Genomic DNA, 56108 nt, shown 5'->3' with positions numbered 1-56108 from the left:
GGCGATGATCGCCACGAAGTGCTGCAAGACGGCGAACGGCAGTGTCTGCGTCTCGTCGAAGAAGACCTCTGCCGGCTTCTCCTCCTCGGGGGCGTAGGCAACCACTGTCACGGCTGCCGGTCCGGGAGCTGGTGAAGCAGGCATGGCAGGGGCTCTGCCCGGAACCATGCGGGCCTCGCTGAGCTCGAAATGGGTGGTCCGGCCCTCACCCGCACCAGTCTCGGTGGTGAGAGCGCAGTACGGATCACCGTCGTAGTCCCAGGTCAGCAAAGACATGGCGGTGATGCTGCCACACCTGCCGCCGCCAGCGACGGGCATAAAGACCACCGCATCCGTCAGCGGGCCGGATCGAAGCTCAGGCCGGTGCCGGCGAGGCAACCGTCGACCAGCTGCGGGCGGTACTGGATCTGCTTGAGTCGGTGTTTCACCGCCCGGGTGATCTGGCCGAGGTCGGCGGCGGCGAGGTTACCGATGTCGCGCTTGACCAGCGACCAGATGCCTTCCTGCGGATTCAGATCGGGAGCGTAGGCCGGCAGCTGGAACACAGTCAGCCACTCGGCGTTTGCGTCGATGAACTCCTTCATGCCTGCGGTCAGGTGGAGGCGGACGTTGTCCCAGACCAGCACGATTGGGCCGCCGAGCTGGATGCGGGCGCGGACGACCAGGTCGCGGAAGTCCCGCCAACCGAAGCCCTTCGGCTCATCCTTGCGGCCCTGGTACTCGCGGATCGCGTAAATGAGCCGGGACCGCTGACCCGGCTTGTAGCAGGCCATGCCTGCCATCGACACCCGTCCCGAGCCCCGCCTCCTGACCCGAACGACGGGCGTCCGGCCGATCCGGCCCCAGGTCCTGGCGCGCGGCGGAGTCATCGACTGGCCGGCTTCGTCCTCGAAAACGATCCAGGCCCCGCGCTCCGCCGCGATGCTCTTACCCGCGGCCAGGTCTCCTTCTTCCACACCTCGACCGCTGAGTCGTCCCGTTCAATTGCCCGCCGGGCGGGCTGCTGCCAGCTCCAGCCGTGCCGCTTCATCAGCCGCCAGGTGCCCTCAACCGTGTAGGAAACGTGGAACAGCCGGCTGATCAGCGTCTTGATCCGCGCGAGCGTCCACCGTTGGTCTGCCCAGCCATGGGCCAGCGGACCACGCTCCAACTCACTTTCCAGCCGCGCGATTTGTGCATCATTGAGCCGGGACCGCCCCGGGGAGCCCTTTGACAGGACCCCGGCCTCCCCAAGTTCGCGCCATGCCCGGCGCCACCGCTCCACTGACCGCTCGCTCACCCGCAGCGCGTCAGCAACCTCCGCGTTCTTCTGTCCCACCTGAAAACGCTCCACGGCCTGCTGCCGTACCCGTTCCCTTGCGGCCCTCCCCGCGTCGGTCAGACCACCGCCTTGCGCATATCTCACACCCCAGGGCTACCGGTACTGACGGCCGGCTGTCAGGCGAACAGCACCGACATCACCCAATCAAGTTCAGTACTACCTCAACAACCAGTGGCAGCGGGTCAAGACACAAGACGGAATCGACATCCCCGAGGGCATGGTCCTCTACAGCTTCCGGCACTTCTTCGCGTCCAACTGTCTCACCCACGGCATCGCCATCACCGACGTCGCCGAATGGATGGGACACAAGAACATCGACGTCACCTTCAAGATCTACCGCCACCTCATGCCCGGCTCCGTCAGCAAAGCCGCCAAACTCCTCGACCTCGACTTGACTTTTTCCGGCACTACGGGCCAGTAGCAGCAATGCTTGACCGCACATGACACCTAGTACTCAAGTGTGATTTTGCGATCTGTCCAATAGGTTCGTGGTCGGATCGTCGTCGGTAGTGGCTGTGTCGGTCTATTGCCTGGTGGGGTGATGCCGCCGCTGACCACGGTGCAGCACAGGAGAGGGATAGCGGTGAACCGAGACGGTCGGATTTCCGGTGCCCAGATGGATTGGCTGCGCGGAGTGCGGCCCTGGCTGATGCCGCCCACGATGTCTCGCTCGACAACCCGCTCGATCTTCCCCAAGGTGCACAGGTAATCGTACGGCCCGAGGTTGAGGGCGTAGGCGAGCGGCGGCCGAGACCGCCGCGGCTGTGGCAGGCGGCCCAACGGTCGGCCGATCCGTCGGGAAATCCTTTGGGGAACCTCCGGGTATCGCAAGGGCGGATCCGGGCAGCGGAGGGCAGCTCGGTCGGGCTCGTTGACGACCGCGGTGGCCGCCTTCCTTGGTCGAGGCGAACGGGCGCTCGCCATAAGAATCGCCCAAAATCTCCGGCTTCTTCTCGAATTTCGCGCACGCCATCTCACGCCTGTCATCGCCGTCCATGGTTTGGTGCAGCACGTTGCCGCCAATGAGACGCTTTTGACTGGGAGGTTGTGCTGTGCCCACCCACATTTAGTGGCTGCGGCGCCCCACTCGCTGATCGGAATTTCGAGAGCCGACTACTCCGAGGCAGTGCTTTCGACGCACCCGGTGCTGAGTCTGCCAAATGAACAACTCTACCCCACACAGGGTGGTGACGGTAAGTCATGAAGACGACGGACAGCCAATCGGTCATGAAACCGCAGACCTGCGCCCTGCATTCGACGTTCACCGGGAATCGACCGATGAACTTGGTGTCCGACCGTGAGAGTTCGACACGACAAGGCCGGCGACTCAGTGCGCTGTCTTCCATATCGAGACATCGAGGCCAGAACGCCAGCCGCACTTTCCCGCAAGGAAGAGATGCTCAACGTTCACGACCCGTCACCACCGAATGTGCGACAGAGCCGAACGATTTACAGTCCCTCATCACCGCGCCCAGGCAGGAACTGCAAGGGGATGCACCGATCGTTGCCTCCGGCCTGAGCCCGGCCTTCCTGTGCCCGCCCTCGCGGCCAGGGCGAAGAACGCCGAGGTGGCGCGCCGCCTGTGGCAGGTGTCCGAAGAACTGACAGGGATCACCTTTCCCCGCCGCTCTCTCGATGCGACGCAGAAGAGGAGAACGGACCCGTAAGCCCGGTACGCACCGAACGTGGTGTCGCCGTGTCCAGCAGATCGCTCAGGCCACCGGCCCGGACGCGCTGTCGTGGTGGATCGGGGTGCGGGCCCCGGTGAGGGGCACGCCGCTGCCGCCGCGCCGGCTCGCGACGATCTCCGCCGCGATGGACAGCGCCGTCTCCTCCGGGGTGCGGGCGCCCAGGTCCAGGCCGATCGGTGACCGCAGGCGGGCCAGCTCCGGTTCGGTCAGGCCGGCTTCGCGCAGGCGGGCGGTGCGGTCCAGGTGGGTGCGGCGGGAGCCCATCGCACCGACGTACGCCACCGGCAGCCGCAGCAGCGGCACGTCGAACTTCGCGTCGTGGGTCAGGACGCACAGCACCGTGCGCGCGTCGACCGGCGTGCGCTCCAGGTACTCGTGCGGCCACTCGACGACGATCTCGTCGGCCTCGGGGAAGCGGGCCTTCGTGGCGAAGACGGGCCGCGCGTCACACACCGTGACGTGGTGGCCGAGGAACTTGCCCACCCGGACCAGCGCCGACGCGAAGTCGACCGCACCGAAGACGATCATCCGGGGTGGGGGGACCGAGGACTCGACCAGCAGGGTGAGCGGTGCTCCGCAACGCGAACCCCCCTCCCCGATCTCCAGGGTGCCGGTGCGGCCGGCGTCCAGGAAGACGCCCGCCTCGGCGGCCACCGTGCGGTCCAGCTCCGGACGGTCGCCGAAGCCGCCCTCGTACGAGCCGTCCGGGCGGACCGTCAGTGCGCGGCCCGTCAGCTCCGCCGGTCCGCTCACGATCCGCGCCACCGCCACCGCCTCCCCTTGCGCGGCGGCGGCGAGCGCGGACGCGAGCAGCGGGCGGGCGGGATCCGCCGCCCGTACCGGGGCGACCAGGATGTCGATGACCCCGCCGCAGGTCAGACCCACGGCGAAGGCGTCCTCGTCGCTGTAGCCGAAGCGCTCCACGACGGTGTCGCCGTCCCTCAGCGCCTGCTCGCACAGCGCGTACACCGCGCCCTCCACGCAACCGCCCGAGACCGAGCCGATCGCCGCGCCGTCGGCGTCCACCGCGAGCGCGGCTCCGGGCCGGCGGGGCACGCTGCCGCCGACCGCCACCACGGTGGCCACCGCGAAGTCACGGCCCTGCCCGACCCACCGGTCCAGCTCCTCGGCGACGTCCAGCATCTTCCGGCCTCCTGGTCGGTTCAGGCCGACGACGCCCGACGAACAGCGGCCAGCCGTCCGGTGATCAGTTCCTCAGCCTCCGCCACGATGCGCCGCACGACGTCCCCGACGGTCGGAATGTCGTCGATGAGGCCCTGGGCCAGGCCGGCACTCCAGATGCCGGCGTCCAAGTCCCCGTCCTCGAACACCTTGCGCCCCCGAGCGCCGGCAACCAGGTCCCGTACGTCCGGGAACTCCCCTCCGTCGTGGAGTATGTCGACGACCTTCCGGCTGACGGAGTTGCTCGCGACCCGGGCGGTGTTGCGCAGGGGGCGGAAGATCAACTCGGTGTCGAGTTCACTGTTGGCGACGATCTGTTCCTTGACGCGCCGGTGCACGGGGGATTCCGCGGTGCACAGGAAGCGGGTGCCCATGTTGACGCCCTCGGCGCCCAGGGCGAGGGCGGCCACCAGACCGCGTCCGTCCGTGAAGCCGCCGGAGGCTATCACCGGAATGGACACCCGTTGCGTGGTCGCGGGAATGAGGACCAGGCCGGGGATGTCATCCTCACCTGGGTGGCCGGCGCACTCGAACCCGTCGATGCTCACCCCGTCGACGCCGATCTTCTCGGCCTTCACCGCGTGCCGGACGCTGGTGCACTTGTGCAGCACCTTCACCCCGTGGGCGCGGAACTCCGGGAGGTGTTCCGCGGGGTTGAAACCGGCGGTCTCGACGACTTTCACGCCGGATTCGATGATCGCGCGCCGGTACTCGTCGTACGGGGGCGGGTTGATCGACGGCAGGATGGTCAGGTTGACGCCGAACGGCTGGTGCTCAGCTTTGCCCGCGAGCAGACCCGCGGACTGAATGCCTCCTACCTCCACATCCTGGTCCAGATGTGCCCGTGGCCACACCATGCATCCGCCTACGCACAGATGGTGGAGGCCGATCATGCCCGCCGGGTACTACGCACCCACGCCCAGCGCCTCGCCCGGACCGCGACGGACCCCACCCTGCCCAACCCCGTCAACGCGACTCTGGCGGAAGCCGCCACCCTCTCCGACCTCCTGGAAGCACTCTCAGCCCGGTTCCGCCCCCACCCCGGTTCACTGCCGCGTACCCTCCGTCCCAGACCTACGGAGGCGCACCAGGTCTCCGAAGAAGCCCAGGACGAGGAGCGACTACTGCTCGCCACGGCGACCGCTCACCCCGCCGAAGTGGAGCAGATGCGATGGCTGACCGCGGACGACCTCACCCTCCCGCTGCACGCCGGCCTGTGGCAGTGCCTGACCACCCTGACCCGGCAGGCGGCCCCGGTCGACCCGGTCACCGTGCTGTGGGAGGCCCAGCAAAACGGTCTCCTCACCGCCGGAACAGAACCCGCCGACATCATCAGCCTCCTCTCTGCCGGAGCCGGCTGCCCGCGGTACTGGGGAGAGCGCATACTCCAACGCGCCCTCCTGACGACAGCCCACGAGACCGGACGCCGCATCGAGGCATACACCGACAGCTCGGCGACCACCCCATACCAGCTCGTCATCGGCAGCCGGCGTGCCCTGGCCAATCTCAACGCGCTCCGTACCCGCTGGGACCACGCCACCTCGCCAGCCCCTCCTAACAACCGTCCCCCGCGTACCAAAGTCGCGGCTCCGCCCCGAGCCGGACCGCCACGGGCCATCGCAGCGCCCACCGCTCGCATCTCCCGCTGACTCCGACCGTCGGCGGTCGGACTTCAGTCGCCGACTGCCGACAGAGAAAATTCTCGGCCGTCCCGGAAGACGACCGCTAGAAACCGTCATTTCTGCCAGTTACCTGCATCACCATGTTGCGGCCCTCAACCACCCCAGGAGGCGACCGCCAGCGCGATGGTTGCCACTCCACCCCGTAATCCTTTTGCGATCCTCGGTCCCCCGAAGGGTGGTGGATTCAACCGGTCACGGAAGTTCGTCGCCGCTCTCGTCCGTCACAGCATGGCCAGCTCGATGGGCCGGGTCGGTGCGGCGGGTGACAACCCCGCAATGAAGAGCTTCTTCGCGCTGTTGCAGAAGAACGTCCTCAACCGCCGTGCCCGGGCCACCCACCAGGAGCTGCGGCTCGCGATCGTGATTTGGATCAAGCGCATCTACCACCGGCGCCAGAAACGCTTGGCCCGATTGGCCCCCGTCAAGTACGAGACCATCATGACCCCACCCACAGCTCTGACTGCCTAGACCCCGCTGTCACCCGATCATGCAGCAGTCCCCATACCTAGCGAAAGAGGAACCCATCACTAGCCACAAGTCATATAGCGGGCCACCAAAAGGACACGGACAGCAGCTTGGCAAGAGCCGTAACCCAGCTGGCAGTAGCGCCCTGACGGTCTATGGCCCGTTAATTCTCAGCACTGCACTGAACTGCCTGGAACATCCGGATATGACGCCACGAGGCACCCGCGGCGGTCCTCGCGGAGCAGATATCGGTTCTCCGCGCCCGCAGCGCGATCCTGTCGCCCACGAGGCGGCATCCCGTCTCCGGCATCCGGGGCCAGGCCCGGTCGGGAAGGGTACGCACGAGGCTGGGGCCCGGCCCGGGGACATCCGCCTGCGCACACCACCGCCTCACGGGCAGCGACCGCCGGTGTGATCCGCGTCCGCCCACCGCCCGGCGTCAAGAAGCGGGCCACAAAGTTTCCACTTCTGCCGCTGATGCTGGAGCGGTGGCCGCAGTCGGCCCCTCATCGCACACGGCCCGCCAAGGAGAAGTCATGTCCCCCGTGACGCATCACACCGCGCCCACCCGGTTCGTCGAGGCGGACGGTGTCCGTTACGCCTACCGCAGGCTGGGTACCGGCGGCCCGGCGCCGCTGGTGATGCTCCAGCACTTCACCGGCAACCTCGACAACTGGGACCCCGCGCTCGTGGACGCCCTGGCGGCGGAGCGCGAGGTCATCCTCGTCGACTACCCCGGGGTGGGCTCCTCGACCGGGACACCGGCGCGCACCGTCGCCGAACTGGCACGGCAGATCATCGACTTCACCGTCGCCCTCGGCCTGGAGCGGATCGACCTCCTGGGCTTCTCCCTCGGTGGTTTCGCCGCCCAGGATATCGCGCTGGTGCGACCCCGCCTGATCCGGCGCCTGGTGCTGGCCGGCACCGGTCCGAAGGGCGCGCCGGGAATGCACGGCTGGCGCAAGGACATCGAGGACCGCGCCCGTGCGAAGGAGCCGACCGGCGAGGACCTGCTGTACATCTTCTTCGCGCACACCGAGACCAGCCAGGCCAAGGGGATCGAGTTCCTCGGCCGCTTCATGGCGCGCACCGAGGACCGGGACGTGCCCAGCAGTCTCACCTCGCGCGACGCCCAGTACGACGCCGTACTGGAGTGGGGCGTCCCCGACCACTCGGCCCTCCAGCGGCTGACCGGCATCCAGGCCCCCACCCTGATCGTCCAGGGCGACGACGACCTGATGATCCCGACGAAGGCCAGCCACCTAATGGCCGGTCTCATACCGGACGCGCGCATCCGCATCTACCCGGACGCAGCACACGCGTCGCTGTTCCAGTACCCGCACGACGTGGCCAAGGACGTCAACGCGTTCCTCGGCTGATTCCATCCCACACGCACCAGGAGCATCACCATGTCCGATCTGCTCAGCACCGTCCTCGACGCCCACGGAGGCCGCGCCCGCTGGGAGGAGGCGAACGAGATCCACGCCCGCCAGTTCTTCGGCGGCGCCCTGTGGGGGATGAAGGGCCATCCGGGAGCCCTTGACGATGTGGACGTCACCGTCGGGCTACGCCGCCAGTACGTCCGGCAGGACCCCTTCTTCCAGGACGGCCACCACACGTCGTTCACGGCGGACCGGGTCGCGGTGGAGGACACCGACGGCAGGGCCGTCGAGGAACTCCTCGATCCGCGCACCTCGTTCGCGGGCCACGACCTGATGACCCCGTGGAGCCGGCTCCAGCTCGCCTACTTCTCCGGCAGCGCGATGTGGACCTACCTGGCCGAGCCCCTCTCCCTCACCTTCCCGGGCGTGCGCACCGAGGAGATCGGCGCCTGGACCGAGGAGGGCGAGACCTTCCGCCGCCTGCACGTGGTCTTCCCCGACAGCATCGCCACGCTCAGCACCGAACAGACCCTGTACGTCGACGGCTCAGGGCTGATCAGACGGCGTGACTACAGCGTGGAGATCGCCGGCTCCACGCCCGCGGCCCACTACGTCTCCGGCCACCGGGAGGTCTCCGGACTGGTCATTCCGACCACCCGGATGATCTACAGCCGGGACGAGAGGGGACACAAGGTCCCCGACCCACTGGTCGTGTCGGTCCGGCTGGAGGACGTGACGGTCTCCTGACCGTCGCTTCCCGGTTTCCCGATCCTCAGAAAGGCAGCACCACCATGAACAGCATCTCAGCGACGTCCTCCGGGACGTTCGTCCTCGGCGGCGAGCTGGAGGTGAACCGGCTCGGTTACGGCACCATGCAGCTGACCGGTCCCGGTGTATGGGGTCCTTTCCCCGACCAGGAGCGGGGCGTGCGTGTGCTGCGTCGCGCCGTGGAACTCGGCGTGACGCTCTTCGACACGGCCGACTCCTACGGTCCCGGCGCGGCGGAGGAACTTCTCCACAAGGCTCTCTACCCATACCCGGAGAACCTGGTGATCGCCACGAAGGCCGGCCTGACCCGTCCAGGTCCCGGCCAGTGGCGGTCGAACGGGCGGCCCGAATACCTACGGCGGCAGGCGGAGTCCAGCCTGCGCCGACTCGGCCTGGAGCGCATCCCCCTCTTCCAGCTGCACCGCATCGACCCCGCCGTGCCCTTCGAGGAGCAGATCGGCGTCCTGCGGGAGTTGCGCGACGAAGGCAAAGTCGCCCATGTCGGGCTCTCCGAGGTGGGCGTCGAGGATCTGGACCGCGCCCAGGCGATCGTCCCCATCGCCTCCGTGCAGAACCTCTACAACGTGGCGCAACGCGACTCCGAGGAGGTCGTGCGGTACGCGGAGGCGAACGGCATCGCCTTCCTGCCTTGGTTCCCGCTGGCCACCGGGCAGCTCGCGAGTCCGGGCGGCCCGCTCACCCGGATCGCGGACCGGCTGGGCGCCTCGCCGTCCCAGGCGGCCCTGGCCTGGCTGCTGCGCCGCTCACCCGTCGTGCTGCCGATTCCCGGCACCTCGTCGGTGGCGCACCTGGAGGACAACGTGGCGGCCGCCGCGCTGGAGTTGTCACAGGCCGACTTCGAGGCCCTGAGCCACCCCTTCGCACGGGGCTGACCCGGTCGGCCACCAGGTCAGCCGGAGCGCCGCCGGACGGCATCCTCAAGGTGCCGGGCTGGACGGCGGCGTGACCCTGACCGGTTTCTGAAACCGTTCTGCCTCGCTTGGCCACTTGACCATTCTAAGACGACCGGTCATATTGAAGGGGCGGTGGTGCGCCACCGCTCCTGACCGGCCGGAACTCTTCACCCACCCTCTTTCTGTTCAAGGAGCTGCACCATGACCGCATCGACGACCCGCCCCACCGTCGCCGTCGCGTACCACTCCGGCTACGGACACACCGCGGTGCTGGCCGAAGCCGTACGGCGCGGCATCGCCGGAGCCGGGGCCGACGTGGCCTTCGTGAACGTCGACGACATCAGCGAGGAGCAGTGGCAGCAGCTGGACGACGCGGACGCGATCATCTTCGGCTCCCCCACGTACATGGGCGGCGCCTCGGCCGGCTTCCACGCCTTCGCCGAGGCCACCAGCCGTCGGTTCATCGAAGGACGCTGGGCTGACAAGCTCGCCGCCGGCTTCACCAACTCCGCGTCCAAGAGCGGCGACAAGAGCAACACCCTGGCCTTCTTCGCCGCCCTGGCGGCCCAGCACCAGATGCTCTGGGTCAGCCTGGGCCTGGCCCCCGGCTGGAACAGCACCACCGCATCGGAGAACGACCTGAACCGTCTCGGCTTCTGGGCCGGGGCCGGTGCCCAGACCCCGATGGACGGCGGAACCGACACCGTCCACGCCGCGGACATCGCCACCGCCGAGTACCTGGGCGCGCGGGTGGCCCGTCACGCCGCGACGATCAGCGCCGGCCGCCGCGCCCTCTCCGTCGCCGCCTGACCCCGGGTGGTGGCCTGCCGACCGCGGCAGGCCACCACCCGTTCCCTTCCGGAACGACGACCGCGAGGAGACGCCGTGAAGCTCCCTGCAGTGACGCCCATGACACCTCGGCCGGCACCGGTCGGACCGCGCACCTCCGCATCCGAGGGGCCCGACGGTCGGGGCAGCCCTCTGTCGACGTGGGGCGTCGTGGCCGCCTCTGTCGCCGTCGCCTTCGGAGCGGGGGCCGGCAGTCCCCTCTTCGTGCTCTACCAACGCCAGTGGGGTTTCTCCGACTGGGAGTTGACGGCGGCCTTCACCGTCTACGCGGTAACCCTCCTGGCCACCCTGCTGGTCGCCGGATCGGCCTCCGATCACATCGGCCGCCGTCCGGTGCTGGTCGTCGCCATGCTTCTGCTGCTGGTGACCAGTGGGCTGTTCCTCGCCGCCGACGGTATCGGCTGGATCATCGCGGCCCGCGCCGTCCAGGGCATGGCGACCGGCGCGGCCACGAGCACCTTCACCGCCGCGATCATCGAACTCGCCAGCCCTCACCGACTGCCCCTGATGACCGTGCTGACCAGCGCTGCCCCGGTCGGCGGTCTCGCCCTGGGGGCGCTCTTCGCAGGTTTGGCGGTGGAGTTCACCGACCACCCCACCGCGGTCGTCTTCCTTGGCCTCACCCTCGTCCTGCTCTACGGCATCGTCTCGGTGCTCACCGTTCCTGAGACAGCGGATCGCCGTCCAGGTGCCCTGGCCTCCCTGCGTCCACAGATCAACGTCGTCCGGCCGGCCCGCGGCTGGTTCTGGTCGCTGGCGCCGCTCGTCGCGGCCGGCTGGATGTTCTCCGGCCTCTTCCTGGGGTTGGCGCCCTCCTTCGACAGCCAGGTCTTCGGCATCCACAGCGGGGCGGTGAACGGCGTGATCGTCGCGCTGCAGCCCATGGCCGCGGCCGTCGCGGGCATCGCCTTCGGCCGTATGCCGGCCACGGCGGCCACCCGCGCAGGCGCGATGCTGCTCCTCACGGGCGCCGTACTGGCGGGCGCCGGCGTCGCGGCGTCCAGCCTCCCGCTCGTCATCGCCGGTGCCCTCACGGGCGGTTCGGGACAGGGCGCGGCGTTCGGCTCCTCTCTGCGCATCCTCGGCCCCACCGCCGGCAACGCCCACCGCGGCGGCCTCTTCGCCGCGGTCTACCTCATCGCGTACACCGCCTACGGGGTACCGGTCCTACTGGCCGGTCTCGCGACCGACTTCATTCCGTTGCCCACCACGGTGGTCGCCTACGGCGCCGCCGTCGCCCTGCTCGCCGCGACAGCCGCTCTCTCCCTCGCCCGGCGGGCGCGCCGGGCGGGCAGCCCGCACCTCGTCCAAGGAGGCTGACATGCCACGTGTGAGCGTGCGGGAACAACTGATCGAGCACGCCGAGGACGTGTTCCGCCGCAAGGGCTTCAACGCGGCCAGCGTGCGGGACATCACCGAGGCGGCGGGTGTGCCCAAGGGGTCGTTCTACAACCACTTCACCGGCAAGCAGGACCTGGCCGCGGAGATCGTGGCACGATACGCGAGGGCCACCGACTTCTCCACTCTGAGCGACGAAGGCCCCGCCCTGGAGCGGCTGCACCGGCACCTCACCGGACAGATCGACCGCGTCCGCGCCTCGGGCGTGGAGTTCGGATGCCTCCTCGGCACCCTCGCCGGCGACGGTGCCACCGCGGGGCGGCGCGTACGGGAGAGCGTGCGCGAGGCCCTGGACAGCTGGACGGAGGCGATGACGGGGACGATCGCCGAAGGGCAGGCCACTGGGGAGATCACGGCGGACCGGTCGCCCGCCGCTCTCGCGGTCTTCCTGCTCGACCTCCTGGAGGGCGCTACGCTGCGGGCTAAGGTGGTCGGGGACCAGTCCTCCGTCGCCGACGAGGTCGCCATCGCCCTGGACGCCCTGCGCGCCTGACACTCCGGCACCGGCGTGCGGCACACTCTTCACCCACACGTGTTCCCCGGGCGCCCGGTGCACGCACGGCCCGGCAGGTCCAGTCACCGTGGGGCAGGCCGGCACCAGGCACCACCGTGGTACTGCGCCCACCGTCCGTTGCGGACAGCCACGGGTTCGGTCGAATCGGCAGGCGCAGCGGTACGGCGGTGACGCCCGCAGCCGTAGCGTCGCGGCAGCAGCAGTCAGCGAAGCGCCGGCCTGACCCGCGGCAGCGCCGCCGGGGCGCGGCCGGAGCGCGCACGCCGTCCGGCGGATGGGATCACGACGCGTCCGGCACCGGCCCGTGCGGTCCGGGCGGCGCCCGTCCGCCGCCGGCTCTCGCGGGCCAGCTCCGCCGCGTACGCCAGGACCAGCGGATGCACGTCGTACCGGTCCGGCCGTACAGGCGTCAGCAGCCGGGCACGCACCAGTGCGGCGACGGCCTCGGCGGCCACATGGGCCGGCACGGGAACGAGACGCGTCAGCTCCGCGGTGCTCAGCCTCCCCCGCCCGTGCCGTGGCAGAGCGCGGAACAGCCGGGCCGCGTCGGATCCCAGGGGGCGGTACGACCAGGAGAAGGCGGCGCGGACCGGATTGTCCCGGTCGTTGTCGCTGAACGCTTCGAGGTTCTCCCCGGCCGCCGCCAGTTCGTCGGCGATCCGCCGCAGCGGCACGTCCGGGTAGGCCGTCGCCCTGGCGGCCACGATGCCCAGGGCCAGCGGCAGCCGGCCGCAGCGCTCGACGATGTCGGAGATTGCTGCGGCGTCCGTGACGGGGCCTCCGGTGCCCACCCGTTGGACGAAGCAGTCGGCCGCCTCCTGTGCGGAGGGAACGTCCAGCGACATCAGCCGGGCGCCGTTCATGGTGGCGAGGTCCGTGAGCCTGCGACGGCTCGTGATCAGGACCGCGCACCGGGCCGAGCCGGGCAGCAACGGCCTTACCTGGTCCGCGTCGTGGGCGTTGTCGAGCACCACCAGGACCCTTCGGGTGGCCAGCACGCTGCGGAACAGCGCGGCCCTGGCGTCCGTCCGAGCGGGGACACGGGTGCGGTCTACCCCCAGTGCCGCGAGGAAGCCGGTCAGTACCTCGCCCGCTTCGGCCGGGCCGTCGGCCGAAGCGAACCCGCCGAGGTCGGCGAAGAGCTGGCCGTCCGGGAAGCGGGCGGCGATCCGGTGCGCCAGGTGGACGGCGAGAGCGGTCTTGCCGACGCCGGCGATGCCGTCCACGGCCAGCACGCGCAGCGCGCCGTCGTCGGCCGCCGCGAAGCGCGCCGCCTGCTCCAGGAGTTCGGTACGTCCCGTGAAACAGGGCAGGTCAGCGGGGAGTTGGGCGAGCGCCGGATGGTGCGGTACCGGCGCTTCCGGACGGACCTGCCGGAGGGTGGCGGCGGGAGTCACCGGGCCGGCGTTCGCAGCCGGTGGCCCTGGCTCCCGGGGTTCGCGCAGGATCCGGTCGTAGGCGGCGCGCACGTCCCTTCCCGGTGACAGTCCCAGCGCCTCCTTCAGGTCGGCGCGGAAGCGGTGGTAGAGCGTGAGCGCCTCGGCCTGTTTGCCGTCGGCGGTGAGCAGGAGCATCGTCCGGGCCAGCACTTGCTCATTGAACGGCTGCCGTTCCACCGCCTGGCGTGCCGCCAGGAGGACGGCTCCGGGCCGGTCGCAGCCCAGGGCGACGGTCGCAGCCGCCGACACGGCGGCGACGTACTCGTGATCCACCGAGGAGAAGACCCGCGGCACCGGGTCCGCGGTCACGACGTCCGCCGCGCACCGGCCCCGCCACTGCTCCAACGCCGCGACGAACAGGTCCACCGCCTCGTCGGCGTCCGCGGCCGCACGGGCCCGCCGCACCAGGTGCCGGAAGGCCAGCAAGTCCAGTTCGTCCGGACCGACCCGCAGCAGATAACCGCCGGCCCGGCGGACCAACCACCGGCCCGGCGCACGGGCCGGGAGCCCCGGTTCGAGCAGGCGGCGCAGCGCACCGACGTACCGGTGCACGGCATTGGCCGCGCTGGCGGGCGGATCCTCCTCCCAGAGCAGAGCGACGAGTTCCTCCAGGGACACCGGGCGTCCGGCCCGTGCCAGCAGCGCCGCCAGGACGAGCCGTTGCTGCCGTGGCCCGGTGGGCAGTTCTACACCCTCCGCCCATACCCGTACCGGGCCGAGGACGGTGAAACGGACGCTGGGTCCGACGGCTCCCGGTTCCCCGGCCGGCCCGCCGGTCGTCGCGCCCCTCGGGTGCATGGTCATGACGGCCTCCGCTCGTTGCTCCCGTACCGCCCGCCGCATGCGGAACTCCGGCGGCCGGGCCAACGTAGGGCGCCGGACCGGGGGCCCGCATCGGTCGGATGACTCAACGCCGCCGCTCCTCGGCAGACCAGGGGAGACGAGTCATGTGACCGATGCGCGGCAGGCGGCGTCGGGGTGACGCTGGGACCTGACGGCCGTCGACCGGAACCACCGGGAGAGCCGTCCACTGTCCGTTCGTAACACCTCTGAGGGAGTGCACGCCGATGATCGGTACCGAGGACGTCGTGGAGGACGTCGACCTGCTGGTGGTGGGCGGGGGCAAGGCCGGCAAGACGCTGGCCATGGACACCGCCCGGGCCGGCCGCAAGGTGGTCATGGTCGAACGCGGCATGATCGGCGGCACCTGCATCAATGTGGCGTGCATCCCGACCAAGGCCCTGGTCACCAGCGCCCGACTGGCCCGCCGCGCGGCCACGGCCGAGTCGCTGGGGCTGAACCTGGGCAAGCTGGAGGTCGACCTGCGGCTCCTGCGCTCCCACAAGGAGGGCGTGGTCTCGGAGATGGTCGACCTCAACCACCGCCAGTTCCTCGACAGCGGAATGGACCTCGTTCTGGGGGAGGCCCGCTTCGTCGCAGAGCGGACGGTAGAGGTCCGCCTGAACGACGGCGGGCGCCGCTTCGTGCGGGGCGCGGACGTCGTGATCAACACCGGGACCGTGCCACACCTGCCACCAGTCCCCGGCCTGGCCGAGGCCGGAGCGCTGAACAGCGAGACGATCCAGCAGCTCGACCGCATACCGGAACGGCTGGTGGTGATCGGCGGCGGTTACGTTGGTCTAGAGTTCGCGCAGATGTTCGCCGCTTTCGGCAGTCGGGTGACCGTGCTCGACCGCAACCTCACCCTGCTCCCCCAGGAGGATCCGGACATCACAGAGGTGCTCGCCGAGTACCTGCGCGAGGACGGCGTGGAGATGGTCAGGGGTGTCACCGTCAAGGAGGTCGTCCGCGAGGAGGACGGCCTACGGCTGCTCCTGGACGACGGCCGGTCCCTGGTCGCGGACGACATTCTGGCGGCAACCGGCCGTGACCCGGTCACCGCCGGGCTGGGACTGGACGCGGCGGGCGTACGCACCGACGCACGCGGTTTCATCCGGGTGGACGACCGGCTGGCCACCGACGCGCCGCACACTTGGGCCGTGGGGGACGTGGCGGGCAGCCCGCAGTTCACCCACGTCTCCCTCGACGACTACCGCGTCGTGAAGGAGAACATCGCCGGCGGCACCCGCAGCACCTCACGGCGGCTGATCCCCTGGAACCTGTTCACCGATCCGGAGCTGGCCCGCGTGGGCCTCACGGAGGCCCAGGCCCGCGCCACCGGCCGGAACATACGGGTCGCGAAGCTGCCGGTCAAGGCCATTCCCCGGTCCCGGACCCTGCGCGACACCCGGGGCCTGTGGAAGGCGGTCGTGGACCGCGACACCGAGGAGATCCTCGGCGTGGCGCTGCTCGGTCCGGAGTCCTCCGAGGTCCTGACCGTGGTGCAGACGGCCATGTGGGCCGGGCTGCCGTACACTGCGCTGCGCGACGGCCTCATCGCCCATCCGACCATGGCCGAGGGACTGAACGCCCTCTTCACCACCTGGACGGACTAACGCCAGCAGCCCGAAGGGGCGGCCGCGAGCCGTGGGCTCGCGGCCGCCCCTTCGGACCGTCTGACCCTCGCCGGTCAGCCCACGGCCTGGGGTACGGCCGTGCCCGTGGTGTTCCACGCCATGAGCGCGGCTCTTCCGTGTTCCCTGCCGAGTCTGGACAGCGATCCGGTCCCCAGGACGAACAGACTGCCCGCGGAGGCCGGGAGACCGAGGTACCGGGCGGTGAGGACTCGCAGGAAGTGGGCGTGGGCGACGAGGACCACGTCCTGCGCGTCCGGGGCGGCCAGCCACGGCTCCACCCGAGCGAGCACCCGGTCGGCACGCGCGGCGACCGCGTCGGGGCCTTCCCCTTGACGGCCGTCCGAGGACTGCGGCACACCGTCGGTCCACAGGCTCCAGCCGGGACGACTGCGGTGGATGTCCACGGTGGTGACGCCCTCGTAGCCGCCGTAGTCCCACTCGCGGAGGTCGGTGTCTTCCGTCAGCCGTGTCAGACCCGCCAGCAACGCGGTGCGCACGGCACGCCGTGCCGGACTCACCAGCACCTCGCCGATCCGGTGACCAGCCAGCAGCGGCTCCAGCGCACGCGCCTGCGCCTCACCCGCCGCGGTGAGGGGGACGTCGGTGAAGCTGGTGTGCCTGCGCGAGCGCGTCCACTCGGTCTCACCGTGCCGGATCAGCAGCAGCTCTCCCACCGTCACTCACCCGGCCTGTTCGACGGCGTGCCCGCCGAACTGGTTCCGCAGTGCCGCGATGATCTTCATCTGCGGCGAGTCCTCCTGACGGGAGGCGAACCGCGCGAACAGCGAGGCGGTAATCGCCGGCAGCGGGACCGCGTTGTCAATGGCGGCCTCCACAGTCCAGCGTCCCTCACCGGAGTCCTGTGCAAAACCCCGGAGCCCGTCCAGGTGCTCGTCCTCGTCCAGGGCGTTGACCGCGAGGTCGAGCAGCCAGGAGCGGATGACGGTGCCCTCCTGCCAGGAGCGGAACACCTCCCGGACGTCGGTCACCGAGTCGACCTTCTCCAGCAGCTCCCAGCCCTCGGCGTATGCCTGCATCATGGCGTACTCGATGCCGTTGTGGACCATCTTCGCGAAGTGGCCCGCGCCGACCTTGCCCGCGTGCACCGAGCCGAAGTCGCCCTCCGGCTTGAGGGCGTCGAACGCCGGCTGCACCTTGGCGACGTTCTCGGCGTGCCCGCCGTACATCAGCGCATAGCCGTTCTCCAGGCCCCACACGCCGCCCGAGACACCGCAGTCGACGAAGCCAATGCCCTTGGCCGCCAGCTCCTCGGCGTGCTTCTCGTCGTCCGTCCAGCGGGAGTTCCCGCCGTCCACCACCACGTCCCCCGGCTCGAGCAGCTCGGCGAGCTCGTCGATCGTGGACTGGGTCGGCCCGCCCGCCGGAACCATCACCCACACCACACGGGGGCCGCTGAGCTTGTCCACAAGCTCCCGCAGGCTGTGGACATCGGCGAGGTCCGGGTTGCGGTCGTATCCAAGGACGGTGTGGCCCGCGCGGCGGATCCGCTCGCGCATGTTGCCGCCCATCTTGCCGAGGCCGACAATGCCTAGTTCCATGTCAGTGATCTTCCTTCAGCTCGCGGTAGGCGGCCACCAGCGCGGCAGTGGACGGGTCGAGGCCGGGGACATCGGCGCCGGTGGTGAGGGCGGGTTCGACGCGCTTGGCGAGGACCTTGCCGAGTTCGACGCCCCACTGGTCGAAGGAGTCGATGTTCCACACGGCGCCCTGCACGAACACCTTGTGCTCGTAGAGCGCGATCAGCTGGCCCAGCACCGACGGGTTCAGCTCAGTCGCCAGGATCGTGGTGGTGGGGTGGTTGCCTCGGAAGGTCTTGTGCAGTACCAGCTCCTTGGCACCGCCTTCGGCGCGGACCTCGTCGGGGGTCTTACCGAAGGCCAGGGCCTGGGTCTGGGCGAAGAAGTTGGCCATCAGCAGGTCGTGCTGGGCCTTGAGCCGCTCGTCCAGCTTGGCGACCGGGCGGGCGAAGCCGATGAAGTCCGCCGGGATCAGCTTCGTACCCTGGTGGATCAACTGGTAGTAGGCGTGCTGCCCGTTGGTGCCGGGCGTGCCCCACACCACCGGACCCGTCTGCCACCGCACTCGTTGCCCGTCCCGGGTAACGGACTTGCCGTTGGACTCCATGTCCAATTGCTGGAGGTAGGCGGTGAACTTCGACAGGTAGTGGGAGTAGGGCAGGACGGCCTGCGACTGGGCGTCCATGAAGTTGCCGTACCAGACTCCGAGCAGGCCCATCAGCAGCGGGGCGTTGGCCTCGGCGGGCGCCGTGCGGAAGTGGTCGTCGACGATACGGAAGCCGTCGAGCAACTCCCGGAAGGCGTCCGGGCCGACGGCGATCATCAGGGACAGACCGATCGCGGAGTCGAAGGAGTAGCGTCCGCCGACCCAGTCCCAGAAACCGAACATGTTGGCCGTGTCGACGCCGAAGCCGGCGACCTTCTCGGTGTCGGTCGACAGCGCCACGAAGTGCTTGGCGACCGATGTGTCGTCCTTGAGTGCGTCGAGCAGCCAGGCGCGGGCGGAGGTGGCGTTGGTGATCGTCTCGATCGTGGTAAACGTCTTGGACGCAACGATGAACAGCGTCTCGGCCGGGTCAAGGTCACAGGTGGCCTCGTGCAGGTCGGCGCCGTCGATGTTGGAGACGAAGCGGACGGTCAGGTCGCGGTCGGTGAAGGCGCGCAGCGCCTCGTAGGCCATGGCGGGACCGAGGTCGGAGCCGCCGATGCCGATGTTGACGACGTTGCGGATGCGCTTGCCGGTGTGGCCCGTCCACTCTCCGGAGCGGACCCGGTCGGCGAAGTCGGCCATCTTGTCGAGCACGGCGTGCACGGCCGGGACGACGTTCTCCCCGTCGACCTCAACCACCGCGTCCCGCGGGGCGCGCAGCGCGGTGTGCAGCACGGCCCGGTCTTCTGTGACGTTGATCCGCTCACCGCGGAACATGGCATCACGCAGGTCGAAGACACCGGTCGCGGTGGCCAGTTCCTGGAGCATGGCCAGGGTCTCGTCGGTGACGAGGTGCTTGGAGTAGTCGATGTGCAGGTCCCCGACGCGCACGACGTAGCGTTCCGCGCGCGAGGGATCGGCGTCGAACAGCTCACGCAGGTCCGGCCGAAGCGGAGCCTCGGCGCGGTGGTCCTCCAGGGCCGTCCACTCGGGGCGGCGGGTGAGCTCGGGGGCGTCAGACATGAACGGGGGTCTCCTCGGTGCCTTCGCCGCGCAGGGCGACGGCGTACATCTCGTCCGCGTCGAGGCGCCTGAGTTCCTCGGCGATGAGTTCTGCGGTGGAGCGGACCTTCAGCGCCAGCGTGCGCGGCGGCTGGTCAGGGAGCGTCAGCGTGGCCACCGGACCCTCGGGCCGGTCGACGACGATCTCGCCTGCGGCGGTGTCCAGCCGTACGGCGGTGACGGCCGGACCGTCGCTGACCGCACGCTCCACGCTGACGTGCAACCGGGCCTCCAGCCAGCGGGCCAGCAGCTCGGCGGCCGGGTTGCCAGCCTCGGCCTCCACGGTCGCCGAGGTGACCCTCATCCGTGCTTGGTCCAAGGCGGCGGCCAGCGTCGAGCGCCACAGCGTCAGCCGGGTCCAGGCGAGGTCGGTGTCACCGAGGGCGTAAGCGTTCACCCGCTTGCTCAGGGTCTCCATCGGGTTCTCGACCGCGTACAGGTCGGTGATCCGGCGCTGCGCGAGCGCGCCCAGTGGGTCCTTGGAGGGGTTGTCCGGGGCGTTGACCGGCCACCACACGACCACCGGCGCGTCGGGGAGCAGCAGCGGCAGGACGACCGATTCGGCGTGCTGCGCGACGTCGCCGTACATGCGCAGCACGACCGTCTCACCGGTGCCGGCCTCCGCGCCGAGGCGGACTTCCGCGTCCAGGCGGGGACGTGGGCAGTCATGGGTCCCCCGGGCTTGTCGTCTGATGACGACCAGCGTGCGCGAGGGGTGCTCGCGGGAGGCGTCGCCGGCCGCCTTCAGCGCGTCGTAGGCGTTCTCCTCGTCCGTGACGATGACCAGCGTGAGCACCATGCCGACGGCCGGTGTGCCGATGGCCCGGCGGGCCTTCACCAGCGCCTTGTTGATCTTGCTGGCCGTGGTGTCCGTGAGGTCTGTCTTCATGGCCGGCGCCAGCTCCGTCCGTCTCGCTCGAGCATTTCGTCCGCCTCGACGGGTCCCCACGTCCCGGCCGGGTACTGGGCCGGCCTGCCGTTGGTGTCCCAGTACTCCTCGATCGGGTCGAGGATCTTCCAGGACAGCTCGACCTCCTCCGTGCGCGGGAAGAGGTTGGAGTCGCCGAGCAGGACGTCCAGGATCAGGCGCTCGTACGCCTCCGGGCTGGACTCGGTGAACGACTCGCCGTAGGCGAAGTCCATCGACACGTCCCGGATCTCCATCGACGTGCCCGGCACCTTGGAGCCGAACCGGACCGTGACGCCCTCGTCCGGCTGGACGCGGATGACGATCGCGTTGGAGCCGAGCTCCTCGGTGGCCGTCGTGTCGAAGGGGGAGTGCGGAGCCCGCTGGAAGACCACCGCGATCTCGGTGACCCGGCGGCCCAGCCGCTTGCCGGTGCGCAGGTAGAAGGGGACGCCCGCCCAGCGGCGGTTGTCGATGCCCAGCTTGATCGCGGCGTAGGTGTCGGTCTTCGAGGAGGCGTCGATGCCGTCCTCCTCCAGGTACCCGACCGCCTTCGCGCCGCCCTGCCAGCCGGCCGCGTACTGCCCGCGCACGGTGTCCCGGCCCAGGTCCTTCGGCAGCCGCACGGCACCGAGCACCTTGGTCTTCTCCGCCGCCAGCGCGTCCGCGCCGAAGGAGGCCGGTTCCTCCATCGCGGTGAGCGCCATGAGCTGGAGGAGGTGGTTCTGGATGACGTCACGGGCGGCGCCGATGCCGTCGTAGTAACCGGCCCGGCCGCCGATGCCGATGTCCTCGGCCATGGTGATCTGCACGTGGTCGACGAACGACCGGTTCCATATCGGCTCGAACATCGTGTTGGCGAAGCGCAGCGCCAGGATGTTCTGGACCGTCTCCTTGCCCAGGTAGTGGTCGATGCGGAAGACCTGGTCCGGGGCGAAGACCTCGTGGACGATCGCGTTCAGTTCCTCGGCCGACTTCAAGTCGTGCCCGAACGGCTTCTCGATCACCGCACGGCGCCAGGAACCGTCCCTCTGGTCGGCCAGCCCGTGCTTCTTCAGCTGCTGGATGACCACCGGGAAGGAACGCGGCGGCACCGACAGGTAGAAGGCGAAGTTCCCGCCCGTGCCCTGCGCCTTGTCCAGCTCCTCGATCGTGGAGCGCAGCCGCTCGAACGACTCGTCGTCGTCGAACGTGCCCTGCACGAAGCGCATGCCCTGGACGAGCTGCTGCCAGACCTCCTCGCGGAAGGGGGTGCGGGCGTGCTCCTTGACCGCGTCGTGGACCTCCTGGGCGAAGTCCTCGTTCGCCCACTCCCGGCGGGCGAACCCCACCAGCGAGAAGCCCGGCGGCAGCAGGCCCCGGTTGGCGAGGTCGTACACGGCCGGCATCAGCTTCTTGCGGGACAGGTCGCCCGTCACACCGAAGATGACCAGGCCCGACGGCCCCGCGATACGCGGGAGCCGTCGGTCGGCGGGGTCACGCAGCGGATTGCCGCTCGCAGGTGTGGGGGCCGCGGTATGACCGGTCGATGAGGGATGCCTGCCCCTGGGGGGCATGTTCACAGTGGCTCCTGGGTGGTGTCGGTGGGCCGGGACGCAGGTGTGCCCGGTGCTCAGGACTCGTATCCCTCGATCACGGACTGGGGCCGGGTGTGGGCCTCGTCGGGGTCCTGCCCGAACTCCGTCTTGGCCCTGCGCTGCCGCAGCAGGTCCCAGCACTGGTCCAACTCGCGCTCCAGCTCGCCCAGTCGGCTCCGCTCTGCCGGTCCTCCGAAGCCGCGGGTGGCGAAGGAGTCGCGCAACCTGCGCTCCTCGTCCGCCATTTCGCTGATCCGGTGCAGGATCTCGGGGTTCTTCATGATTCCTCTCCTCGGGCAGCTCGTGCCGCCGGTTCAGCCTCGGTTCTCCGCCTGGAACATCCAGCTCTGCTTCTCGATCTCGGCCGTGAGCCCGATCAGCAGGTCCTGGGTGACTGGGTCGGCCGTCCCCGTGGCCTCGATCCGCGCACGCAGACGGTCGATGAGAACGGCGAAGGAACGGACCAGTGCCTCTACCGCGTCGTCGTCGGTGATCCACCCCTGCTGAAAGCCCGGGAGCCCACTGCCGGCCGCGACGGTCGCGGCCCGCCCGTCCGGGCTGATGCCCAGGGCCGCGGCCCGCTCGGCCACCTGGTCCGCGTAGTCGCGTGCGGTGGTGACCACCTCGTCCAGTTGCTGGTGGATGGTGCGGAAGCGCGGTCCGTAGAGGTTCCAGTGGGCCTGCTTGGCCACCAGGGAGAGGTCGAGCAGGTCGACCAGGATGCCTTGAAGGGCCGTTCCGGTCACTGCGCGCTCCGCGTCCGGCAGTGGACTGGAGATGATGCTCATGGTGGACTCCTCGCGATGTGTGTACCCGGCCTCCGGTGGTCGCCGGCCGGCCGAGCGTTGCCCGCCCATCCTTTCGGCGGGCCGTCCGGTGGCGATCCGTCGATTGACTTACGGTCCGCGTGAGCAGTCACGGGGAGGGGCCGAGGCACACGGAACGGCGGCTCTCACCTGTGGATGGAGAACGCCGAACGCCTGCTCCCTCGACCTACCCGGGGCCGCCGGCAGCACCGATGTCGGAGTTGGTGTTGTGCACGCCATAGACCTTCATCGACACGGTGGTGGCCGGGGCGCCCGACGTGCGACAGGCGCCCGCGGGGGCCAGGTCGTTGTCCTGGGTGCCGGTTCACGGTGCCCCACATGATGAAAGAATGGTTGTTGCCCTGCGAACGGAGCGTCACCCAGCCGGGAGTCGGCGGCCGAGACGGAGCCGGACGCACTGATCGCTGCTCCCGCCGCGAGGGCCGGAGTCGAGGCAGCCGCTCCCAGAGGGTTGAGCAGTGCACGCCTCTCACACACGTGTCTTGGAATCCTGCGGGTCGGGGTCGCTCGTCAACGCCGTGCGGCGAGGAAGCGGTCGGCCGCCTCCAGGGGGGTGAGACCGTCCACGTTGATGAGGCTGTCGATCTCCTCCACGCCCTCGTTGCTCAGGTGCAGGGCGTCCAGCTCGGCGACGGCGGCGGGGTCGATCCGGTCCAGCGCCTCGTGCGTGACGACGGGGGCGGCGCCGTCGACGGTGCCGAGCAGCCCCTTCGGTTCGGCGAGGGTCCGCAGTCCGTGCAGCCGGTTCAGGTACTGGGGCCGCCACAGCGGGACGACGAACCACTCCCGGTCGGCGACACCCCGGTCGACACGGGCGACGAAGTCGATCTCGGTGCCCGGCATGAACCCGTATCCCGCCCGGTCCAGGCCGTACTCGCGGACCATCCGGGCGGAGAAGCGGCTGATGCCGGCCCCCGGGTTGATGCCCTGGATGGTGGTCGTCATCCGTTCCGCCACCTCGGGCCGGAGCAGGTCCGCCACCTCGCCGACCGCCTCCTCGGGCACGTACGGCGGTACCGCCCAGACACAGTACGGCTCGTAGTGCGGCGTCAGTACGCGGACGCGGTCGGTGTACCGGGAGAGGTAGATGTCATGGCTGGACGGCAGCCAGGCCGACACCAGGACGTCCACCGCGTCTTCTTCCTGGAGGCGAAACATGCGCTCGTGCGGTGCCTCGACACTGTGCACCTGATGGCCGTGCTTCTCCAGTATGCGGCAGGTGACCGCGGCGGCCGCCCGGTGGAAGGAGAGCGCGATGTTGCCCACGGTGACGATGGCATCGTTTCGGTACTCGGACATGGCAACCCTTCGACGATCCGGTGAGCGCGGGTGTGCGCGGCGCCCACGATCCTGTGCCGTCCCCAACTCATAAGTCCAAGACATGTTTTTCATGCGACCCATATGCTGAACACATGGCGACTTTGCGACAACTAGAGTATCTGGTGGCGATCGTGGACGCTGGCTCGTTCACGCGGGCCGCAGAGCGGCTGAACGTGACGCAGCCGGGGCTCTCCCACCAGTTCCTGGCTCTGGAACGGGAGGTCGGCGGCCCCCTGCTGGAACGTCTGCCCCGCGGGGTGCGGCTGACGTCCGCCGGACGGTCCATGCTCCCGCACGCCCGCGCCGCCCTCGCCGAGGCCGGCCGGGCCACGCTCTCCGCACGCCGCGCGGCGGGTGTGTCCACGGGCGAACTCCATCTGGCCACGCTGTACTCCGTCAGCGCCGGCGTGCTGCCCGCCGTCCTCGGCCTCTGGCGCAAGCGGCACCCGGGCGTCCGGGTCCGCCTGTTCGAGTACCGGAGCTCGGACGAGCTGGCCCAGGCCATGGTGGCCGGCGTCGCCGATCTCGCCGTGGGTCCGCTGCCCGACCGGTGGGAGGGCACCGCCCGGCATCTCGGCACCGAGGAGTTCGTGGTGGTCACCGCCGCCGACGACCCCCTGACCGGTCCAGGGACCGCGGCGCGCGTACGGCTGGCGGACCTCGCCGACCGGGCGTGGGTGCACTTCACCCCGGACAGCGGGCTCGCGCGGTTCCTCGACGACGCCTGCGCGCGGGCGGGCTTCCGGCCCCATGCCGCGGTCCGCACCGAACAGGCGGCGGCCGCCGTCGGGTACGCCGCCGGCGGTCTGGGGCCCACGCTGGTGCCGGCCAGCAGCGTCCCCCGCCACTTCCCGGAGGCAGTGCTGCGTCCGGACCCGCCGGTCACCCGGGTCCTGACCGGATACACCCGCACCAGCCCGGACTCCGTCGCCGCCTCCTTCCTGGACATGCTGGAGGAACACGCGGCCCTGATGCCCCGGCACGTGGCGCGGCGGCTGGGTCTGCGGCCCCGGACCTCCTGAAGGCCGGCCCACCGGGCGCCGCCCGCGCGGGGGACGGCGCCCGCCGGGCTCAGCTCGCGGAGAAGCGCGCGGTGATGATGGCGCGGGCCAGGGTGTGGCCCGAGAGGTTGAAGCCGAGGAAGGCCGGCGTGGCGCCCCGGTCAAGTCCGAGGGTCTCGACGTCCACGGCGTGCACGGCGATGTAGTAGACGTGCTCGCCGTGGCCGGCCGGCGGCGCGGCACCCAGGTAGCGCTTGAGCCCGGCGTCGTTGGCGAGCTGCCACGCCTTCTCCGGCAGGCCCTCGGCCGGGTCGTCACCGGCGCCGGCCGGCAGCTCGGTCACCGTCGCCGGGATGTCGGCGACGGCCCAGTGCCAGAAGCCGCTGCCCGTCGGCGCGGTGGGGTCGTAGACGGTGACGACGAAGCTCTTGGTCTCCGCCGGGAACCCGGACCAGGCGAGCTGCGGGGAGACGTCCTCGCCGCCGGCTCCGAAGATGCCGCTGGCCTGGGCGAGGGGAAGGACGTCGCCGTCGGCGAAGTCGGCGCTGGTGACGGTGAACGACGGTACCGTCGCGATGAGGTCGTAGGGGGTGGACATGACTGTTCCTTTCAGTGGCTTGCACCGGCCATCCTTGCGGCGGCACGGCTTCGGGTGATCTGTCGACCGACTGACGTGTGCCGCACGGTCATTCGGCCGTGAGCACGAGCTTCCCGGTGGTGGTGCGCCGCTCTCCCCGCCGGTGCACGGTGGCGGCGTCGGACAGCGGGTAGGTGCGGTCGAGCACGGGGGCGAGGTGTCCGGTCGCCGCCAGCCGGGCCACTTCCTGCAGGGCGGTGCGGTCCGGCTTCACGAGCATGGTCGCCACCCGCAGCCCGGTGCCGCGGCCGAGGCCGCGCGGGGCGTGGTGGGCGATGTCGACGAGGACGCCTCCGGGGCGCAGCAGCCGCAGGGACCGGGCGGCGTTGTCTCCTCCGCCCAGTTCGAGGATCGCGTCGAAGCCACCGGTGAGCGTCTCGACCGGCGTGGTCCGGTGATCGACGACCTCGTCCGCCCCGAGGCCCTTGACGACGTCGTGCTTCTCCGCGCGGGCGGTGCCGGTGACATGGGCGCCGAGCGACTTGGCGATCTGCACGGCGAGGTGTCCCACTCCCCCGGCCGCGGCGTGGATCAGGACGCGGTCCCCCGCGCGCACGGCCGCCTTGGCGGTCAGCGCGGTCCACGCGGTGAGTCCGGCCAGGGGCAGGGCGGCGGCGTGGACGAGGCCGAGCCGGGCGGGCACCAGGGCCAGGTCCCAGCCGACGGTGAACGGCGGCGGGCCCAGCCGCGCGGCCACTCCCCCACCCGCCCGGGTCTGCCAGTCGACCGGGTTCACCCCGGCCGCCCGGACCCGGACGAGTGCCTCGGCACGACCCGGTCCGAGGACGGGACGCTCGACGAGGGTGAGCACCTCCGGCCCGCCGAAGGTGTGCTGCGTGATGGCGCGCACGGCTCAGATCCCTTCGTACTGGGCGACGTACAGACCGGCGTTGTAGTCGGTGAGGAAGACCAGCCCGGTGTCGGTGACCGTCACGTCGGCGGTCTGCACGACCCGGGGGCGGCCGGGGCGAGGGTCGACCAAACAGCCGGGCGCTCCGGGCACGAACGCCCCGACCTCCAGCGGCCGGTAGGGGTCGGTGATGTCGACCGCCCGCAGGCCCGCGTTCTGGTGGGTGGCGAAGACGAGGTACTCCGACACGAAGGTGCCGGGCCGGTTCTCATGCAGGTTGTGCGGGCCGAAGTGCCCGCCCTTGGTGCCGTAGTCCTCCTCGGCCGGCTGCGGGAAGGTGGCGATGCTGACCGGGTTCGCGGGCTCCCGGATGTCGAACATCCACACGTGTTTCGTGCCGTCGGCGAGCCGGTCGGCGACCGCCTCGTCGGCGACCACGAGCAGCTCCCGGCCGGGTAGCGGCAGGGCCGTGTGGGTGCCGCCGCCGTAGGGCGGGGACCAGGTGCGGTGGGCGATGAGTCGGGGCGCCTCCCGGTCGCTGATGTCCAAAGGCGTCAGGCCGCCGTCCCGCCAGGAGGCGTAGGCCGTGTCCCCGTGGACGATGGCGTGGTGGAGGGCGTAGCGCCACTTCGCCGCGTCCCGGCCGGGTGTCTCACCGCCCGCGGTGTGCATGCCCGGGAGGGTGCCAGCGGCCCGCCCAGCGCGGGCGGACCGGGTCGGCCAGGTCGATTACGGCGAAGACGTAGTCGGTGTAGCCGTCGGGCAGGACGGAGGCGTAGGCCCAGCGGCCGCCCGTGTACCAGAGCCGGTGCACGCCGATGCCGTCGACGGGGAGGAAGGAGACGCGCCGCGGCCGGGCGGGGTCGGCGATGTCGTAAACGGCCACGCCCGCGCTCCAGGTGCGGGCGGTGCCGACCAGCCTGCTGCCGACCGAGCCGGCGTAGTACTGGGACTCGTCGCGGAACTCGGCCCACAGGTCCTTGGCGTGGACGACCAGCAGCAGGTCGTCCGCGGCCTGGAGGTGGATGTTCCACGTGCCGGGCGGCGCGGGTTCGAAGCGGCGCACGGGCAGGTCGCGGGGGCTGCGCGCGTCGAGCACCGAGAACCCGCCGGAGAAGAGGTGGCCGACGTAGACGTGGTCGCAGTGGTACTGCACCTGCATGGCGTCCGGTCGCCCGCCCTGGTCGGATTGCCCGACCGGCACGAACCCCCGGCTGAGCACCGGTGCGGGAGTGGCGGCGGCCACGGTCACAGCACGGTCAGGGCGGCCGCGGCGACCTTGTGGTCCTCGTCCGGTGTGCCGCCGCCGACCCCGATGGCACCGACGACGACTCCGTCCTGGACCACCGGGACGCCGCCCGCGACGAAGGCGAGCGGGTGCCGGGTACCCGCCTCGATGCCGTACAGCGGGGCCCCCGGCTGGACTTCGGGCGCCAGGTCACGGGTGGCGCGGGCGAAGAGCACCGCCGTACGGGCCTTGCTCCGGCTGGTCTCGACGGCGGCGAGGGCCGCGCCGTCCATCCGCGCGGCGGCGATCAGGTGGGCTCCGGCGTCGACGACGGTGACGGTGACGGTGAACGGGACGCCCAGTTCGGCGGCCTTGTCCTTGCCGGCCTGGACGGCCCGTTCCGCGGCGGACAACGTGATCACTGGTGGCTCCTGGTGAGGTCGGGGCGGGACGCCGGTCGCCGTCCACGGCGCTGCTCCCTGGACGGCGGCCGGCGCATGCAGTGTGACCCGGAGCCGTGGACACACGTATCCGTCGGATGACTGCCCGGTGTGCCCCGGTGACCATGCGCCCGGAGGGTGCGGTCAGCCGTCCGCCGCAGTGCGGACGGCGGCTGCCACGGGTGTGCCACCCGCGACCAGGTCCAGCGTCAGGCCGGCGGTGCGCGGTTCGTCGAGCAGCGCCAGCAGGACGGCGGCCACGTCGTCCCGGGTCACGCTGCCCTCGGGGGTCGAGGGGCCCAGCGTCACGTGTCCGGTGCCCGGCTCGTCGGTGAGGCGTCCGGGCCGCAGGATCGTCCACCCCAGCGACGCGTGGGCCCGGACGTGGTCGTCGGCCTGCGCTTTGGCCCTCAGGTAGGCGGCGAACACCGGGTCGGTGCCGGCCGGAGGGCTGCTGCCCACCCCTTTCCCCGAGATCATCAGGAAGCGGCCAGTGCCGGCGGCCAGCGCGGCGTCGGCGAGGAGCACAGCCGCCCCGCGGTCGACGGTGTCCTTGCGTTCTGCTCCGCTGCCCGGCCCGGCGCCGGCGGCGAAGACCACTGCGTCGGCGTCGCGGAGACGGGCCGCGACCTCCGCCACCGACGCCGACTCCAGGTCGCAGAGCACGGGTTCCGCGCCGGCCGCCCGCAGGTCGCCCGTCTGCTCGGGACGGCGTACCAGCCCCACCACCGTGTCGCCGCGCTCCGCCAGGAGCCGTTCCAGCCGCAGGGCCACCTGCCCGTGCCCGCCCGCGATGACCACCCGCATGTCCTCTGTCCTTTCGTCTGTGGCGTCCGACGTCCGATGTCGGTGTGCCCGTGTGCCGGTGTGCGCGCCGCTCAGCGCAGGAAGTCCCGTACGTCCCGCGCGAACTCCTCGTGGTGCTGGAAGAGAAACCCGTGGCCCGAGTCCGGGTAGACCTTCACCCGGGCCCGGGGCAGCAGTCCGCCCAGCAGATGGGCCGCGCTCGACGGGATCACGCGGTCGTTGTCGCCACCGGCCACGAACGTGGGGTGGGTGACCGCCGAGAGCCGCTCCAGGGCGGCGGGGTCGGGGACGCCCCATTCGACCACCGCCTCGTACTGCGCCGCCCGGACCTCCGGCGGAACCGGCAGGTCCCGGTCCTCCTCACGCTCGATGTACCGGCCGACGAAGCCCAGGCCGCTGCGCTGGCTCGTCTCGGTGTGGTTGAAGAACGCGTACAGGTAGTCCTGGATGTTGAGTCGGTCGACGCCGGTGTGGGCCATGATGTCCTCGGGGTATCCCTCGATGCCGGGGCCCCCGCGTGGTGCGGTGGCCGCGAGGACCAGCCGGCGGACCGCGGACGGGCGCAGCAGCGCCACCTCCTGTGCGGTGAAGCCCCCCATGGAGTAGCCGAGGACGTCCGCCTGCCTCAGGCCGAGGGCGTCCATGAAGGCGAGGGTGTCCCGGGCCAGGTCGCGCACAGTGCGGCACGCCTGTCCGGTGCTGAGTCCCACCCCGGCGTTGTCCAGGGTGATGACGTCGCGTTCGGCGGCCAGCGCGTCGATGAGCGCCGGGTCCCAGCCGTCGAGTGTGCCCCGGTAGTGCTGGAGCAGGAGCAGCGGCGGCGACGGGGGACCGGCCGCGCCGGTGCGGCGGTAGGCGTACCGCACACCGCTCGCGGCTTCGATCACCTGGTTCGGGGCGTCGACATACATCTCGGATCCTCATCATGGGGGGGCGCGACGGCTCCGAGTGTGCCGTTGCCGGCTGCGGCGGCCATCGGGCATTTGACCGTAGACCGTCCGCGCCGGTGTCCCCAGCGACCGCGTCAGCGGGGCGGCAGCAGGCCGCAGGCCAGCGCGTCCCAGTCGACCAGCCGGCTCTCGCCGCCTCTGGGTACGAGGTCGTACGTCCGCTCCAGCCACGCCCGGATCGGAGCCAGCTCGGTCATGAACGCGGCCGAGGCGTCGGTCCGCTCCAGGCGCAGGTACAGGAACGGCGTGTCGTCGTGCCGCCGGGAGGGCCAGATCTTGACGTCCGCCTCGCCGCTGAGCCCTTCGGTCCCCTGCATCAGCAGCTCGCGCCCGACGACCCAGGAGATCCGCGGTGCCGACGGCGTCATGAGGTCGAGCCGCACGGAGAAGGGGGCCGCCGGGTCGAAGGTGAACCGGCAGGACACCGAGGCGTTCGCCGCCGGCGCGAACAGGTTGTGGAGGGTGACGTCGAGCGTCAGGGGGCCGGCCCCCTCGGTGCCGCGTGCCCACGACTGCTGACTCATAGGTCCGTTCCTTTGCGCTACTCATCGGAACCCCGTCTGCCGGGACAGCCTGCCCGGGGTGCCGCAACTCGGTGAGCCATCGGCCCACGAGAGTGTCCCTGAGCGCAGTGGAAAAAAAGTGGAAGCCCGGAATCAGGCTGCACGGGCGGACCGGCGGTACCTCCGCCGCGCGGCGGCACGGCGCATGACCCGGCGCTCCTGCTCGCTGAGACCTCCCCAGACACCGCTGTCCTCCCCTTCGCTCAGCGCCCACTCCCGGCAGGCCCGGGTCAGCGGGCACCGTCCGCAGATGCGCTTTGCCTGCGCGGTCTGGACGGCCGCGGATCCCGCCTCACCCACCGGGAAGAACAGCTCCGGGTCCACGGTGCGGCACAGCGCCTCCTCCCAGATCGGTCGCGCGAGCGCGCTCCTCACGGCAGCCGCCGCGCGAGCCGTGCCATGGTGGTCATCATCCGTCCTCCTCGGACGCCGGAATACGATCCTGTGCGGGCCCACTGTGCGGTGCGGGGGCCGGGTCGGCATCGGTCGTCCGACTGCCCCGTGACCCACGGGTGTCAGGTGTCGGGCGCACGACGACCGCCGGCGGCTACCCCGTCTCCTCTGGCCATACATGTGCAAAGAGGTAGGATGCGAGCCTGCCCGGCGCGGCAGTACTGATGGTGAGTGGCCACAGGCCACTGCACATCCAGAAGCTCCGAAGAGTAGGTACGTGTACGTGATCGGGCGCGAATCGCAAGTCGAGCGGCTGTCCGCTCTCCTCGAGGCGGCACGCGAAGGGCACGGGTCCTCGGCCCTGGTGTACGGCGAAGCGGGGATCGGCAAGAGCAGTCTCGTCTCCGCGGTCGTCGACACCGCGTCCGCGTCGGGCTTCCAGGTGCTCTCCTGCCACGGGGTCCGCGGCACCGGCACGGTGGGCTACGAGGGACTGCACGAACTGCTGCTGCCCCTCCTCGACCGCGTGGACGCCCTGTCACCGCGTCAGCGGACCGCCCTGAACGTGGCCTTCGGCGCCGAAGGGGAGCCGGCCGACCGGCTGGTCACGGGGCTCGCCGCGTTCGGGCTGCTGGAGGAGGCGGCGGCGCACGGACCCCTCGTGGTGCTGGTCGAGGATCTGCACTGGCTCGACGTGTCCACGGCCGACATCGTCACCTTCCTCGCCGCCCGCATGAGCGTCATGCCGGCGCTGCTGCTGGCCACCAGTCGCGCCGATCGCATCTACCCCGACCGCAGTCCCCGCTTCCGGCACCAGGTGCCGCTGGCCCCGCTCGGCCGGGAGGACTCCTTGCGGCTGCTCGCCCAGCACGCGCCCGCGCTGACGGAGCCGCAGCGGCAGCGGCTGGTCGAGCGGGCGATGGGCAACCCGCTCGCCCTGACCGAGTGGTCGGCCAGCCCGTCCCACCTCGACGGCGCGCCGAGCGCCGAGCGCGGCCGGGTACCGATGGGCAAACGCCTGGAGGACTCGTTCCTCGCGGAGGTCGCCCTGCTCCCGCCGGCCACGCGGCGAGCGCTCCTCGTCGCCGCCGCGGGGCAGGACTCCAGCAGCCACGAAGTGCTGACCGCGGCCCGCGGCCTGGGCCTGGAGCAGAGCGACTTCGCGCCGGCCGAGAAGTTCGGGCTGATCACGCTCAGCGACGGCTCCTTCCGGTTCCGCCACCCACTGGTGGGCTCGGCGGTGTACGACAACGCCGACTCCGACATGCGCTCCCGGGTGCACACCGAGCTGGCGGCGGTCGTCGTCGATCCGGCGCGTGCCGTCCAGCACCGGGCCGCGGCGGTCACCGGCTGGAATGAGAACGTCGCCGCCGAGCTGGAGCGGCTCGCCGTGGCGACCGGGCGGCGCGGTGCGCGGACCGAGGCGGCCGCCGCCTGGCGGCGCGCGGTCACGCTGACGCCGGTGCCGAGGGAACGGGCCCGGCGCACGGTGATGGCGGCGGAGGCCGCGCGGCAGGCGGGTGCCACGGCCGAGGCCGTCGCCCTGCTCGCCGAGGCGAGGCCGCCCGCCGAGGACGAGGCGTCGGTCATGCAGCTCGCCCGCACCGAGTGGATGCTCGCCAGCACCAGTACGACGCTCCCGGACCGGGGCGGTGACGAGCTGGTCGCACTGTCACGGGCCCTGAGCGACCCGGACGACCGGGTCGAGGTCCTCACCTGGGCAGCGGTACGCGGCTATACCCGGCAGGACCTCTCCGCCGAGGTCACGGCGGTGGTCACCGAGGAGCTGCGACGCCCCGGCATCGCCAGCACCGAGCGGCAGCGGCTGCTGCGGAGCATCGCGCTGGCCCTGGTCGGCTCGGCCGACCGGCTGCCCTCCGTGGAGGAGGCGCTGTCGGTGCTGCGGCCGCAGGTGCGCGAGACCGACGCGACGCTGATGAACTGTCTCGCGTTCGCCTTCGAGGACGCCCACGACCTCGAAGGCGCCGAACGCGTGTGGAGCGCCGAGGTCGACCTGTTCCACCGGTCGGCACGGACGAGCGACGAGACGGTGGCCCTGGCCGGGCGCGGCACGGTACGCATGAACGCCCAGGCGGTCGCCGCCGGCCTCGCCGACTGCGAGCAGGCCCTGCGGCTCAGCGGTGACCTCGGTCTGTCGGTCGTCGGGGCGATCTGTGCGGCGAGCATCGCCCTCGCGCGCGCGTGGCGCGGTGAGGACGCTCTCGCGGCCACCGCCCTCGCGACCTCCGCGGAGCTGTCCGGGCCCGCCCCCTTCGCCAGGGTCGCCGCCATCGCCTCCTGGGCCTCGGCCGAGCTGGCGGCGAACGAGGGCCGCCCCGAGGACGCGGTCGTCCACCTGCTGCGCAGCGTGGAGCACCCGCCCATCGGCCTGTGGGCGGGCGGTAGTCTGGCCGACGCGGCCGTACGGGCGGGGCGTCCGGAGGCCCTGGACGGCTGGCTCGGCATGGCAACGGCCGCCCTCGCGTCCGGCGGCTCCGACCACCTCGCGATGCTGGTCGAACGGACCCGGGCGCTGTTGTCACCCGACGGCGGGGCGCGCGACCACTTCGAGCGGGCCATAGCGCACGGCGAGCGCACCTCCGCGGTCCTGGACCTCGCCAGGACCCGGTTGTTCTTCGGTGAGTGGCTGCGGCGCGAACGCCACATCACGGAGGCCCGTGGCCACCTTGCCGCGGCCCTGCACGTCTTCGAGTCGCACCACACGACGCCACTCGCCCGGCGGACGGCACGGGAGCTGGGTGCCGCCGGCAGCGTCCGGCCGACCCGGTCGCCGCGCGCCGTCGCCGCCGACGCGGTGCTCACCGCCCAGGAACTGCACGTCGCCCGGCTGGCCGCCGAGGGGTACTCGAACAAGCAGATAGCCGACCAGTTGTACCTCTCGCACCGCACCGTCGGGGCACACCTGTACAGCGCCTACGCCAAGTTGCAGATCAACCGGCGGGCGCAGCTCCCGGCCGCCCTCGCGGGCACACCCGACTGACCGAGCCCGCTCCGGGGCGGGTCCTTCGGGGGCAAGGCGAATCACGGTCGAATTACCTAGGGCGCTTTTCAGCCTCCTTTCCTAGGTTGGGACACGTTCCGTCCCATGCGTCCGTCGGCCCACGGCGGGCCGCGCACGACACACGTGTGACCACGCGTGCGGGATCGGGCGGACAATCGTCTCGTTCCCGAGGAGGCTGACATGAGGCCAGTCGTATGCGCCGGCAGTGCGCCGCGTCCCGTCCGCGAGGTCGCGCTGCGGACGGCGGAACACCCGCGCGGCCGGGACCACGTGCTCACAGCGGTACGCGCGGCCCTGGCCGGCGCCGGTGACCGGCACGGCACGGCACTGGCCGTCCGAGGCGAGGGCGGCAGCGGCAGGAGCACGCTGCTGCGCTGGGCGGCCGGGGCCGCCGCCGACGCCGGTGGGCAGGTGCTGCGGGTTGCCCCCCGCGCCGAGGGCGGTACGTCGGCGTACTCCGCGCTCCGCTCGCTGACGGTCCCGCTGTCCGCCGCGTCCGGCGCCTTGCCGGGCTCGGTCCGCGCGGCGCTACCCGACGCGCTGCGCAGGCATGCCGGCGGCGGTGACGAGACGTCCGTCTGCTCGGCGTTGTGGCGGACGCTGGCCGCCGCCGCTCAGCGGCGTCCCGTGCTGCTCACCGTGGACGACTGGCAGTGGCTCGACCCCGCCTCCGCCAGGGCCCTGGCGTTCGTGGCCCGCCGGCTCGACGGGACCCGGGTGCTGCTGCTGGCCGCTTCCGACGGGCAGGGCCCGGTCCCGTCCGCGGACTGGGGCGCGGCCGAGCTGTCGCTGCCCGCGCTCGGTGAGGAGGCCGCCCGGGAGGTGCTGGCGGGCCGTCACCCGCGGCTGGCCGCCGACACCGTGGCCGCCGTCCTCGCCGTGGCGGAGGGCAACCCGCGTGCCCTGGTGGACCTGCCCACGGCGCTCACCCCCGACCAGCGGGCGGGCCGGGCGGCACTGCCGGACCCCCTGCTGCCGGGAGCGGCCCTGGAGCGCTGCCTCGGCCGGCGGTTCCGCGCGCTGCCCGACGGCACCCGTGCCCTGCTGGCCGCGCTGGCCCTCCTGGAGGAGGACGCCGAGGCCGGGGACGTCGCGTGGCTGGCCGGCACACTCGGGCACGACCTCGACGCCCTCGTCCCGGCCGAGGAGGCAGGGCTCGTCTCCTCGGACCGGACGCCCCGCTTCGTCCGCCGGGTCCACCGGTGCCTGGCCCACGCCACCGCGCCGGCCGCCGTGCGGCGGCGGGCGGGCCGCGCGTGGGCCGAGCTGGCCCTGACCCGGCTCGGCGGCGGACCGGCCGGCCCCCGCCCCGACGGCCCGACCACGCCCGACGAGGCGCCACCGGACCCCGGCGAGGCCGGACCGCACCACGAGGACGCGGCCCGGCTGGAGGCGCTCGGCCACGCGGCCGTGGCGGGCCGGCGCTGGTCCACGGCGATCAGGGCGTTCCGGATGGCCGGTGACCTCAGCCCGGCTTCTTGGGAGCGCTCCCGCCTGCACGCGGCCGCAGCGTCCGCCGCCCTGTGCGACGGCCGGCCGCGGCTGGCGCTGACCCTGACCCGGGGACCGGGCGCCCGCCCGGTCGGGACCACGGCGCAGGCAGTGCGCGCCGTCCGGGCCGCCGCGCTGTTCGACGCCGCCTTCCACGCGGACGACAGCTTCCGCGACCTCTCCGCCGCGCTGGAGGCGGGACCGGTCGCCGGCGCCGACGCGCGGGACCGGGCCGCGTTCCAGCTGTCGGCCCTGACGTCCCTCACCCACGACCCCGCCCCTGCCAGGACGGCGCTGGACGCGCTGCCGGATGACGCCGGCGATGCCCTGCGCATCGCCGTGACCGCCCGGTTGGACCCGGTGTCCCGGGCACAGGAGATCCGGGAGGGGCTCGCCGGCGCGGCCGAGCGGGCCCTGCGGACACCCGGCGCCGGGCCCCGGGAGCTGACCTGGCTCGCGGACGCCGCGTGGCAGGTCGATGACCCGGCGTCGAGCGGCCGGCTGCTGTCCGCCGCCCTGCAACGGTCGGGCACCGAGCGCGGACACCTCCCTCACTGCCGGGAGCTGCGGGCCGAACTCCTGACCGCCGAAGGGCGCTGGGAGGAACTGCGCGACCTGGTGACGCGGTGGTCGGCCGAGGGCGGTGCCGGCCTGCCCGACCGGCATGCCATCGCCCTGAAGTCCCAGCTGTTGCTGGTCTGCGCGTACCAGGGACGCCGGGAGGAGGCGTGGGAGCTGGCGCGGGAGGTCCGGCGATGGGCCCGTGACCGCCGCTCGGCCCACCACGCGGGCCTGGCCGCGTACGCCGCGCTCCTGCTGGCCCAGGCCGATGACACGGAGCCGGCGGACGGTGCCGACTGGCCGGCCGACGCCGATCCGTGCCGGGACGCGGTCACCCGGCAGGCCCATGCCGTCCTCGTGCGCGGTGCCCTGCTGCGGAACGACCCCGAGGCGGCCCGCACGCACCAGGCGCGCGCGCAGCGGGCCGGGCTGACGCGCTTCTCCGACGGTACGACCCTGCTGGTACGGCACGGCCGGGCGCTGCTGGCCGCGTACACCGACGAGCCCGACACCGCCGAGCTGTTCGGCCTGGCCGAGGACGCGGCGACGGCGTCGGCCCGCCCGTTCGACCGCGCGCTACTGGCCCTGGACCACGGCAGGTGGCTGCGCCGCCGGCGGCACCCCGCGGCGGCACGCACCCGCCTGCGCACCGCCTACGAGACCTTCGGCCGGCTCGGGGCGGCGCCCTGGCAGGACCGGGCCCGCACCGAACTGCGGGCCATCGGGGCTCCCCCGCCGGGCACGGCGCGGACCGCCACCGCGGCGGGCCAGGCGCTGTCGGCACACGAGCGGCGCATCGTCCGCATGGCGGCCTCCGGCCTGTCCAACCGGGAGATCGCGGAGCGGCTGCTGGTATCGCCGCGAACGGTCGCCTCACACCTGTACAAGGTCTTCCCCCGACTGGGCATCAGCTCGCGCCGGGAACTCCAGGACGCCCTGCTCGGCGGCGGTGACACTCTGTGACGCCGGACGACGCGGCGGTGCCGCACCCCTTGTTCGGCCGCGGTGCGGAACTCGCCGCGATCGGGGCGTTCCTGGAGCGGCCGGGTGAGTCGGGCGGCGTCCTCACGGTCCACGGCGAGCTGGGCAGCGGCAAGTCCGCGCTGCTCCGGGAGGTCCGGCGCGCTGCCGAGGCCCGGGGCCAAACCGTCGTCCCCCTCCAGGGACACCGCAGCGAGGCCGGGCTGCTCGGTGCCGGCCTCACCCAGCTCCTACCGGTCCCGGCCTGCGGTCCGGACGCGAGGAGCGTCGCCGCCGAGGCGCTCGGCCGGCACACCCGCGCCGGGCGGCCCCTGCTGGTGGTCCTGGACGACGCGCAGTGGTTCGACGGTCCCTCGCTCGATGCCCTGCTCACGGCCTGCCGCGGGACCGCCGGCACGGCGCTGCTCATGGCGAGCCGCCCGGTGCCGCACGGGGACGCGCGGCATGTGTCCGGGCCCGCGCCGGACCTGGTCCTCGGCCCGCTCGCCGGAACCGACGCCGAGCGGCTGCTGCGCCGGTACGGCCCGGACGTGCCGCCCCTGCTGGCGCGCCGGGTGCTCCGGGAGACCGGGGGCAATCCGGCCGGACTGGTCTCCGTCACCGAACTGCTCGCCTCCGCCGCCCCACAGGCCGAGGCGCTGCTCGCCCCGCGGCTCCCGCTCGGCGACGCCCTGCACACGCGGGTGACCAGCCTGCTGGCCGGCGTGCCGGAACCCGTGCGGGACGTCCTGCTGCTGGCCGCCGTGGCGGACACCGGTCGGCCGGAGTTGCTGCGGGAGGCCGCCCGCGCCGTGGACCCGGCAGGCCGCGCCCTGGACGCGGCCGAGGCTCGTGGCCTGCTCCTGACGGAGTCCGGAACGGTCCGCTTCGGCCATCCGCTGCTGCGCTCCGCGGTGTACTGGGAGGCGTCCCGGGCCCGGCGGCGGCGTGCGCACCTGGCGCTGGCCGGACGGGACGAACCGGGCGCGTACCAGCGAGCGCTGCACCGGGCCCTCGCCTACACCGCCCCGGACGAGGCCACGGCCCGCGAGCTGGAGGGCAGTGTGCCCGAGGATCTTCCCGAGGCCGCCGCGGCGCACGAACTGGCCGCCGACCTGAGTCCGCGGTCCGCGAACCGGGCCCGCGGACTGGTCCGGGCCGCCTGGGCGGCCCAGGTACGAGACCAGACGGGGGAAGTGCGGCGGCTCGTGGCCCGTATCACCGCCCTCTCCGCCGGCCGGTGCCCCGAGACCGCCGCGGCTGTCGCCGCGCTCGGCTCGCCGGGGACCGCCGGTGAACCAACCCTGCCCTGGCCGCCGTTCCCGCCGTCGGCCGCCGGACCCGCCCGCGGCGGCCCGTCCGCCCCGCGCGCGTCTGACGCCCGGCCGTCGGACCCGCTCACCGACCGGTGCCCCGTCCTGCTGTCCGCGCTGTGCTGGACCGACCGGACAGCCCACGCCGACCGGGGCAGGGCTCTGCTGGCGACGGCAGGTGCCGCGCTCGCGCGGGGGCGGTTCCCGCTGGAACCGCTCCGTGACGCCGCGCTGGTCTCGGTGGCGACGGCGCTGGACGACCCGCTCGCCGCCGAACGCCTGGGCGGGGCCGTGCTGGACTCGCTCACCGGCCCCGGGTTCTTCGGTACCGCCCGGGCTGTCCTGGCCCACCGCCAGCTCGCCCGGCTGCACCTCGGTGACCGGGAGGGTGTGCTGCGGGACGGCGACACCGGCGAGCGCTGGAGCCGAGCGGCGGACGATCCACACGCCGCCGCCGTCTTCCGGTGCGGTGTGGCGCAGGTGCGGGCGTGGGAGGGCGCGGAGAAAGGGCATGCGGCGCTCACCGACGGCATACTGGCCTTCGCGCTGCCCCGCGGTCTTCCCCTGCTAGCGTCCAGGGCCCGCTGGGCGAGGGGCTCGATGGCGCTCGCGCACGGCCGGCCGGAGGACGCCTACGAGGAGCTGCGGATGCTGTCCGACCCCGGCGGTGACGCGCGGCACCCGGTGGTGGCCGCCTGGGCGCTGGGCGATCTGGTCGCCGCCGCGGTCGCCTCCCGCAGGGGGGACGCCGTACGGGACCGGGTGCGGTGGGCGGCCGAGGTCAACCGGTCGCTGCGGTCGGCTCCGCTGGAGCATCTGCTGGCCCGGTCGCTGGCGCTGCTCGGCGAGGGCGACGCGCCCGAAAAGCACTTCACCCGGGCGCTGGCCGTACCGGGAACCGGTGCGCTGCGGTACGAACGGGCCCGTACGCGGCTGGCGTTCGGGGAGTGGCTGCGGCGACGGCGGCGGGTGCTGGAGGCGCGGGACCAGTTGCAGCGAGCCCGTGACGCCTTCGCGTCGGCCGGTGCGGCGGTGTGGGTGCGGCGGGCCGATTCCGAGCTGCTGGCCGCCGGGGACGCGACGGCGGGGGGCCCGCGGCGGGGCGCGGCCGGGTTGGGGCTGACGCCGCGTGAGGCGGAGGTCGCCTGGCTGGCCGCGCAGGGGCTGAGCAACCAGGGCATCGGGTGGCAGCTCGGGCTGACCCACCGGACGGTCGCCAGTCACCTGTCGCGCGTGTTCGCGAAAGCCGGGGTGACGTCCCGCAAGCAGCTCCCGGCAGTGCTGGGGATCTGACCCGGACCTCGGCGCACACGCGGGCCGGCGGCGGACCGGGTCGGTCCGCCGCCGGCGGGTCACCGACCACCTGACGTGTCCTCGGCTCCAGGGCCGGGGTCAGGCCGTCGCGGTGACTACTCCTTCCAGTCGGGAAGCGTCATGTGCGGTCACCTCCTTCCGGATCGACGTGCCCTCGGCAGGTGTCCGTCACGCGTCCGCGTGTCCCGCCTGGGGAAGTGCGCGGGCCAGCACGAAGTACTTGCGGTGCAGCTCCCGGTCGGCCTGTTCCGTCAGCTCTCCGTCGTACAGGCCGTAGATGTGCTCCACGGCGAAACCGTGGGCGGTGAGCAGTGTGAGCAGTTCCGTCACCCGCTGCGGCGTGAACCAGTGAAGCCGGGCCCGCTCCTGGACGCGGGACCACGTGTCCGCCCGCCGGTGGCCGTGAGGAGGTCCACGGTCCGCTCGGTCGTGTGCTCGGCCGGGTCGGCGGACCGGCCTCGCGTGAGGACCACCATCGCGTCCGTCTCGTCGATGGGCCGTGCCGCCGCGCGGTCCTGGAACCCCGCGGTCGGCAGGTCTGACAGGAACAGGCCACCGGTCCGCAGGGAGCGCCGTACGCCCGGGAAGACCCGCGCCAGTTCTTCCTCACCGGGCAGGTAGGCCAGCGGTTCGCCCATGGTGACGACCGCGTCGAAGGTGCCGAGCGCGGGCAGCGAACGGGCGTCGGCCGTCACGAAGACCACCTGGTCGGCGCCGTCCTTGTGCCGCGCGGCCCCGATCATCTCCGGCAACAGGTCGACCCCGGTGACGGTGAAGCCCAGCCGGGCCAGTTCGAGAGCGGACCTGCCCGTCCCGCACCCCACGTCGAGCAGTCGGCGGCCGGGCACGCCGTGCTTCTCCAGGAGGTCGCGGTAGAGCCGGGCCCACCTCGTGTAGTCCTGGACCTAGGTCATCGCGTCGTAGTGCGCGCCGATCGCGCGGTAGAGACTCTGGGCCGAGTCGTTGGAAGCATCCGAGTGCACGGCGTCCCTCGCACATCTGTCGTCCGGTGGGTGTCCCGTCGTCCGGGGCACCACTGTGCCGCGGCTGTGTGGAACGTCGATGGAACGCGTGTGGACGGGCCCGGCGCGGGAGCGGACGCCGGCGGGTTCAGCCGAGGCCGGCGCGGGCGGCCAGGCCGGCGGCCATGGTGCGGGCGGCCTGCGTGAGGCGGGGCAGGAAGTCGACCACCGCGTGGGCGAGACGTGGCTCCTCGGCGTACAGCCGGGCGAGGGCCTCTGGCGGGGTGGAGATCTGCCAGAGGGAGCCGGCGAGCAGGCTGACCGTGCTGACGAGGTCCCGGGTGGCGGCCTGGTCCAGGACCGGCTGGAAGGCGGAGCCGGTGTCCGCCATGTCGTCCAGGGCGCCGAGGGCGGCCAGCTTGTAGGTCAGGACCGCGTCGGCCGAGACATGCCGTTCCAGGTGGAGCGGGGCGTGGGCCAGGAGGTCGCAGAGCAGGGGCTGCTCCACGACCGTACGGGCGAGGGTCGCGGCCAGTTCGTCGGGGGTGCCGTCGGTGCGCCCGCCGAGCGCGTCCGCCAGCGCGGCGGCCCACCGGGTCCAGCACTCGGCGGTCAGGCGCAGGTAGATCTCCTCGCGGGTCTCGACGTAACGCAGTACCGCGGACTTGTTGATGCCGGCCCGGCCGGCGATGTCGGTGAGTGTCACCTCGCGAACGCCCTTCTCCAGGGCCAGCGAGCGCGCCGCGTCGACGATCGAGGCAAGCCGCAGTTCCTTGTGCTCCGGCCTGCGGGCGCGTCGTACGTGAGGAGGCAGCTTGTCCATGGCCCCAGATTAACAGAACAGCGTTCTCTTGACTTAGAGAACGCTGTTGCCTTAAGTTTTCGGCATGACCGATTACGAGAAGCTGTACATCGGCGGTCGCTGGACCGAGCCCGCCAAGAAGGAACTGTTGGAGGTCCGCTCCCCGCACGACCGGTCCCTGGTCGGCCGGGCCGCCGAGGCCACCGAACCCGACGTGGACCTCGCCGTGGCCACCGCCCGCGAGGCCTTCGACCACGGACCCTGGCCCCGGCTGGCCCCGGCCGCCCGGCAGGAGGTCATCGCCCGTTTCAACGCCCTGTACGCCGAGCGCGCCGAGGAGATAGCCGACCTCACCACCGCGGAGAACGGCAGCGCCCGCTGGTTCACCGGCTGGACCGCCGCCGCACTGCCCGAGCAGACCGACGCCTATCTGCGGGCCGCCGCGGCCCTGCCGTGGGAGGAGGAGCTGCCGCGGACCGAGGGCAGCACGGCCCGCACCCTGGTGCACCGCGAACCGGTGGGCGTGGTCGCGGCCGTCATCCCTTGGAACGCCCCGCACCAGTCGGCGCTCACCAAGCTCGTCCCCGCACTGCTGGCGGGCTGCACCGTGGTGCTGAAGACCTCACCGGAGAACGCGCTGGTCACCCTGCTGCTGGGGGAGATCTTCAGCGCGGCGGGTGTGCCGGAGGGCGTGGTCAGCATCCTGCCGGCCGACCGCCGCACCAGTGAGTACCTCATCTCCCACCCCGGCATCGACAAGATCGCCTTCACCGGATCCACGGGCGCCGGACGCACCATCGCGGCGATCGCCGGACGGCAGCTCAAGCGGGTCAGCCTCGAACTCGGCGGCAAGTCCGCCGCCATCGTCCTGGAGGACGCCGACCTCGACGCGATGGCGGAAGGGCTGAAGTTCCTCTCCTTCGCGAACAACGGCGAGGCCTGCGTCGCGCACACCCGGATCCTGGTGCACCGCAGCCGCTACGACGAGGCGGTGGCCCGGCTGAAGGAACTGGTCGAGTCGCTGACCGTCGGCGACCCGGCCGACCCGGACACCTTCATCGGGCCGATGGTCCGGGCCGACCAGCAGGAGCGCGTCCGGTCCTACATCGAGACCGGCATCCGCGAGGGCGCCCGGCTGGTCACCGGTGGCCCCGAGGTACCGGCCGGTCTGGAGGGCGGCTACTACGTCACCCCGACCCTCTTCGCCAACGTCGACAACTCCATGCGCATCGCCCAGGAGGAAATCTTCGGCCCGGTCCTCGTGGTCATCCCGTTCGAGGACGACGAGGACGCCGTTCGCATCGCCAACGACTCCCCGTACGGTCTCGGCGGCGGGGTCTGGACGGCCGACGCGGCACGGGCCCTGGCCATCGCCCGGCGCATCCGCACCGGCACCTTCTCCGTCAACGGAGCGCCGCCCTCCCTCGACGGCCCCTTCGGCGGGTTCAAGGACAGCGGCATCGGCCGGGAGTTCGGCACGGCCGGGCTGACCCAATACATCGAGTACAAGACGATCTCCGTCTGACCGGTCCCCCATACACACAGCGCGGCGGAGCCGGGCGTGCCCGATCGGGCACGCCCGGCTCCGCCGCGGCAGACGGGAGCAACACCGTGCACACCTCACACGTCACCCTCGGCGCCGGCGGCCTGCGCGTCGGCCCCATCGGCCTCGGCTGCATGGGCATGTCCCAGTTCTACGGACCCGCCGACCGCGCGGGATCGATCGCCACCGTGCGGCTCGCCCTCGACTTGGGCGTGAACCTCCTCGACACCGCCGACGTCTACGGTGCCGTCGGTGCGGCGGCGGACACCAACGGGTTCGGCCACAACGAGACACTGCTCGGCGAGGCGCTCCGGGGCCGCCGGGACCTGGCCGTGATCGCCACCAAGTTCGGCGCACGGCCCTCGGGCGACGGCCGGGTGGTCTACGACGGCACCCCCGCGTACGTCCGCTCGGCCTGCGAAGCCAGCCTGCGCCGGCTCGGCACCGACCACATCGACCTGTACTACTACCACCGGCTCGACCCGGCCGTCCCAGTCGAGGAGACCGTCGGCGCCATGGCCGAACTGGTCGCGGAGGGAAAGGTCACGGCGCTCGGGCTGAGCAACGCCGGCCCCGACGAGCTGCGCCGGGCGGCCCGTACCGCACCCATCTCCGCCCTGCAGAGCGAGTACTCCCTGTGGGAGAGGGGGGTGGAGGACGAAATCCTTCCGCTCTGCCGGAAACTGGGCATCGCACTGGTGCCGTACAGCCCGCTCGGCCGGGCCGCGCTGACCGGCCGGGTCGGTCCCGGCACCCGCCTGGACGGCGACGACTTCCGCAGCACCCTGCCGAAGTTCTCGCCCGGCAACCTGCCGCACAACCTGCGGCTGGTGGACGGACTGAAGCAGTTCGCCCGAGAGCGGGAGGTCACCCCCGGACAGGTCGCCCTGGCCTGGCTGCTGGCCCAGCCGTACGCCGTCGTACCGGTCCCGGGCACGAAACGGGCGGAGTTCCTGCGGGAGAACGCCGCGGCGGCGGACGTCACCCTGGAGGCTGGCGAGGTCGCCGCGCTCGGCGCGCTGTTCGCGCCGGGGCGCGTGCGCGGCGGCCAGTACGGCGAACTGCCCGTGTCCGGGCGGTAGGTCCACTCGGCGGGCGCCGGCTCACGCCTCCGGGTCCGGCGACGGGGCCAGCGCTCGTCCACCGACGGCCTTCCAGTGCAGGAAGGAACTGAGCCAGGCCGTGAGGAAGAGGGCGCCGATCAGGTAGCCGACGGTGTTGAGGTCGATGCCAACCAGCCAGGGCAGGGCCCGGCCTAGGGCGGGGACGCCGTCGGCCAGCAGCGTCACCAGGTTCACGGCGGCGACCAGGAGGGCCGCGGCGGCTGAGAGGCCGGTGGTGGTGAGGTTGTAGTGGATGCGGCGCAGCGGGTGGACGAACGCCCACCGGTACGCGGCCGACATGAAGGCGCCGTCGAGGGTGTCGAAGAGCGTCATCCCGCAGGTGAACAGGAGCGGGAGGAGCATCAGCGCCCACCAGGGGACGCCGGAGGCGGCACCCGCGCCGGACATGACGAGCAGGGACACTTCGGTGGCCGTGTCGAAGCCCAGGCCGAAGAGCAGGCCGAGCGGGAACAGGTGCCAGGGACGCGTGGTCGACGCGGTCAGCCGGCGCAGCAGGCGCGAGAGCAGTCCCCGGTCGTCCAGTACCTCGTCCAGGCGCGCCTCGTCGTGCTCGCCCCGGCGCGCGGACCGGTACAGGGCCGCTATGCGGCGCAGGGCCAGCAGGTTGAGGACGCCCAGCAGCAACAGGAAGGCCGTGGACACGGACGTGCCGAGCACGCCCAGGACCTGGTGGGCGGCGGAGGAGTCGTCGGTCAGCCGGGAGGCCATGCGGGCCCCCAGGGCGGTCAGCAGGCTGAGCAGCACGACCACCGAGGAGTGGCCCAGGGCGAACCAGAAGCCGAGGTGGGCCGAGGGCCGCCCCTCGGCCAGGAACCGGCGGGTGGTGTTGTCGATGGCCGCGATGTGGTCGGCGTCGAAGGCGTGCCGGACGCCGAGCATGTACGCCGTCAGGCCGAGGCCAGTGCCGAAGACTTGGGCGCCGACGGAGAAGCGGTGCCCGGACACGGCGCCGGCCAGCGCGGCGAAGGCGGCGACGGTGACGGCGACGATCGCGGAGACCAGCAGGATTGTGCTCCGGTGGGTCGTGGGCGTCCGGGCGGACCGGGTGGCCGTCTCAGTCCGTGGCACGGGACCCCCAGGGCTGGACCTGGACCGAGTAGGAGGCGCCCAACCGCTTGGCCCGGAAGCCCAAGGCCCGCATGATGTCCAGCAGCGCACACGTCATGAGGCCCTCGACGTGGGTGACGCGCGGGTCCAGCGGAGTGTACGCCGCCTCGTGCGGGGCCCAGCTGATGAGGAGTGACCCCGGCCCGTAGTGCTCGGGGCAGGAGCGGATCTCCACTCCTCCTGTCAGGGCGCCTCCGGTCGGGGTGTCGGCCTGGATGCCGAAGCCCGCGCGCAGCAGGGCGTGGACGAGGTCGGGTGCCAGTTCCACGTCGTGGAGGTCGAGGGTGGTGACGATGTGGCGCGCCTGCCGGCGCAGGGTTTCGTCGGTGTGGTCGGGGACGGCAGTCGCGGGGCTGTTAAGGGTGTGGGGCATGGGATCACCGGGAGGAAGTGGGAACGCGGTGCCGCGAGCGCGGCGGGCGCAGGTGGTAGCGGTGGATGTCGTGGGCGCAGCAAACCCGGTGGGTCCAGGCCCGGGGGGCGCCCAGGAGGGTCGGTACGGAGGCGGCCACTGCGGCTCCGGCCAGGGGCGCCAGCATGTAGGCCCAGAACAGGTGGTAGTCGCCCGAGACGACGTGTGGGCCGAAGTTGCGCACCGGGTTGAAGCTGGCCCCGGTTCGGGAGCCGGTGGACGTGATCAGCGCCGCGACGACGGCGCCGAGCACCCAGGGTGTGGAGCGCGGCCGGGGCCGGCTGGTCATGGCGGCCAGGACCCACAGCAGGACGGCGGTGCTGAGGAGTTCACCAAGGACCACCGCGACGGGGCCGTCCCAGCCAGTGCCGGGCTGGATCAGCCCGTAGCGCACCTCGGTGACCCGCTCTCCCCAGAGCGTCCGGGCAAGCAGCACCCCGAGGACGGAACCGGTCAACTGGAAGACGCCGTAGGCGATCAGGTCGGCGACGCCGAGAGCGCCGCGAAGGGCCATGAAGAGGGTGATCGCCGGGTTGAGGTGGGCGCCGGACTCCTTGCCGGGCGGGGTGAGGGCGAACACCGCCACCGCGCCGCCCACCGAGACGCCGACGACGGCCAGGCGCGGCAGGAGCGGCCACGAGGAGAGGTAGGCGCCGTCGGCCCGCATGGTGAGGGAGACCGCGGTGAGCGCCGCCAGCACGAGCCAGGCCGAGCCCAGCGCCTCCGCGAGGTACGAGGACAGCGGCCGGCCCCGGACCACCCACCGCGCGGCGGGCGAGGCGGGCGGGCCGTGGGTGTCCGCCGCCGTGGGGTCGTCCGGCCGCCGGCGGAACCCGGTCACGGCAGCCTGGGCGTGGTGACGCCGATCATCGTGTCCCGGGTGACGAGGGCGGCGAGTTCCTCCTCGCCCAGGCCCTCGGTCCCGGCGGGGCGCATCGGCAGGACCAGGTAGCGCATGTTGGCGTTGCTGTCGTGGACGCGGATGGTCACGTCCTGGGGCACGTCCGTGCCGAACTCCCGCAGCAACGAACGCGGTTCGCGGACGGCGCGGGCCCGGTAGGGGCGGCTCTTGTACCAGTCCGGGGGCAGACCGAGCACGGGACGCGGGTAACACGAGCAGAGGGTGCACACCACGAGGTTGTGCACCTCGGGTGTCTGCTCCAGCACGATCAGCCGGGTGCCGTCGTAGTTGTCGATGCCGAACTCCTCGATGGCGGCGGTGCCGTCGGCGAGCAGGCGTTCCTTGAAGTCGGGGTCGGTCCAGGCGCGGGCGACCAGGGCGGAGCCGAGGGCGGGCCGGTGCGCGTCGAGCTTCTCGACCATGGCGCGTACCTCGTCCGCGGTGATCAGGCCCTTGTCGACGAGGAGTTCGCGGATGGCCTGGTGCAGGACGTCGAAGTAGTCGGGTTCCTCGGCGGCCGTCTCGATGGGGGCGTGCGGGTCCGGGGCGCCGTGCGTGTGGTCGCCGTGGTCGACGATGCCGGTCTCGTGGGCGTTCGTCATCGACGTCATCGTCCTTCCGCGCCGGAGCGGTCGTCGACCTGCTCCAGCCAGTGCTCGTAGATCTCCAGTTCCAGGACGTCGTCCGCCGGCCCGTCGTAGTCGGGCCAGAGCGCCGACTGCTCGATGCGGACCCGGTACAGGCGGACCTCGCCGCCCTCGTTGACGCCGTACGCCTCCCGCTCGGGGTTGAGGAAGCGGGGCAGGACGCGCTCGATCCGGCCCTCCTTGCCGCGGACGTAGACCGGGGTGCGGACATGGCCCGGAGCGTCGCGATCGGCGATGCGGACCCTCTGGTCCGGCACGAAGCGGGTGCTCATGCGGCGGCCTCCGTGAGCCGGTCCCGGATCTCGTTCATCCTGGCGCCCAGTTCCTCCGAGGTGATGACGCCCTTCTCGATCAGCACCTTGGACGCGGAGACGGCCCACCGCTCGTAGTAGGTGAGTTCGCCGATGATCTCGGCCCCGAGGTCCTCCACTCCCCGGCGCTTCTCCTCGGTGTTGACGAGCTTGTGCGCGGCGAGGACGTTGAGCAGCGCGTGGCAGCTCTTCTCGAAGGGCGTCATCTCGTGGTCGGACGGGACGACCGGTCCGGCCGGCAGCCCGCCCAGATCGTGTGCGGGGCGCACGATCATGTCGCGTTTGGTGGCCACTGCTCCTCCTTGACGGGTGGGTTCTATCGTGTTTGCCGGGAATAGCTTGCGGGCGAGGGGTGTTGCCGGGCATCCGTCAAACGACTACCGATCCCGGACGAGACATGTGTGAGTGGGAGAGGTGTGCCGTTGCGCCGTCCCCGGACCGCCCGCCGCCGCCTGCCCGGTGGTGTCCGGCCGGGGGCGCGGACACCGGCCCGCGAGGCCGTACGTCGGGTGACGGATGGTCCCGCCGCCGGACCGCGTGATCCTGGCGGGGACCCACTCGGGTCCTTACGGAAAGGCATGTCATGACACAGGATCAGGTGGCCGGCCGGCACATCTTCGTCGATCTGGGACGGCTCACCCTGGAGATGCGGTTCCAGGCCGGCGGGCGGATGACCTTCACCGTCGTCGAGGGCGGGGATCTGGTACCGAACGGCCACACGGAGACCGTGGACATCACCTCCGCGGAGATCCGTCCCGAGGTGTTCCTGACCTCGTGGAAGGAGGAGTCCGGTGCCACCATCACGCACCTGGAGGACTTCGAACGCGGCCGGGTCCACTCTCGCATCACTCTGCCGGACGGCACCCCGCTCGCCCTGACCGGAACCATCGAGGTCCTGGTCTGAAGGCCGTACCGCAGCTTCCCCCGTCATCAACCAGCAGGAGGTTCCTGTCATGTCATCCGTCCGCGCGGTCCTGGTGGACCAGCCGGCCGGTGCCCTGCGCACCGGCCGGCGCGACCTCCCCGACCCCGGCCCCTTCGACGTACGTGTCACCGTCGAGGCGTGCGGGGTGTGCCACACCGATTCGCTGATGGTCGAGGGGCTGGTGCCCGGCCTGGCCCACCCGGTGACCCCGGGCCACGAGATAGCCGGCCGGATCGACGCCGTCGGCGCGTACGCGACCGGCTGGCAGGTCGGTGACCGGGTCGCCGTAGGCTGGTTCGGTGGCCACTGCGGCCACTGCGTGCCCTGCCGCCGGGGCGACTTCATCCACTGCACCGAACTCAAGGTCCCCGGCTGGGCCTACCCGGGCGGCTACGGCGAAGCCCTGAACGTCCCCGCCAACGCCCTGGCCCGGATTCCGGACGGGATCAGCGCGGTGGACGCGGCTCCCCTGGCCTGCGCGGGGGTGACCACCTTCAACGCCCTGCGCCGCTCGGGCGCGGGGCCGGGCGACCTGGTGGCGATCCTCGGGCTGGGCGGACTGGGGCACCTGGGTGTGCAGTTCGCGGTCCGGATGGGGTTCGAGACGGTGGTCATCGCGCGGGGCGCGGAGAAGCGGGCGCTCGCCGAGGAGCTGGGCGCGCACCACTACATCGACTCCACGGCCCAGGAGATGAGCCCCGCCCTGCAGGCGCTCGGCGGGGTGCGCGCGGTGCTCGCCACGGCGGGCAACTCGGAGACGATGTCGGCGGCCGTCGACGGTCTGGGGCCGGACGGTGAACTGGTCGTCCTGGGCGTCGACCCGGAACCGATGCGGATCGGCCCGCTGCAGCTGATCGACCTGTCGAAGAGAATCTCCGGCCTGCCCAGCGGCACCGCGGCCGACATCGAGGACACCCTGCGGTTCGCCGCGCTGACCGGGGTCAGGCCGCATGTCGAGGAGATGCCGCTGGAACGGGCGGCCGAGGCGTACGCGCGCATGATGGACAACCGGGCCCGTTTCCGCATGGTGCTCATCACCGGCGCCTGAGCACGGGACACACGCGACCGGCGGCCGTACCGGGCACCTGGGGGTGCCCGGTACGGCCGCCGGTCGTCATGCTGCCAGGTCGTCGTGCTGCCGGGTCGTCGTGCCGCCGGGTCAGCGGCGGGCGGGTCCGCTGCCGATGGGGAAGCGGTACAGCGCGTACGGCTTGACCCGCAGGTCCACGCCGCCGTTGTAGGCGGCCTGGCGGTTGAGCTGGTTGGCGACGACGTAGAGGTGCCGGTCATAGCCGACGGACAGGGTGTCGGGCCACACCAGGCGCTCGTCACGGATCAGGGTGCGGTAGGTGCCGTCGAGTTCACGGCGGACGATGGCGTTGTTCTCCAGGTCCCCGCCGTAGACGCGGCCGGCCCGGTCGGTCTCCAGACCGTCGGACATGCCCTTGGCGCCCAGATCGCGGACGGGGACGGAGGACGCGCCGTGGTCCGACCGCGCGCGGATCAGGTCCCTGGTCCGCACCGCGTACAGGCGGCGGCTGGAGAGCGGGCAGTAGTACAGCCACTCACCGTCGGGGCTGAGCGCGATGCCGTCCGCGCCGATGTTCACGGGCGTGGCCGGTGTGGTGGCGTCCGGGCTGTTCGTCAGCGGGCGGCCCTCGACCACGGGGACGAACCCGGGCACCGGCCGGGTGGACGGCGCGTCGTCCAGGCACCGCCAGGAGGTGCCGCTCGCCAGGTGGACGACGATCAGGCCGTTGGGGCCATCCGGGGTGGCGTCGGTGAGGTAGGCGTAGCCGCGGCTCAGGTCGAAGCGGACGTCGTTGATGAAGCTGCGCGGACCGGCGACGGATCGGGGCAGCAGGATGGTGCGGACCACCCGGTTGGTGGCGAGGTCGATGGCGACCAGCTTCGGCCCACCGTAGGGTGCGTCGGCCCACTCGATGCGGCCGGTGTCCACGACCCACAGCCGTTCGGCGGCGTCGACGACCACGCTCTGCACGCCGAGGAAGTGCCGTTCTGGGCGCGAGGTGTCCGGCCGGTTGACGGCTCGGTCGGGGTAGGCAACGGCCTTGCCGTCCCGGATTTCGGCCACGGAGAACGGGACGTCGTCGCCCCAGCGCGGGAAGTTGACGAAGATCCGGCCCGAGCGGGACACCGTGACCCCGGTGGGCATCGCGCCGTCGAAGGTCGCGACCGTCTCCAGCCGGGGCTGGTGGCGGCCGCCGCCCGTGCCGGGGCGGGCCGCGGCCGGTGCGGCGCCGACCGCCAGGGCCCCTCCGACCACGAGGGACAGGCCGAGAACCGCCCTGCGGCCCGGGCCGGTGTGCGAGGTGGGGGAGGGTATGGACATGGGTGACTCCAGTGTTTCTCGTCGCCCTCGTGACCGCGGAGGTCGTGAGGTGCCGGTCGGTACCGGTCCAGTGGACCGCGGGCGGCCCCGGCGCGCTTCCGTCGAATGACTGAGTTCCAGGGCCCGTTGACCGCCGGGAGCTCACGGTCCCCGAACGGGACGGTCTAGAGCTCGATCTCGGCCAGCCGCTCGATCTCGATGCCGTTCACCGTGAGGGTCGCCGCCCGTTCGGCGAAGGCCCGCAGGTGGGCGCTGGCGGAATGGGCCCGCAGGTGCTCCTCGCTCTGCCACACCTCGTGCATGACGAGCAGGCCGGGGTCGTCCAGCCCTTCGTGCGGCACGTAGGTGAGGCAGCCGTCCTCCTGGCGGGTGGCGGACACCAGGGCGGGCAGCGCGTCCCACAGCTCCTGTTCCTTGCCTGGGCGCGCCTTCATGCGGGCGACGAGGACGATGGGCCCGGTGTGACGATCGGTCATGCGCTTCTCCTCAGTGGGGTGGTCCGTCGGAATGGGTCGGCCGGTGGGTCAGGCCAGGCGTCCGCCGCCGTCCACGTGCAGGACGGTGCCGGTGACGTACGGGTTGTCGATGACGAACAGCACCGCGGCGACGAGGTCGTCGGGGGTGCCGACCCGGCGGGCCGGGTTGCTCGCGGCCACCGACTCCAGGAACGCCCGCTTGTCCGCGCCGAGCTTGTCCCAGGCGCCGCTGTCGACGATACCCGGGGACACGGCGTTGACCCGAAGCGGAGCGATCTCCACGGCGAGGGCCTGGACCAGGAAGGCGAGGGCGCCGTTGGTGGTGGCCATCACGGTCCGCTCGGGGGCGGGGCGCCAGGCCGCCACACCGGAGAAGAAGGTGAGGGAGCCGCCTTCCCGGGCCTGTCCGGCCAGGTGCTTGGCGAGGAACAGGGGGCCGATCACCTTGGCCGCGAAGGCCCGCTGGACGTCCTCGGGGACGAGTTCGGACAGCGGCCCGTTGGCCGGCACGGCCGCCGTGGAGACGAAGTGGTCGAAAGCACCGACCTCCTCGGCCAGGTGCGCTATCGACTCCTCGTCGGTGATGTCGAAGCGGACGGTACGGGCCATGCCCGGCAGTTCGGCGGCCGTCTTCTCCAACTTGGCGAGGTCCGGGCCGGCGAGGACCAGGTCGGCCCCCTCGGCGGAGACGGTCCGGGCGAGGCGACGTCCGATGGCCGAGCCGGCCCCGACGACGACGAGACGCTGGCCGGCGCGCTTGAGGGTGGCGCCGGCGGGGGTGGTGGACGTGCTGCTCACGGGTTTCTCCTTCGACGGGACCGGCACCGGGCCGGCGTGCGGGGCGGGATCAACTCTCGCCGTGGTGCGGCGATGAGTCCAATGCTTGTTCTTGCGGATATCCATAAGCTGCACGCATGGCAGGCGTTACGTGTGAGTCGAACGGCAGGTGGGGCGCGGTGTGTGGTCAGCCGACGGCAACGGCGTTCAGCAGGGATGCCCCGTCCACGTAGCGCCGCAACTGCCTCACCAGGAAGGCCGCGGAGTCTTCCGCGAAGGCGTCGGTGAACGCGCCGACGTGCGGGGTGATCAGTGCCTCCGACTGCCGCCACAGCGGGTGCGCGCCGGGCAGTGGCTCGGGTGCCACCACGTCCAGCGCCGCCCGCAGCCGCCCGGAGGACACCTCACGGGTCAGGGCGTCGGTGTCGACCAGTTCGCCCCTGCCGACGTTCACCAGGATCGCGCCGTCCTTGAGCGAGGCCAGCCGGTGCGCGCCGAACATGCCGCGGGTCTCCTCGGTCAGCGGCGCGCACAGCACCACGGCGTCCGCCGCGGGCAGCAGGGACGGCAGTTCCCGTGCGGCGTGCACGGCGGGTGCGTCGCCGCCGGGCCGGGCGGAGCGGGCGACCCGGACGAGGTCGCAGCCGAAGGGTTCCAGCAGCCGCGCGACGGCGGTTCCGACGGCTCCGGCCCCCACGACGACCACACGCTTGCCGCGCAGCGTCAAACGGCCGGCCGGAGCCCAGGCGCCCGTCCGTTGCCCGTGCACGAAGCGGGGAATCCGGCCCGCCGAGGCCAGCAGCAGGGTCACCGCCAGCTCCGCGGTCGCCTCGGCGTGCACGCCGCGCCCGGTGCACAACAGGGCATCCGGCGGCAGCAAGCCCAGGTGCGGGGTCAGGTAGTCGTGGCCGGAGCTGAGGACCTGCAGCACTTCCAGACGCCTGGCGCGGGAGACCATCGCGACCAGCGTCTCGTAGCCGCCCGCCCCGGGGAAACCGGTGAGGAAGCGGACCTCCTCGGGCGGCGTGGGACAGGTGTCCGTGCCGTCCCAGTAATGGCAGTCGAGTCCGTCGGGCAGCGCCGGCAGGTCCTTCGGCTCGTACGGGATCCACACCACCGGCCTCATGGGAAGACTCCTCGACAGGTCGTCGCACCCGGCTCCTGGGCATCGGCTGCGTCGGGCTCCGTTCCCCAGAGCCCGAGATACATGTTCTACAGGGACCGCCAAAGTGAAACACATGTGTCCGACCGGGTGTGTACCTGCTCCACCGGCCCTGACCGTCCCTTGTGAGTCACGCCGCCCCGGCCCGTAAGTCGTTAGACGGATTCCCGCGCCGCCGAGCGCCGTGAAGCTGGACCCGTACTCGGCGCCGCGCCCGCGGCCCGACCACCGTGGAGGGAAAGAACCATGCCGTTCATCACCGTCGGCCAGGAGAACACCACCGACATCGAGCTGTACTACGAGGACCACGGCACCGGCCGTCCGGTCGTCCTGATCCACGGCTACCCGCTGGACGGGCACTCCTGGGAGAAGCAGACCGCCGCGCTGCTGGACGCCGGTTACCGGGTCATCACCTACGACCGCCGCGGTTTCGGCCGCTCCTCGCAGCCCACCACCGGCTACGACTACGACACCTTCGCCGCCGACCTCAACACCGTCCTGGAGACCCTCGACCTCCAGGGCGTGACCCTCGTCGGCTTTTCGATGGGCACCGGCGAGGTCGGCCGCTACCTCGGCACCTACGGCTCGGCCCGCGTCGCCAAGGCGGCCTTCCTCGCCTCCCTGGAGCCCTTCCTGCTGAAGACCGACGACAACCCCGGCGGCGCCGCCGACCAGGCGTTCTTCCAGGACATCTCCGACACGGTCAAGGACGACCGCTACGCCTACTACACCGCCTTCTACCGGGACTTCTACAACCTGGACGACAACCTCGGCACCCGGATCGGCGAGGAGGCCGTCCGCAACAGCTGGAACACGGCCGCCGCCGGTGGCTCCTACGCCGCCTCCGCCGCGCCCCTGACCTGGCCGACCGACTTCCGTGCCGACATCCCCAAGATCGACGTGCCGGCTCTGATCCTGCACGGCACCGCCGACAACATCCTGCCCATCGACTCGACCGCCCGCCCCTTCCACAAGGCCCTCCCGCACGCCGACTACGTCGAGATCGACGGCGCCCCGCACGGCCTGCTGTGGACCCACGCCGCCGAGGTCAACGAGGCACTCCTCGCCTTCCTCGCCAAGTGATCCGGCGCCGGCGGCCTTCCCCGGGAGGGGAACGCCGTCGGACGCCCGTCGCGAGAGCCCCCCGGGACACCTGCCCGGGGGGCTCTCGCGGTGTGCGCCCACGCCCGTGTCACACGGCGTCCAGGGCTGCGCGGGCGCGGGCGGCGCGCACGGCGGCCGACAGCGCGGCGATGTCGTAGGCACCGTCGTGCCTACGTCCGTCGACGAAGAAGGCGGGGGTGCCGGCCACGCCGCTCAGATCGGCGGAGTCCACGTCCTCAGCGACCCGCGCCGCACCCGTTCCCGCCCGTACGTCGGCCATGAACCGCTCCACGTCGAGCCCCGCCTCGACGGCGTATCCCCGCAGATCCCGCCCGCTCAACGCGCCCTGGTGCGCCATCAGCAGATCGTGCATCTCCCAGTACCGGCCCTGCGCCGCCGCGGCCTCGGCCGCCTCCGCCGCCGCCTGCGCGTGGGGGTGGACGTCCGTGAGCGGCAGGTGCCGCCACACGTAGCGCACGTCGCCGGAGTCCCCCAGCAGCTCGCGCACGACGGGCTCGGCCAGCCCGCAGTAGGGGCACTCGTAGTCGCCGTACTCCACCACCGTCACGGGCGCGTCCCGCGGGCCCCGTACGTGGTCGCGGGTGTCGTCGACCGGTACCGCGAGGTCGACGATGGCCTCGGCGCGGCCGATGACACTGCGCAGCCGCAGGCCGTGCGGGAGTCTCGCCAGGACCCCGTTGACTGCCCAGCTCAGGGCAACGGAGCACAGGACGGCGGTCAGGGTGCCGATCTTGGCCTGCTGGAGGGCCGCGCCGTCGAAGGCGAGGGTCGCGATCAGCAGGGAGACGGTGAAACCGACTCCGGCGACGGTCCCGCCGGCGGCGAGTGCGCCGACGCCGACGGGCAGCTTCACGCGGCCCCGCCCGATGGTGGTGACCAGCAGTGACGCTCCCATGATGCCGACGGGTTTGCCCACCACGTAGGCCAGCACGATGCCCAGGGTGACCGGTGAGGTGAAGGCGTCGGCGAGCTGGCCGGCGGTGATCGGGATGCCGGCGTTGGCCAGGGCGAAGAGCGGGACGATCACGTAGCTCGCCCAGGGGTGGAACACGCGCTGCAGACGGTCGTTGGGGGACAGCGCGGAGGCCAGCCCGAGGCGGACGGAGCGTTCCAGTTCGGCGGTGGGCTGCTCGCGGAAGAGCCGGAACAGTCCGCTGGCCCGCTCAAGTGCGGGACGCCCAGCGGGACGCGCGTACGTCAGCAGCCCCATGGCCAGGCCGAGGACCACGGGGTCCACTCCCGAGAAGAGCAGGGCGGGCCAGGCGACGGCCGCCGGCAGCGCGTACGCGACCCCGCGCCGCACGCCGAGGGACCGCAGCAGCAGGACGACACCGAAGGCGGCGACGGCGACGGCCAGGGCGGGCAGGCCGACGTCGTCGCTGTAGGCGACCGTGATGACGACCAGGGCGACGAAGTCGTCCACCACGGTCACCGTCAGCACCAGGACCCGCAGCGCGGCCGGCATCCGGCGCCCCACCAGGGCCAGCGCGCCGAGCGCGAAGGCGGTGTCGGTGGACATGGCGGCACCCCAGCCGCCCGCCGTCCCTTGGCCCGCGTTGACGGCCAGGTAGAGGAGTACGGGTACGAGCATGCCGGAGACACCCGCGGCCAGCGGCAGCGTCAGCCGGCTGCGTTCGCGCAGTTCCCCCATGTCGAACTCACGGCGTGCCTCCAGCCCGACGACGAAGAAGAAGACCGTCATCAGGCCGCTGTTCACCCACTCCCGCAGCGACAGGACGACGCCGTGGCCGCCGGCCGTCACGGACAGGTCCGTCCGCCAGAACGACTCGTACCCGCCCGGTGCCGCGTTCGCCCAGGCCAGAGCGGCGACCACCGCAACGGACAGGCCGGCGGCGCTGCCGGTCTCGGTGCGCAGGAAGTCGCGGAGCGGGAGCCGGGGGGAGTCGCTGCACTGCGTCCGCCCGGTGAGGGAGGACGGATCGATGGGCGTGCTCATACGGTTCTCCGGCGGCCGGACGCCTGCCTGCG

The 56108-nt window shown here is 72.0% G+C and carries 53 protein-coding genes and 2 pseudogenes (1 of these 55 cut by a window edge); 19 read left to right on the top strand and 36 right to left on the bottom strand.

Annotated elements, in window-relative coordinates; all coding sequences use genetic code 11:
- Positions 1-276: the 5' portion of a hypothetical protein gene (locus ACZ8ZB_RS32255; RefSeq protein WP_470735662.1), read on the bottom strand. It extends 27 nt beyond the left edge of the window; 276 of the gene's 303 nt are visible here — the first part of the coding sequence; the start codon lies at positions 274-276; the stop codon falls past the left edge of the window.
- A gap of 59 nt (positions 277-335) precedes the next feature.
- Positions 336-1405, bottom strand: a protein-coding gene (locus ACZ8ZB_RS32250; protein WP_470735661.1) for an IS630 family transposase whose coding sequence is annotated in 2 segments (ribosomal slippage) — positions 336-956 and positions 959-1405 — 1068 coding nt in all. Because the reading frame shifts where the segments join, the coding sequence is not laid out codon by codon here.
- Positions 1406-1481: 76 nt separating this feature from the next.
- On the opposite strand from ACZ8ZB_RS32250, the pseudogene ACZ8ZB_RS32245 reads away from it, so the two are divergent.
- A pseudogene (locus ACZ8ZB_RS32245) lies at positions 1482-1742 on the top strand (tyrosine-type recombinase/integrase); the annotation flags it as partial.
- Positions 1743-3033: 1291 nt separating this feature from the next.
- Here the strand turns inward: ACZ8ZB_RS32245 and ACZ8ZB_RS32240 are convergent.
- Complete coding sequence (locus ACZ8ZB_RS32240; protein ID WP_470741100.1) at positions 3034-4155, bottom strand: XdhC family protein; 1122 nt, start codon at positions 4153-4155, stop codon at positions 3034-3036.
- Between the two features lie 20 nt (positions 4156-4175).
- Positions 4176-5018 (bottom strand): NAD(P)H-dependent flavin oxidoreductase, encoded by an 843-nt coding sequence (locus tag ACZ8ZB_RS32235; RefSeq protein ID WP_470741099.1) that lies wholly within the window; start codon positions 5016-5018, stop codon positions 4176-4178.
- A gap of 12 nt (positions 5019-5030) precedes the next feature.
- Here ACZ8ZB_RS32235 and ACZ8ZB_RS32230 point away from each other — a divergent pair, with 12 nt between their 5' ends.
- The 8 genes from ACZ8ZB_RS32230 to ACZ8ZB_RS32195 all read left to right on the top strand — a co-directional run bounded on the left by ACZ8ZB_RS32230 (position 5031) and on the right by ACZ8ZB_RS32195 (position 12145).
- Positions 5031-5843, top strand: coding sequence for a DnaB-like helicase N-terminal domain-containing protein (locus ACZ8ZB_RS32230; RefSeq protein ID WP_470741098.1), 813 nt, complete (start codon positions 5031-5033; stop codon positions 5841-5843).
- A gap of 261 nt (positions 5844-6104) precedes the next feature.
- The gene (locus ACZ8ZB_RS32225) at positions 6105-6344 is read left to right on the top strand and encodes a hypothetical protein (RefSeq protein WP_470741097.1); all 240 of its coding nucleotides are present in this window, start codon (positions 6105-6107) and stop codon (positions 6342-6344) included.
- Between the two features lie 533 nt (positions 6345-6877).
- A complete protein-coding gene (locus ACZ8ZB_RS32220) occupies positions 6878-7720 on the top strand; it encodes an alpha/beta fold hydrolase (RefSeq protein WP_470741096.1) in 843 nt (280 codons plus the stop codon).
- Positions 7721-7750: 30 nt separating this feature from the next.
- Positions 7751-8470: a hypothetical protein gene (locus ACZ8ZB_RS32215; RefSeq protein WP_470741095.1), complete on the top strand. Its 720-nt coding sequence runs from the start codon at positions 7751-7753 to the stop codon at positions 8468-8470.
- Between the two features lie 44 nt (positions 8471-8514).
- Positions 8515-9384, top strand: a complete 870-nt coding sequence (locus ACZ8ZB_RS32210; protein WP_470741094.1) for an aldo/keto reductase — start codon at positions 8515-8517, stop codon at positions 9382-9384.
- A 222-nt stretch (positions 9385-9606) separates the two neighbouring features.
- On the top strand, positions 9607-10215 hold the full coding sequence (locus ACZ8ZB_RS32205; RefSeq protein WP_106411641.1) for a flavodoxin family protein: 609 nt from the start codon (positions 9607-9609) through the stop codon (positions 10213-10215).
- A gap of 189 nt (positions 10216-10404) precedes the next feature.
- Positions 10405-11574 carry an MFS transporter gene (locus ACZ8ZB_RS32200; RefSeq protein ID WP_470741093.1) on the top strand — a complete coding sequence of 390 codons (1170 nt, stop codon included), beginning with the start codon at positions 10405-10407 and terminating at the stop codon, positions 11572-11574.
- Position 11575: 1 nt separating this feature from the next.
- The gene (locus tag ACZ8ZB_RS32195; RefSeq protein ID WP_436996393.1) at positions 11576-12145 is read left to right on the top strand and encodes a TetR/AcrR family transcriptional regulator; all 570 of its coding nucleotides are present in this window, start codon (positions 11576-11578) and stop codon (positions 12143-12145) included.
- Positions 12146-12369: 224 nt separating this feature from the next.
- On the opposite strand, the gene ACZ8ZB_RS32190 is transcribed toward ACZ8ZB_RS32195, so the two are convergent.
- Entirely contained in the window at positions 12370-14409 is a 2040-nt protein-coding gene (locus ACZ8ZB_RS32190) for an AfsR/SARP family transcriptional regulator (RefSeq protein ID WP_470741092.1), read from the bottom strand.
- 263 nt (positions 14410-14672) lie between these two features.
- On the opposite strand from ACZ8ZB_RS32190, the gene ACZ8ZB_RS32185 reads away from it, so the two are divergent.
- Entirely contained in the window at positions 14673-16061 is a 1389-nt protein-coding gene (locus ACZ8ZB_RS32185; protein WP_470741091.1) for a dihydrolipoyl dehydrogenase family protein, read from the top strand.
- A gap of 74 nt (positions 16062-16135) precedes the next feature.
- Here the strand turns inward: ACZ8ZB_RS32185 and ACZ8ZB_RS32180 are convergent, their stop codons facing one another.
- The 8 genes from ACZ8ZB_RS32180 to ACZ8ZB_RS32145 all read right to left on the bottom strand — a co-directional run bounded on the left by ACZ8ZB_RS32180 (position 16136) and on the right by ACZ8ZB_RS32145 (position 23941).
- A complete protein-coding gene (locus tag ACZ8ZB_RS32180) occupies positions 16136-16756 on the bottom strand; it encodes a histidine phosphatase family protein (RefSeq protein ID WP_436998201.1) in 621 nt (206 codons plus the stop codon).
- Between the two features lie 6 nt (positions 16757-16762).
- On the bottom strand, positions 16763-17641 hold the full coding sequence (gene gnd / locus ACZ8ZB_RS32175; RefSeq protein ID WP_436996396.1) for a phosphogluconate dehydrogenase (NAD(+)-dependent, decarboxylating): 879 nt from the start codon (positions 17639-17641) through the stop codon (positions 16763-16765).
- 1 nt (position 17642) lies between these two features.
- Entirely contained in the window at positions 17643-19292 is a 1650-nt protein-coding gene (gene pgi, locus ACZ8ZB_RS32170) for a glucose-6-phosphate isomerase (RefSeq protein WP_470741090.1), read from the bottom strand.
- Entirely contained in the window at positions 19285-20220 is a 936-nt protein-coding gene (gene opcA, locus ACZ8ZB_RS32165) for a glucose-6-phosphate dehydrogenase assembly protein OpcA (RefSeq protein WP_470741089.1), read from the bottom strand. The genes pgi and opcA overlap by 8 nt, the downstream gene beginning before the upstream one ends.
- Positions 20217-21794 (bottom strand): glucose-6-phosphate dehydrogenase, encoded by a 1578-nt coding sequence (gene zwf / locus ACZ8ZB_RS32160; protein ID WP_470741637.1) that lies wholly within the window; start codon positions 21792-21794, stop codon positions 20217-20219. The genes opcA and zwf overlap by 4 nt, the downstream gene beginning before the upstream one ends.
- A 56-nt stretch (positions 21795-21850) precedes the next feature.
- The gene (locus tag ACZ8ZB_RS32155) at positions 21851-22096 is read right to left on the bottom strand and encodes a DUF2630 family protein (RefSeq protein ID WP_106411649.1); all 246 of its coding nucleotides are present in this window, start codon (positions 22094-22096) and stop codon (positions 21851-21853) included.
- A 33-nt stretch (positions 22097-22129) separates the two neighbouring features.
- Entirely contained in the window at positions 22130-22603 is a 474-nt protein-coding gene (locus tag ACZ8ZB_RS32150; RefSeq protein ID WP_470741088.1) for a Dps family protein, read from the bottom strand.
- A gap of 549 nt (positions 22604-23152) precedes the next feature.
- Positions 23153-23941, bottom strand: coding sequence for a glycine betaine ABC transporter substrate-binding protein (locus ACZ8ZB_RS32145; protein ID WP_470741087.1), 789 nt, complete (start codon positions 23939-23941; stop codon positions 23153-23155).
- Between the two features lie 113 nt (positions 23942-24054).
- Here ACZ8ZB_RS32145 and ACZ8ZB_RS32140 point away from each other — a divergent pair, with 113 nt between their 5' ends.
- On the top strand, positions 24055-24984 hold the full coding sequence (locus ACZ8ZB_RS32140) for a LysR family transcriptional regulator (protein WP_470741086.1): 930 nt from the start codon (positions 24055-24057) through the stop codon (positions 24982-24984).
- Positions 24985-25033: 49 nt separating this feature from the next.
- Here the strand turns inward: ACZ8ZB_RS32140 and ACZ8ZB_RS32135 are convergent, their stop codons facing one another.
- From ACZ8ZB_RS32135 to ACZ8ZB_RS32095, 9 genes are all read right to left on the bottom strand, one after another.
- On the bottom strand, positions 25034-25561 hold the full coding sequence (locus tag ACZ8ZB_RS32135) for a YbhB/YbcL family Raf kinase inhibitor-like protein (protein ID WP_470741085.1): 528 nt from the start codon (positions 25559-25561) through the stop codon (positions 25034-25036).
- 88 nt (positions 25562-25649) lie between these two features.
- Entirely contained in the window at positions 25650-26450 is an 801-nt protein-coding gene (locus ACZ8ZB_RS32130; protein WP_470741084.1) for an NADP-dependent oxidoreductase, read from the bottom strand.
- A gap of 3 nt (positions 26451-26453) precedes the next feature.
- Positions 26454-27122 carry an LVIVD repeat-containing protein gene (locus tag ACZ8ZB_RS32125; RefSeq protein ID WP_470741083.1) on the bottom strand — a complete coding sequence of 223 codons (669 nt, stop codon included), beginning with the start codon at positions 27120-27122 and terminating at the stop codon, positions 26454-26456.
- Positions 27103-27696, bottom strand: coding sequence for an LVIVD repeat-containing protein (locus tag ACZ8ZB_RS32120; protein ID WP_470741082.1), 594 nt, complete (start codon positions 27694-27696; stop codon positions 27103-27105). Before ACZ8ZB_RS32120 ends, ACZ8ZB_RS32125 begins: the two co-directional genes overlap by 20 nt.
- Positions 27697-27698: 2 nt before the next feature.
- Positions 27699-28100 carry a GlcG/HbpS family heme-binding protein gene (locus ACZ8ZB_RS32115; protein ID WP_470741081.1) on the bottom strand — a complete coding sequence of 134 codons (402 nt, stop codon included), beginning with the start codon at positions 28098-28100 and terminating at the stop codon, positions 27699-27701.
- Between the two features lie 162 nt (positions 28101-28262).
- Positions 28263-28925, bottom strand: coding sequence for an NAD(P)H-binding protein (locus ACZ8ZB_RS32110; RefSeq protein WP_470741080.1), 663 nt, complete (start codon positions 28923-28925; stop codon positions 28263-28265).
- 71 nt (positions 28926-28996) lie between these two features.
- Positions 28997-29836 (bottom strand): alpha/beta fold hydrolase, encoded by an 840-nt coding sequence (locus tag ACZ8ZB_RS32105; protein WP_470741079.1) that lies wholly within the window; start codon positions 29834-29836, stop codon positions 28997-28999.
- 113 nt (positions 29837-29949) lie between these two features.
- The gene (locus ACZ8ZB_RS32100; protein WP_470741078.1) at positions 29950-30399 is read right to left on the bottom strand and encodes an SsgA family sporulation/cell division regulator; all 450 of its coding nucleotides are present in this window, start codon (positions 30397-30399) and stop codon (positions 29950-29952) included.
- A gap of 132 nt (positions 30400-30531) precedes the next feature.
- On the bottom strand, positions 30532-30813 hold the full coding sequence (locus ACZ8ZB_RS32095) for a WhiB family transcriptional regulator (protein ID WP_437004263.1): 282 nt from the start codon (positions 30811-30813) through the stop codon (positions 30532-30534).
- 301 nt (positions 30814-31114) lie between these two features.
- Between ACZ8ZB_RS32095 and ACZ8ZB_RS32090 the strand changes: the two genes are divergently transcribed.
- The 3 genes from ACZ8ZB_RS32090 (at position 31115) to ACZ8ZB_RS32080 (ending at position 39471) form a co-directional block, all read left to right on the top strand.
- Positions 31115-33832 (top strand): ATP-binding protein, encoded by a 2718-nt coding sequence (locus ACZ8ZB_RS32090; protein ID WP_470741077.1) that lies wholly within the window; start codon positions 31115-31117, stop codon positions 33830-33832.
- A gap of 201 nt (positions 33833-34033) precedes the next feature.
- Positions 34034-36868 carry a helix-turn-helix transcriptional regulator gene (locus ACZ8ZB_RS32085; protein WP_470741076.1) on the top strand — a complete coding sequence of 945 codons (2835 nt, stop codon included), beginning with the start codon at positions 34034-34036 and terminating at the stop codon, positions 36866-36868.
- Positions 36865-39471, top strand: a complete 2607-nt coding sequence (locus ACZ8ZB_RS32080) for an AAA family ATPase (protein WP_470741075.1) — start codon at positions 36865-36867, stop codon at positions 39469-39471. The genes ACZ8ZB_RS32085 and ACZ8ZB_RS32080 overlap by 4 nt, the downstream gene beginning before the upstream one ends.
- 189 nt (positions 39472-39660) lie before the next feature.
- Here ACZ8ZB_RS32080 and ACZ8ZB_RS32075 read toward each other — a convergent pair whose 3' ends face one another.
- The 3 genes and pseudogenes from ACZ8ZB_RS32075 to ACZ8ZB_RS32065 form a co-directional block, all read right to left on the bottom strand.
- Positions 39661-39822: a hypothetical protein gene (locus ACZ8ZB_RS32075; protein WP_470741074.1), complete on the bottom strand. Its 162-nt coding sequence runs from the start codon at positions 39820-39822 to the stop codon at positions 39661-39663.
- Positions 39819-40373, bottom strand: a pseudogene (locus tag ACZ8ZB_RS32070) (class I SAM-dependent methyltransferase); the annotation flags it as partial. The pseudogene ACZ8ZB_RS32070 and the gene ACZ8ZB_RS32075, both read right to left, overlap by 4 nt.
- Positions 40374-40602: 229 nt before the next feature.
- Positions 40603-41277: a TetR/AcrR family transcriptional regulator gene (locus ACZ8ZB_RS32065; RefSeq protein WP_470741073.1), complete on the bottom strand. Its 675-nt coding sequence runs from the start codon at positions 41275-41277 to the stop codon at positions 40603-40605.
- A 64-nt stretch (positions 41278-41341) separates the two neighbouring features.
- Between ACZ8ZB_RS32065 and ACZ8ZB_RS32060 the strand changes: the two genes are divergently transcribed.
- On the top strand, positions 41342-42781 hold the full coding sequence (locus ACZ8ZB_RS32060) for an aldehyde dehydrogenase (protein WP_470741072.1): 1440 nt from the start codon (positions 41342-41344) through the stop codon (positions 42779-42781).
- Positions 42782-42867: 86 nt separating this feature from the next.
- Positions 42868-43881, top strand: coding sequence for an aldo/keto reductase (locus tag ACZ8ZB_RS32055; RefSeq protein WP_470741071.1), 1014 nt, complete (start codon positions 42868-42870; stop codon positions 43879-43881).
- 21 nt (positions 43882-43902) lie between these two features.
- Here ACZ8ZB_RS32055 and ACZ8ZB_RS32050 read toward each other — a convergent pair whose 3' ends face one another.
- Genes ACZ8ZB_RS32050 through ACZ8ZB_RS32025 form a run of 6 tightly spaced genes read right to left on the bottom strand, consistent with a single transcriptional unit; the run spans position 43903 to position 47594 of the window.
- The gene (locus ACZ8ZB_RS32050) at positions 43903-44991 is read right to left on the bottom strand and encodes a HoxN/HupN/NixA family nickel/cobalt transporter (protein WP_106411667.1); all 1089 of its coding nucleotides are present in this window, start codon (positions 44989-44991) and stop codon (positions 43903-43905) included.
- A complete protein-coding gene (locus ACZ8ZB_RS32045; RefSeq protein WP_470741070.1) occupies positions 44978-45403 on the bottom strand; it encodes a hypothetical protein in 426 nt (141 codons plus the stop codon). The genes ACZ8ZB_RS32050 and ACZ8ZB_RS32045 overlap by 14 nt, the downstream gene beginning before the upstream one ends.
- 4 nt (positions 45404-45407) lie before the next feature.
- Positions 45408-46283: an MIP/aquaporin family protein gene (locus tag ACZ8ZB_RS32040; protein ID WP_470741069.1), complete on the bottom strand. Its 876-nt coding sequence runs from the start codon at positions 46281-46283 to the stop codon at positions 45408-45410.
- Positions 46280-46945 carry a nitrile hydratase subunit alpha gene (nthA, locus tag ACZ8ZB_RS32035; protein WP_470741068.1) on the bottom strand — a complete coding sequence of 222 codons (666 nt, stop codon included), beginning with the start codon at positions 46943-46945 and terminating at the stop codon, positions 46280-46282. Before nthA ends, ACZ8ZB_RS32040 begins: the two co-directional genes overlap by 4 nt.
- Before the next feature lie 5 nt (positions 46946-46950).
- Positions 46951-47262, bottom strand: a complete 312-nt coding sequence (locus ACZ8ZB_RS32030) for an SH3-like domain-containing protein (protein ID WP_190205773.1) — start codon at positions 47260-47262, stop codon at positions 46951-46953.
- Positions 47259-47594 (bottom strand): nitrile hydratase, encoded by a 336-nt coding sequence (locus ACZ8ZB_RS32025; RefSeq protein WP_359338844.1) that lies wholly within the window; start codon positions 47592-47594, stop codon positions 47259-47261. The genes ACZ8ZB_RS32030 and ACZ8ZB_RS32025 overlap by 4 nt, the downstream gene beginning before the upstream one ends.
- Positions 47595-47884: 290 nt before the next feature.
- On the opposite strand from ACZ8ZB_RS32025, the gene ACZ8ZB_RS32020 reads away from it, so the two are divergent.
- The gene (locus ACZ8ZB_RS32020; RefSeq protein WP_470741067.1) at positions 47885-48205 is read left to right on the top strand and encodes a MoaF-related domain-containing protein; all 321 of its coding nucleotides are present in this window, start codon (positions 47885-47887) and stop codon (positions 48203-48205) included.
- 49 nt (positions 48206-48254) lie between these two features.
- Positions 48255-49274, top strand: a complete 1020-nt coding sequence (locus ACZ8ZB_RS32015; protein WP_470741066.1) for an alcohol dehydrogenase catalytic domain-containing protein — start codon at positions 48255-48257, stop codon at positions 49272-49274.
- Positions 49275-49385: 111 nt separating this feature from the next.
- Here ACZ8ZB_RS32015 and ACZ8ZB_RS32010 read toward each other — a convergent pair whose 3' ends face one another.
- The 4 genes from ACZ8ZB_RS32010 to ACZ8ZB_RS31995 form a co-directional block, all read right to left on the bottom strand.
- On the bottom strand, positions 49386-50579 hold the full coding sequence (locus ACZ8ZB_RS32010; protein WP_470741065.1) for an L-dopachrome tautomerase-related protein: 1194 nt from the start codon (positions 50577-50579) through the stop codon (positions 49386-49388).
- Positions 50580-50743: 164 nt separating this feature from the next.
- On the bottom strand, positions 50744-51055 hold the full coding sequence (locus ACZ8ZB_RS32005; RefSeq protein WP_436996416.1) for a putative quinol monooxygenase: 312 nt from the start codon (positions 51053-51055) through the stop codon (positions 50744-50746).
- A gap of 48 nt (positions 51056-51103) precedes the next feature.
- Entirely contained in the window at positions 51104-51853 is a 750-nt protein-coding gene (locus ACZ8ZB_RS32000; RefSeq protein ID WP_470741064.1) for an SDR family oxidoreductase, read from the bottom strand.
- 166 nt (positions 51854-52019) lie between these two features.
- Positions 52020-52958: an NAD(P)-dependent oxidoreductase gene (locus ACZ8ZB_RS31995; protein ID WP_470741063.1), complete on the bottom strand. Its 939-nt coding sequence runs from the start codon at positions 52956-52958 to the stop codon at positions 52020-52022.
- Positions 52959-53240: 282 nt separating this feature from the next.
- On the opposite strand from ACZ8ZB_RS31995, the gene ACZ8ZB_RS31990 reads away from it, so the two are divergent.
- Positions 53241-54077 carry an alpha/beta fold hydrolase gene (locus ACZ8ZB_RS31990; RefSeq protein ID WP_470741062.1) on the top strand — a complete coding sequence of 279 codons (837 nt, stop codon included), beginning with the start codon at positions 53241-53243 and terminating at the stop codon, positions 54075-54077.
- A gap of 109 nt (positions 54078-54186) precedes the next feature.
- Here ACZ8ZB_RS31990 and ACZ8ZB_RS31985 read toward each other — a convergent pair whose 3' ends face one another.
- The gene (locus ACZ8ZB_RS31985) at positions 54187-56076 is read right to left on the bottom strand and encodes a Na+/H+ antiporter NhaA (protein ID WP_470741061.1); all 1890 of its coding nucleotides are present in this window, start codon (positions 56074-56076) and stop codon (positions 54187-54189) included.
- Positions 56077-56108: the final 32 nt, after the last annotated feature.

The organism is Streptomyces sp. 12E (assembly GCF_055633275.1).
Note: the sequence above shows the minus strand (reverse complement) of the source record. Positions and strands in the feature narration are given on the sequence as shown.

Bases quoted from the DNA above. Each gene is read 5' to 3' on its own strand.
- ACZ8ZB_RS32240 (WP_470741100.1), bottom strand. From the start codon at position 4,155: ATGCTGGACGTCGCCGAGGAGCTGGACCGGTGGGTCGGGCAGGGCCGT.
- ACZ8ZB_RS32230 (WP_470741098.1), top strand. From the start codon at position 5,031: ATGTGCCCGTGGCCACACCATGCATCCGCCTACGCACAGATGGTGGAG.
- ACZ8ZB_RS32225 (WP_470741097.1), top strand. From the start codon at position 6,105: ATGGCCAGCTCGATGGGCCGGGTCGGTGCGGCGGGTGACAACCCCGCA.
- ACZ8ZB_RS32220 (WP_470741096.1), top strand. From the start codon at position 6,878: ATGTCCCCCGTGACGCATCACACCGCGCCCACCCGGTTCGTCGAGGCG.
- ACZ8ZB_RS32215 (WP_470741095.1), top strand. From the start codon at position 7,751: ATGTCCGATCTGCTCAGCACCGTCCTCGACGCCCACGGAGGCCGCGCC.
- ACZ8ZB_RS32210 (WP_470741094.1), top strand. From the start codon at position 8,515: ATGAACAGCATCTCAGCGACGTCCTCCGGGACGTTCGTCCTCGGCGGC.
- ACZ8ZB_RS32205 (WP_106411641.1), top strand. From the start codon at position 9,607: ATGACCGCATCGACGACCCGCCCCACCGTCGCCGTCGCGTACCACTCC.
- ACZ8ZB_RS32195 (WP_436996393.1), top strand. From the start codon at position 11,576: ATGCCACGTGTGAGCGTGCGGGAACAACTGATCGAGCACGCCGAGGAC.
- ACZ8ZB_RS32190 (WP_470741092.1), bottom strand. From the start codon at position 14,409: ATGACCATGCACCCGAGGGGCGCGACGACCGGCGGGCCGGCCGGGGAA.
- ACZ8ZB_RS32185 (WP_470741091.1), top strand. From the start codon at position 14,673: ATGATCGGTACCGAGGACGTCGTGGAGGACGTCGACCTGCTGGTGGTG.
- gnd (WP_436996396.1), bottom strand. From the start codon at position 17,641: ATGGAACTAGGCATTGTCGGCCTCGGCAAGATGGGCGGCAACATGCGC.
- pgi (WP_470741090.1), bottom strand. From the start codon at position 19,292: ATGTCTGACGCCCCCGAGCTCACCCGCCGCCCCGAGTGGACGGCCCTG.
- opcA (WP_470741089.1), bottom strand. From the start codon at position 20,220: ATGAAGACAGACCTCACGGACACCACGGCCAGCAAGATCAACAAGGCG.
- zwf (WP_470741637.1), bottom strand. From the start codon at position 21,794: ATGCCCCCCAGGGGCAGGCATCCCTCATCGACCGGTCATACCGCGGCC.
- ACZ8ZB_RS32155 (WP_106411649.1), bottom strand. From the start codon at position 22,096: ATGAAGAACCCCGAGATCCTGCACCGGATCAGCGAAATGGCGGACGAG.
- ACZ8ZB_RS32150 (WP_470741088.1), bottom strand. From the start codon at position 22,603: ATGAGCATCATCTCCAGTCCACTGCCGGACGCGGAGCGCGCAGTGACC.
- ACZ8ZB_RS32145 (WP_470741087.1), bottom strand. From the start codon at position 23,941: ATGTCCGAGTACCGAAACGATGCCATCGTCACCGTGGGCAACATCGCG.
- ACZ8ZB_RS32140 (WP_470741086.1), top strand. From the start codon at position 24,055: ATGGCGACTTTGCGACAACTAGAGTATCTGGTGGCGATCGTGGACGCT.
- ACZ8ZB_RS32135 (WP_470741085.1), bottom strand. From the start codon at position 25,561: ATGTCCACCCCCTACGACCTCATCGCGACGGTACCGTCGTTCACCGTC.
- ACZ8ZB_RS32125 (WP_470741083.1), bottom strand. From the start codon at position 27,122: ATGCACACCGCGGGCGGTGAGACACCCGGCCGGGACGCGGCGAAGTGG.
- ACZ8ZB_RS32110 (WP_470741080.1), bottom strand. From the start codon at position 28,925: ATGCGGGTGGTCATCGCGGGCGGGCACGGGCAGGTGGCCCTGCGGCTG.
- ACZ8ZB_RS32105 (WP_470741079.1), bottom strand. From the start codon at position 29,836: ATGTATGTCGACGCCCCGAACCAGGTGATCGAAGCCGCGAGCGGTGTG.
- ACZ8ZB_RS32100 (WP_470741078.1), bottom strand. From the start codon at position 30,399: ATGAGTCAGCAGTCGTGGGCACGCGGCACCGAGGGGGCCGGCCCCCTG.
- ACZ8ZB_RS32085 (WP_470741076.1), top strand. From the start codon at position 34,034: ATGAGGCCAGTCGTATGCGCCGGCAGTGCGCCGCGTCCCGTCCGCGAG.
- ACZ8ZB_RS32065 (WP_470741073.1), bottom strand. From the start codon at position 41,277: ATGGACAAGCTGCCTCCTCACGTACGACGCGCCCGCAGGCCGGAGCAC.
- ACZ8ZB_RS32060 (WP_470741072.1), top strand. From the start codon at position 41,342: ATGACCGATTACGAGAAGCTGTACATCGGCGGTCGCTGGACCGAGCCC.
- ACZ8ZB_RS32045 (WP_470741070.1), bottom strand. From the start codon at position 45,403: ATGCCCCACACCCTTAACAGCCCCGCGACTGCCGTCCCCGACCACACC.
- nthA (WP_470741068.1), bottom strand. From the start codon at position 46,945: ATGACGAACGCCCACGAGACCGGCATCGTCGACCACGGCGACCACACG.
- ACZ8ZB_RS32030 (WP_190205773.1), bottom strand. From the start codon at position 47,262: ATGAGCACCCGCTTCGTGCCGGACCAGAGGGTCCGCATCGCCGATCGC.
- ACZ8ZB_RS32020 (WP_470741067.1), top strand. From the start codon at position 47,885: ATGACACAGGATCAGGTGGCCGGCCGGCACATCTTCGTCGATCTGGGA.
- ACZ8ZB_RS32015 (WP_470741066.1), top strand. From the start codon at position 48,255: ATGTCATCCGTCCGCGCGGTCCTGGTGGACCAGCCGGCCGGTGCCCTG.
- ACZ8ZB_RS32010 (WP_470741065.1), bottom strand. From the start codon at position 50,579: ATGTCCATACCCTCCCCCACCTCGCACACCGGCCCGGGCCGCAGGGCG.
- ACZ8ZB_RS32005 (WP_436996416.1), bottom strand. From the start codon at position 51,055: ATGACCGATCGTCACACCGGGCCCATCGTCCTCGTCGCCCGCATGAAG.
- ACZ8ZB_RS31995 (WP_470741063.1), bottom strand. From the start codon at position 52,958: ATGAGGCCGGTGGTGTGGATCCCGTACGAGCCGAAGGACCTGCCGGCG.
- ACZ8ZB_RS31990 (WP_470741062.1), top strand. From the start codon at position 53,241: ATGCCGTTCATCACCGTCGGCCAGGAGAACACCACCGACATCGAGCTG.
- ACZ8ZB_RS31985 (WP_470741061.1), bottom strand. From the start codon at position 56,076: ATGAGCACGCCCATCGATCCGTCCTCCCTCACCGGGCGGACGCAGTGC.